This window comes from Pseudomonas sp. NPDC087690 (assembly GCF_044743175.1).
Lineage (GTDB): Bacteria > Pseudomonadota > Gammaproteobacteria > Pseudomonadales > Pseudomonadaceae > Aquipseudomonas.
The window spans coordinates 144,088-201,758 of sequence record NZ_JBIUVX010000003.1 but is presented as its reverse complement, the minus strand read 5'-3'; the positions used below and the strand labels follow the sequence as shown (position 1 = coordinate 201,758).

Sequence of the window (57,671 nt, the reverse complement as noted above, 5' to 3'; positions counted from 1 at the left end):
GGTGCCACCTTCAGCCGCAGATTCGGTGGCGGTCAGTTTGACCGTCGAGGTATCGATGGTATCGGTGACGTCGGTTACGGCCGGCACGGTGCTCGGCACCAGATTTTCGAAGTTGCCGCCCGTAGCGTCCTTGATGGTTACTTCGACTTTACCGGCGTCTTTGTAGACGTCATCGGCAGGCGCCGCGACGGTCACGGTGCCGGTGGTTTTGCCGGCCTCGATGGTGATTACCGAGCCGTTGCTCAGGGTCACGGTCACCGGCGTACCGGCCGGGTTGGTCAGGGTCGCCGTGTAGATGATCGAACCGCCCTCGGCGACCGAATTGGTGGCGCTGAGCGACAGGTCAGTGGTGTCGACGGTGTCGGTGACGGTGGTGGAAACCGGAGTTTTGTCGGCCACCAGGTTTTCGTAGTTGCCGCCGCTGACACCAGTGATCGAATTACCCAGCGAAGCCTGACCGGTCAGCGCATCGTTCGGCGCAGTGAATGTCACGGTGCCAGTGGTTTTGCCGACTTCGATGGTGATGCTCTGGCCGTTGGCCAAGGTCACGACGACTGGCGAACCGGTGACCGGCGCGCCAACCGTGGCGGTGTAAGTGACGGTGCCGCCTTCAGCCACAGTGGTGTCGGCCGTCAGTTTGACGGTCGAGGTGTCGATGGTGTCAGTGACGTCGGTCACAGCTGGCGTGGTGCTCGGAACGAGGTTCTCGAAGTTGCCGCCAGTGGCATCCTTGATGGTCACTTCGACTTTGCCGGCGTCCTTGTAGACGTCATCGGCAGGCGCTGCGACGGTCACGGTACCGGTAGTTTTACCAGCGTCGATGGTGATCACCGAGCCGTTGCTCAACGTCACGGTGACTGGCGTGCCAGCCGGATTGGTCAGCGTTGCGGTGTAAACAATCGAACCACCTTCCGCCACGGTGCCAGTCGCACTCAGCGACAGGTTGGTGGTGTCGACGGTGTCGGTCACCGAGGTCACGGCCGGGGTTTTATCGGCCACGAGATTTTCGTAGTTGCCGCCGCTGGTGCCGTCGATTTTCACGCTCAGCGTGTTGCCGCCGGCCAGTGCATCGTTCGGTGCGGTGAAGTTGACGCTGCCGCTGCTGGCGCCGACCGGGATGGTGATGGTCTGGCCGTTGGACAGGGTCACCACAACTGGCGCGCCGGTGACTGGAGCGGTCACGGCGGCGGTGTAAACCACCACGCCGCCTTCAGTGGTGCTGGCGGTGGCAGTAAGCGACACGGTGCTGTTGTCGATGGTATCGGTCACGTCGGTGACGGCCGGGGTCTTGTCGACCACCAGGTTCTCGAAGTTGCCGCCAGTGGTCTTGGTGATGCTCGCGTCGACCTTGCCGGCGTCCTTGTAGACGTCATCGGCAGGCGCTGCGACAGTCGCGGTGCCAGTGGTCGCGCCTTTGGCGATGTTGATCACCGCGCCGTTGCTCAGGGTCACGGTCATCGCCGTGCCTGCCGGGTTGGTCAGGCTCGCGGTGTAAATGATCGAGCCGCCCTCGGCAACCGAAGCGGTGGCGCTCAGGCTGATATTGGTGGTGTCGACCGTATCGGTGACGGTGGTAACCACTGCCGAACGGTTGGCATCGACCTGCTCGAAGTTGCCGCCGCTATGGCTGGCAATCGCGGTTTGTACTTTGCCGCCATCGACGTACGGGGTATTGGCAGGTGCGGCGAAGTTCACCGAGCCGCTGGTGGCGCCGGCGGCGATGTTGATCACCGCGCCGTTGGCCAGGGTCACGGTCATGGCGGTGCCAGCCGGATTGCTCAGGGTCGCGGTGTAGGTGATCTGTCCACCTTCGCTGACGGTGTCGCTGGCGCTGAGGGTCAGCGTGGTTTTGTCGACGGTGTCGTTGACGGTGGTGCTCACCGGAGTTTTGCTGACGTCGAGTTTCTCGAAGTTGCCGCCAGTCGCACCGGTCATGGTCACGGTGAGCTTGCTGACATCTTTGTAGACGTCATCGCTCGGCGCGGCGATGGTCACCGAGCCGCTGGTTTTGCCAGCCTCGATGGTGATGGTCTGGCCGTTGCTCAGGTTGACGGTGACCGGCGTTTGCGCGGCGTTGGTCAGGGTCGCGGTGTACGTGATCGACGTGCCTTCGAGCACATAGCTTTCAGCGCTGAGAGTCAGGTGCGTAGTGTTGATGGTGTCGGCGACGTTGGTCACCGCTGGCGTCGGATTGGCCACCAGGTTTTCGAAATTGCCGCCGTCGGTGCCCTTGATGGTCACTTCGACTTTGCCGGCGTCTTTGTAGACGTCATCGGCAGGCGCCGGAACGGTCACGGTGCCGGTGGTCTTGCCGGCGTCGATGGTGATGGTCGAACCGTTGCTCAGGGTCACGGTCACTGGCGTGCCGGCCGGGTTGGTCAGCGTCGCGGTGTAGACGATCGAACCACCTTCGTTGACGTTGCCGGTGGCGGTCAGCGAAACGGTGGTGGTGTCGACGGTGTCGGTCACGGTGGTGCTGACCGGGGTTTTGTCGGCGACCAGATTTTCGTAGTTGCCACCGGAAACGTTAGTGATCGAGTTGGTCAGCGGTGCGTGACCGGCCAGCACATCGTTCGGTGCAGTGGTGGTCACGGTGCCGGTGGTTTTACCCACTTCGATGGTGATGTTCTGGCCGTTGGCCAACGTCACGACGACAGGCGAACCGGTGACTGGCGCGCCGACGGTGGCGGTGTAAGTGACGGTGCCACCCTCAGCGGCGGTTTCGGTCGCGGTCAGCTTCACCGTCGAGGTGTCGATGGTGTCAGTGACGTCGGTCACGGCTGGAATGGTGCTTGGCACCAGGTTCTCGAAGTCGCCGCCGGTGGCGTTTTTGATAGTGACTTCGACTTTGCCGGCGTCCTTGTAGACGTCATCGGCAGGGGCAGCGACGGTCACGGTGCCGGTGGTTTTACCGGCTTCAATGGTGATTACCGAACCGTTCGACAGGGTCACGGTTACCGGGGTGCCAGCCGGGTTGGTCAGGGTTGCGGTGTAAACGATCGAGCCGCCTTCAGCCACGGTGCCGGTGGCGCTGAGCGTCAGGTTGGTGGTGTCGGTAGTGTCAGTCACGGTGGTGCTGACCGGTGTTTTGTCGGCGACGAGATTCTCGTAATTGCCGCCGGTCACATTGGTGATCGAGTTGGTCAGCGGCGCGTGGCCGTTCAGCGCGTCGTTTGGTGCGTTAGTGGTCACGGTGCCGGTGGTTTTACCCACTTCGATGGTGATGTTCTGGCCGTTGGCCAAGGTCACGACCACTGGCGAACCGGTGACCGGCGCACCCACGGTAGCGGTGTAGGTGACGGTGCCACCTTCAGCGGCAGTCTCGGTGGCGGTCAATTTGACCGTCGAGGTGTCGAGGGTGTCAGTGACGTCGGTGACGGCTGGCACGGTGCTCGGCACCAGATTCTCGAAGTTGCCGCCAGTGGCGTCCTTGATGGTGACTTCAACTTTGCCGGCGTCTTTGTAGACGTCATCGGCAGGCGCCGCAACGGTCACGGTCCCCGTGGTTTTGCCGGCTTCGATGGTGATGACCGAACCGTTCGACAGGGTCACGGTGACTGGCGAGCCAGCGGCGTTGGTCAGGGTCGCGGTGTAAGTAATCTGGCCGCCTTCAGCCACTGTGCCGGTCGCACTCAGTGTCAGGTCGGTGGTGTCAGTGGTGTCAGTAACAGTGGTACTGACCGGGGTTTTGTCGGCGACGAGATCTTCGTAATTGCCGCCGCTCACGCCCGTGATCGCGTTGGTGATCGGCGCGTGGCCGGTCAACGCATCATTCGGTGCTGTGGTGGTCACAGTGCCGGTGGTTTTACCCACTTCGATGGTGATGTTCTGACCATTGGCCAGGGTCACGACCACAGGCGAACCGGTCACCGGAGCGCCAACGGTGGCGGTGTAGGTGACGGTGCCACCTTCAGCCGCACTTTCGGTAGCCGTCAGTTTGACGGTAGTGGTGTCGACGGTATCGGTTACATCGGTGACGGCTGGAACGGTGCTCGGAACGAGGTTCTCGAAGTTACCGCCAGTGGCGTCCTTGATGGTCACTTCGACTTTGCCAGCGTCTTTGTAGACGTCATCGGCGGGTGCTGCGACGGTCACGGTGCCAGTGGTTTTGCCGGCTTCGATAGTGATCACCGAACCGTTCGACAGGGTTACGGTGACAGGCGAACCTGCGGCGTTGGTCAAGGTCGCGGTGTAAGTGATCTGGCCGCCTTCAGCCACAGAGCCGGTCGCGCTCAGCGACAGGTTGGTGGTGTCGGCGACATCGGTAACGCTGGTCGAAACCGGGGTCTTGTCGGCCACCAGATCTTCGTAATTGCCACCCGAAACGCCAGTGATCGAATTGGTCAGCGGCGCATTGCCGGTCAACGCATCGTTAGGGGCGGTAGTGGTCACGGTGCCGGTGGTTTTACCGACTTCGATGGTGATGCTCTGGCCGTTGGCCAGGGTTACCACGACAGGCGAGCCGGTGACCGGCGCACCGACGGTGGCGGTGTAAGTGACGGTGCCACCTTCAGCGACCGAGGTGTCGGCTGTCAGTTTCACGGTCGATGTGTCGAGGGTGTCAGTCACTTCGGTCACGGCTGGCACGGTGCTCGGCACCAGGTTCTCGAAGTTGCCGCCGCTGGCGTCCTTGATCGTCACTTCAACTTTGCCGGCGTCTTTATAGACGTCATCGGCTGGCGCCGGAACGGTCACAGTGCCAGTGGTCTTGCCCGCCTCGATGGTGATCACCGAGCCATTGCTCAGGGTCACGGTCACCGGTGTACCGGCAGGATTGGTCAGGGTCGCGGTGTAAACAATCGAACCACCTTCAGCCACGGTGCCGGTTGCCGTCAGCGACAGGTTGGTATCGTCGATCGAATCGGTAATGGTGGTGGTCGCTGGCGTGGTGTTCGGCACCAGGTTTTCGAAGTTGCCGCCGGTAGCGCCGGTAATCGTGGTGCTGACCGTGCTGCCATTGTTGTAAACGTCGTTGGCCGCGGTCGGCACGTTGACGGAGCCAGTGGTTTTGCCGGCTTCAATGGTGATGGTCGAGCCGTTCGACAGGGTGATCGTCACCGGGGTCTGCGCGGCGTTGGTCAGCGTTGCGGTGTAAGTGATCTGGCCGCCTTCGACGACCGTACCGGTGGCGGTGAGGCTCACGTTGGTGGTGTCGATCGAATCGGTAACCGTGGTGGTCGCCGGCGTAGTGTTCGGCACCAGGCTTTCGAAGTTGCCGCCGGTAGCGCCGGTAATGGTGGTGCTGACGGTGCCGCCATTGTTGTAGACGTCATTGGCCGCGGTCGGCACGTTGACGGTGCCGGTAGTCTGGCCGGCTTCGATGGTGATAGTCGAGCCGTTCGACAGGGTGACGGTCACCGGGGTTTGCGCCGGGTTGGTCAGGGTCGCGGTGTAAGTGATCTGGCCACCTTCGACCACTGTGCCCGTGGCAGTCAGGGTCAGGTTGGTGGTGTCGATCGAATCGGTGATGGTGGTCACCGCTGGCGTCGGGTTCGGCACCAGGTTTTCGAAGTTGCCGCCAGTCGCACCGGTAATCGTCGTGGTGACGGTGCTGCCATTGTTATAGACGTCGTTGGCCGGGGTCGGCACGTTGACGGTGCCGGTGGTTTGGCCCGCGCCGATGGTGATGGTCGAGCCGTTCGACAGGGTGACGGTGACCGGGGTTTGCGCCGGGTTGGTCAGCGTTGCGGTGTAAGTGATCTGGCCGCCTTCGGTGACACTCGGCCCCGCCGTCAGGGTGACGGTGGTGGTGTCGATGGTGTCAGTGACCTGGGTCGTGGCCGGGGTGGTCGGCGGCGTCACGGTGATGCCGTTGCCGCCGGTGGTGCCGGTGACGGTCACGTCGATCTGGCTCGGGTCGTTATAAACCGTGTCGTTCGGTGCCAGCGGCACGTTGACGGTGCCGGTGGTGGAACCGGCAGGAATCACGATCACCGCGCCGTTGGACAGAGTGATGGTCAGGTCGGTCAGCGGCGCCTGGGTCAGGGTCGCGGTGTAGACCAGCACGCCACCGGCTTCAGTGATGCTCGGCGTAGCGCTAAGGCTCAGGGTCGAATCACGCAGCGCGTTGGTGGTGGTGTCGGTGGTCTGGCCGCCGGTGATGTTTTGCGCGGCTTGACCGGCAGCATTGATGCCTGCAGTCGGGAAGCCAATGGTCGGGTCAACGCGGCCAGCGGTGGCGTCGAGCATCACGAAACTGTGACCGCCACCAGCGGCCCCGCCAGTGCCTGCGGCGCTCGGGCCGGCAGCGGTGGACTCAAGCGCGGTAGTCGGGTCGACACCGGCAGCGATGGCTTGCTGCAGTTCTGCTACAGAAGGGGCGGCCTGCGCGGTGGCCTCAGCCAGGTCAGTGCTGGAGTCGGGGGCGTTGGCGCTCCACTGAGTTTCACGGCCCAGATCGAGGGTGCGGCCATCTGCCAATTCAAGCGACACGGCGCCGGAGAGGCCGGTGTCGATCTGGTCGCCGACAAACAGGCGATCGCCTTCAACGAGTACGCGGCGCACGCCCTCTGGGGACACCACGAATACCTGACCGACAATGCTTTTGACGATGGCAACAACACTGCTCATTGAAGACTCTCCGGGGTGTCACGTTCAGTTGACTTCCATGGACCTGAGGGCATGGGCGCCGATTCAGTCTGGACGTACTTTAAAAATTTGCGAAACAAGTTTGACGCATGTTTTCGTCAATATTTTGGCTAGATTCTTTCGCTATTAACTTTATGCCAAACTATTGACCTTCTGGGTGCCATCCTAAACAATCGTCCCACTAATGTCACATTGATATTTCCGCGGCGACCTGTCCTTCAGCGTGTGATCCAGTTCTTGTTTTGAACTTTCCGACATACGGTCAATCTGGTTGCCATCATCCGACGCAGCGCCACGTTTTGCTGTGATTCAAGACAAGAAGTTCTGGGAAATTCCTACCATGCGTTCGCCCCTGTTTCTGGCTGTACCCTTCGCTCTCGCCGCCTCTTTTGTACAAGCACAATCCTTACCAGAAGCCATGCAGCAGGCATTGGATGTCCATCCGGAAATCCAGGCAGGGGTAAATAGTCGTTTGGCCGCGGATTATCAATTAAGAGCGGCGAAAGGTGGATACCTGCCCAAGGTCGATCTGCTCGGCGGTTATGGCCGTGAAGGCACCGACAGCGTCACCACCCGCGCCAATTCCGGTAACCACTACGAAACCCTCAACCGCAGCGAGTCAAGTTTACGTCTCTCGCAAATGGTCTTTGACGGTTTTGCGACGTCCAGCGAAGTCGGGCGTCAACAAGCCACCGTCAACTCCCGCGCTTACTCGCTGCTCGGTACTTCCGAGCGCACCGCGCTGACCGTCGCCCAGGTTTACCTGGACGTGCTGACACGTCGCGAATTCGTGCGTCTGGCCGAAGAAAACCTCAAGAGCCACCAGCGCATCTACGACCAGATCCAGCTGCGCACCCAGCGTGGCGTCGGCAGCGGTGCCGACCTCGATCAGGCCGAAGCGCGTTTGTCCCAGTGCCGCAACAACCTGATCACCGAGCAGACCAATCTGGCCGACTCGGAAACCAACTTCCTCAGCGCCGTCGGCCAGATGCCCGATCAACTCGAGCGTCCGGCGCCGTTCATGGCGATGATGCCGGCCAACCTCAATGAAGCGCGCCAGCAGATGCTGGAAAACAGCCCGATCCTGCGTTCGGCCGAATCCGACATCGCCGCTGCCGAGAAGCAGTACGAAACCGCCAAGTCGACCTTCTACCCACGTTTCGACGCCGAACTGGGCCGCACTGCCGACAACGATCTCGACGGCCAGAACGGTCACAACAACGAGTGGCAGGCGATGCTGCGCATGCGCTTCAACCTCTATTCCGGTGGCAGCAACAAGGCCGATCTGGAATCCAAGTCGTACCTGTCGAACCAGGCGCTGGACATCCGCAACAACGCTTTGCGTCAGTTGAACGAAGAACTCGGTCTGGCCTGGAACGCCTTGAACAACGCCAACGCGCAGGTGCCGATCGCGCAGCAATACGTCGACCACAGCACCTCGGTGCGCACCGCTTACCAACGTCAGTTCAGCCTTGGCGAACGTACCTTGCTGGATTTGCTCGACAGCGAAAACGAGTTGTTCACCGCTTCGCGGCGTCTGGCTGAAATCAAAAACATTCAGTTATTTACTCAGTACCGAATCAAGGCGACCATGGGCGAGTTGCTCAGAAGCCAGGGAGTGGTCGCACCGTTGGCATCCGTTGTGCAAAACGACGTGAAGCCCAAGGTCCAGCTGCCTGGGATGAATTGAGTTATCCCTTTTCAACTGTCAAAGAGTGTCGAGCGTGGAATCAGAAGTCAGTCGAGTTCAACTCAGTCATGATCCACGCGCGTTGCACGACGATCCTTTACTGGACGGACTGCTCGCCCTTTGCATGCTTCATCAGAAACCCGCCAGCGCGGCGATGCTGACCACCGGCCTGCCGCTGCCCAAACAACGCCTGAGTGTCGAGTTGCTGCCCCGTGCGGCGGCTCGCGCCGGCCTGCAAGGGCGCGTGCTGCAACGCAAACTGGAAGAAATTCCGGCGATTGCCATGCCGGCGTTGCTGCTGCTCAAGGATGGCCGCAGCGCCGTCCTGCTCGGCTGGCAGGGCGACAACGAAGCACGGGTGCTGCTCAGCGAAACCGACGGCGGCGAGTCCATCGTCAGTCGCGAACTGCTCGCCGACGATTACACCGGCAAAGTCTTCTTCGCTCAGCCGCAACACAAATTCGACGTCAATCACGGCACGCTGATTCCGCGTGCACGCTCGTGGTTCCGCGACACCCTCAAGCGTTCGCGCTGGCTGTATGCCGATGCGATCGCCGCGAGTTTCCTGATCAACATCATTGCCATGGCTGCGCCGCTGTTCGTGATGAACGTCTACGACCGCGTGGTGCCGAACCAGGCCGAAGCGACCCTGTGGGTGTTGGCGCTGGGCATCACCGGCGCCTACCTCTTTGACCTGATCCTCAAGAGCCTGCGCAGTCTGTGCCTGGATCTGGCCGGGAAGAAAACCGACCTGATCATCTCGGCGACGCTGTTCGAACGCATCGTCGGCATGTCGATGAAATACCGCCCGGCGCGGGTCGGCAGCTTTGCGCAGAACATCCACGAGTTTCAGAGCCTGCGCGACTTCCTTGCCTCGCTGACCCTGACCAGCCTGATCGACCTGCCGTTCACCATCCTCATCTTCATCGTCATCGCCATTCTCGGCGGGCATCTGGTGTGGATTCCGGTGCTGGCGTTCCCGATTGCGTTGCTGATCGGCTACGCCTTGCAGAAGCCGCTGGTGGCCACCATGGAACGCACCATGGCCCTCGGTGCCGAGCGCCAGTCGAGCCTGATCGAAACCCTCGCCGGCCTCGACGCGGTTAAGGTCAACAATGCCGAAAGCGAACGTCAGTACCAGTGGGAGCAGACCATCGGCACCCTCAGTCGCCTCGAACTGCGGGTGAAAATGCTCTCCGGCCTGGCGATGAACATCACCCTGCTGATCCAGCAACTGGCCGGGGTGATCATGATCGTCTTCGGCGTCTACCAGATCATTGCCGGCAACCTGAGCATGGGTGGTCTGATTGCCTGCTACATGCTTAGCGGCCGCGCCCTCAGTCCGCTGGCCTCGCTGTCCGGTCTGTTGACCCGTTATCAGCAGGCACGGGTAACCATGACTTCGGTCGACCAGATGATGGAGCTGCCGCAAGAGCGCAACTTCGAAGAGCGCCCGTTGAGCCGCAAGGTTTTGCAGGGCGCGATCGAGTGCCGCCAGCTCAATTTCACCTACCCGGAACAACAGAACCCGGCGCTGAAGAACATCAACCTGGTGATCCGCCCCGGCGAGAAAATCGGCATCATCGGTCGCAGCGGCTCGGGCAAAAGCTCCCTCGCCAAATTGCTGGTCGGCCTGTATCAGCCGGACGACGGTGCGTTGCTGGTCGACGGTGTGGATATTCGTCAGATTGATGTCAGCGAACTGCGTTACAACATCGGCTACGTGCCGCAGGACATTCAGCTGCTGGCCGGCACCCTGCGTGACAACCTCGTCTCTGGCGCACGCTATGTAGAAGACGAGCTTGTTCTGCAGGCGGCCGAACTGGCCGGCGTCCACGAATTCGCCCGTCTGCACCCGCAAGGCTACGAGCTGCAAGTCGGCGAACGCGGGCAGAACCTCTCCGGTGGCCAACGGCAGAACGTCGCGCTGGCCCGGGCGCTGTTGCTCAATCCACCGATCCTGCTGATGGACGAGCCGACCAGTGCGATGGACAACACCGGTGAAGAACGCCTCAAGCAACGCCTCGCCGCCGTGATTGAAAACAAGACCGTGGTGCTGGTCACGCACCGGGCTTCACTCTTGTCGCTGGTCGATCGTCTGCTGGTGATCGATCGTGGACAAATTCTCGCCGATGGCCCGAAAGCCGCCGTGATGGAAGCGTTGAAGAAGGGGCAGATCAGTGTTGCTTAAGTCGGGTTTCAAGGATTCGATCCGTCGCTACTTCAAGGGCTCGGCATCACTGCAGGGCCAACCGCTGCCGGAGGTCAACAAAGCGCTGATCGAAGACGCCCCGCGCGTCGTGCGCCTGACCATCTGGGCGATCATCGGCTTCTTTATCTTCCTGCTGCTGTGGGCCAACTTCGCCGTGATCGACGAAGTGACCAAGGGCGACGGCAAGGCGATTCCGTCGTCGAAGATCCAGAAAATCCAGAACCTTGAGGGCGGGATCATCTCCGAACTGTTCGTCAAGGAAGGCCAGATCGTCGAAGCCGGCGCACCGTTGATTCGTCTCGACGACACGCGATTCGCCTCCAACGTCGGCGAAACCGAGGCCGATCGTCTGTCGATGCTGCTGCGCGTTGAGCGTCTCAGCGCAGAGGTCGACGACCGTCCGCTGAATTTCCCCGAGGACGTGCTCAAGGCTGTTCCGGGTCAGGCAAAAAGCGAAGAGTCGCTGTACATCAGCCGCCGCCAGCAACTGCATGACGAGATCGGTGGTTTGCAGGAGCAGTTGATTCAGCGTCAGCAAGAGCTGCGCGAATTCGCCTCCAAGCAAGCGCAGTATCGTCAGCAGCTCGGCTTGCAGCGTCAGGAAATCAACATGTCCGAGCCGCTGGTGGCCCAGGGCGCGGTGTCCCCGGTGGAAGTCTTGCGTCTGAAGCGTGCCGAGGTGGAAACCCGTGGTCAGCTGGATGCGACGACGCTGGCCATTCCGCGTGCCGAATCGGCGATCAAGGAAGTGCAGCGCAAAATTGATGAAACCCGTGGCAAATTCCGCAGCGAAGCGCTGACCCAACTCAACGAGGCGCGCACCGACCTGAACAAGGCCAGCGCGACCGGCAAGGCGCTGGAAGACCGCGTCAGCCGCACGCTGGTGACATCGCCGGTGCGCGGCATCGTCAACAAGTTGCTGGTCAACACCATCGGTGGCGTGATCCAGCCGGGCAGCGACATGGTCGAAATCGTACCGCTGGATGACACCTTGCTGGTCGAAGCGAAGATCCGCCCGCAAGACATCGCCTTTCTGCATCCGGGCCAGGAAGCGATCGTCAAATTCACTGCGTACGACTACACCATCTACGGCGGGCTCAAAGCCAAGCTTGAGCAGATCGGTGCCGACACCATCACCGACGAAGACAAGAAAACCACGTACTACATCATCAAGGTGCGCACTGAGCGTAGCCACTTGGGTACCGATGAAAAGCCGTTGCTGATCATCCCGGGGATGGTTGCGTCGGTGGATATCATTACCGGCAAGAAGTCGGTGTTGAGTTATTTGCTCAAGCCGATCATCCGCGCGCGGGCTGAGGCGTTGCACGAGCGTTGATTTTTTAGTGACCTCACTGGCCTCATCGCGAGCAGGCTCACTCCTACAGTAACCGCATTTCTCCAGATGGAATGCGATCCCTGTAGGAGTGAGCCTGCTCGCGATAGCGGCAGCCCAAACACCACATCTCTGTCAGGAAGTGACAAAAACCGTCACTCACCACTCAGTCCATTCCTCACCAATCGCCATATCGTTATTCAATAACGGTATTTAATCTCCAGTTCTTATAGCTATAAAGTCATCCCCCTGCGTACCTGCCGACCAATCGGCGCGCCGCACGACCTGAACCAACACGCAATCCAGCGTGAGTGTCTGATCGACGAGCGCGCCCGTGAGCGTGCCGTGCGTGGGAGATGGAAAGATGTCCGCAGCTACTGCTTCCCCAAGCGCCGCGACCGCCGCGCCGCAATCCTTTGAAATCCGCCCGTTCAGCGGTGCCGTCGGCGCCGAAATCATCGGCCTCGACCTCACCCGGCCGATCAATGATCAGGACTTCGCGCGCATTCACCGCGCGCACCTGGATCACCACGTCGTGGTGTTCCGCGACCAGCAAATCACCCCGCAGCAACAGATCGACTTCAGCCGCCGCTTCGGCGTGTTGCAGATCCATGTGCTCAAGCAATTCCTGTTGGCCAACCACCCGGAAATCCTCATCGTTTCCAACATCGTTGAAAACGGCCAGAACATCGGCCTCGGCGATGCCGGCAAGTTCTGGCACTCCGACCTCTCCTATAAAGAGCTGCCAAGCCTTGGCTCGATGCTTCACGCGCAAGAACTGCCGTCCGAGGGCGGCGACACGCTGTTCGCCGACATGCACAAAGCCTGGGACAACTTACCCGAAGCGTTGCGCAAAGCGGTCGAAGGCCGCAGTGCTGCGCACTCCTACACGGCGCGTTACAGCGAAACCAAATTCGAAGGCAACTGGCGCCCGACCCTGACCCCGGAGCAACTGGCTCAAGTCGCCGAAGTGGTGCATCCGGTGGTGCGTACGCACCCGGAGAACGGACGCAAGGCGCTGTTCGTCAGCGAAGGTTTCACCACGCGCATCGTCGGCCTGCCGGAAGACGAGAGCCAGCAACTGCTGAGCGAGCTCTATGCCCACAGCGTGCTGCCGCAAAACATCTACCGCCATCAGTGGCAGCCCCACGATCTGGTGTTCTGGGACAACCGCTCGCTGATCCATCTCGCCGCCGGCTGCCCCGCACACCTGCGCCGCAAGCTGTATCGCACGACCATTCAGGGCGACGCGCCTTTCTGATTCGCCGGAGATTGATCAAAAAATGAACGCTCCCTTGCCAGGTCACGCGGCCAGCAACCCGATCGCCCGCAGCGACGCGTTGCTGGCGGTCGATCATGTCAGCCTCGAATACCGCACGCCGCAACGCGTGGTGCGTGCCACCCACCAAGTCAGTTTTGAAATTGATCCGGCCGATCGCTACGTGCTGCTCGGCCCGTCCGGTTGCGGCAAATCCACCTTGCTCAAAGCGGTCGCCGGGTTCATTCAGCCGTGCGAAGGTGAAATCCGCCTGCAAGGCCAGCGCGTCGACGCACCGGGGCCAGACCGGATTGTGGTGTTTCAGGAATTCGACCAACTGCCACCGTGGAAAACCGTCAAACAGAACGTGATGTTTCCGCTGCTCGCTTCGCGAACGCTGAAGAAAAAAGCAGCTGAAGAGCGCGCGCTGCACTATCTGGAAAAGGTTGGGCTGGCGGCGTTTGCCGATGCCTACCCGCATACCTTGTCCGGCGGCATGAAGGCGCGCGTGGCGATTGCCCGGGCGTTGGCGATGCAGCCGAAAATCCTCTTGATGGACGAACCGTTCGCCGCGCTCGATGCGCTGACCCGGCGCAAGATGCAGGAAGAGTTGCTGCTGCTTTGGGAAGAGGTGCGCTTCACCCTGTTGTTCGTTACCCACTCGATTGAAGAGGCGTTGGTGGTCGGTAATCGCATCCTGCTGCTGTCGCCGCATCCCGGCCGAGTGCGCGCCGAAGTGCACAGCCATCAATACGACTTGCACAGCTTGGGTGGCGTGGCGTTTCAGGAGTCGGCGCGGCGCATTCATCGTCTGCTGTTCGACGAAGGCCAGTCGCCGGAAACCGAGCGTGACCACGACTTCAACGACATTCGCATCGCCTATTGAGCGGCCAGGAGGATTACCCGATGAGCCATTCATCATCTGTGCGTGAAGAATTCGAAGTTGTGCTGGAGCCGTTGACCGAAGTGCCGGTCGAGCGTGAACTGTCGCTCGGCACGCGGCTGTGGCAACAGGGCTGGCTGCGTAAAGGCCTGATCCTGATTGTGCTTGCGGTCGTTTGGGAGGTGGTCGCGCGGATTCAGAACAACGACCTGATGCTGCCGAGTTTTCTGCAGACCAGCCATGCGCTGTTCGATGGCTTGCTCAGCGGTGAACTGCTGGCCAAGGTGTGGATATCGCTGGTGGTGCTGATCAAGGGTTACCTGATCGGTATCGTGTTGGCGTTTGCACTGACCACGCTCGCGGTGTCGACGCAGTTGGGCCGCGATCTGCTGAGCACGATGACTTCGATGTTCAATCCGTTGCCGGCGATTGCCCTGCTGCCCTTGGCGCTGCTGTGGTTTGGCCTGGGGCAGAACAGCCTGATTTTTGTGCTGGTGCATTCGGTGTTGTGGGCCTTGGCACTGAACACTTACGCGGGGTTTCTCGGGGTCTCGGAAACCTTGCGCATGGCCGGGCGCAATTACGGTTTGAAGGGTTTGCGGCTGGTGCTGTTCATCCTGATCCCGGCGGCGCTGCCGTCGATTCTCGCTGGATTGAAGATTGGCTGGGCGTTTGCCTGGCGCACGTTGATCGCGGCGGAACTGGTGTTTGGCGCGACCAGCGGCAAGGGTGGGCTGGGTTGGTACATCTTTCAGAATCGCAATGAGCTGTACACCGACAAGGTGTTTGCCGGGTTGGCGGTGGTGATTCTGATTGGCTTGCTGGTGGAGAATCTGGTGTTCGATACGCTGGAGCGGGTGACCGTGAAGCGGTGGGGGATGCAGCGGTAATTCTGTGGCGTTGCGACTGGCCTCATCGCGAGCAGGCTCACTCCTACACGGGATCTGTGTAGGACACAAAATCTGTAGGCACTGAAGATCTAATGTAGGAGTGAGCCTGCTCGCGATAGCGTCAGTCATGCCACCGCAATACTTGAAGGATGTTTGCTAGCATTGCGCCCAGATCAATCCTGATCAGCCATGAGTGCTCAGCATGCAACTCCCGGACATGAACCTTCTGGTCGCCCTCGACGCTTTGCTCGACGAGGGCAGTGTGGTCGGCGCTGCGCGGCGGATGAACCTCAGTCCGGCAGCCATGAGCCGCACCCTGACGCGAATCCGCGAAGCCATCGGCGACCCGATCCTCGTGCGTGCCGGCCGAGGTCTGGTGCCAACGCCCAAAGCGCTGGAACTGCGCGAACAGGTGCGCGATGTGGTCGAGCAGGCCGCGCTGTTGTTCCGCTCCGCCGACACCGTGGAGCTGGGCACGCTGCGTCGGCGCTTCAGCATCCGCGCCAACGACTTTTTCATCGGGGTGTACGGCGGTAAGCTGTTCGACACCCTCGATCAACTCGCGCCGCACTGCGAATTGCGCTTTGTCCCGGAAGGCGATGGCGATGATGAAGCCCTGCGAGAAGGGCGCATCGATCTGAGCGTCAGCAACACCCGGCCCGTCACCCCGGAAGTCAAAGTGCAGAACCTGTTTTCTACACACTTCGTTGGCTTGGTGCGTGAAGACCATCCCTTGCTTGACGGCGAAATCACTGCCGAGCGCTACGCCGGGTTTTCCCATATCAGCATGTCGCGTCGTGGCATCGCCCGTGGCCCGATTGATACGGCGCTGAATGCCTTGGGGCTGGAGCGCCGCGTCGCGGTGATTGCGCCGAGTTTTCATGCGGCGATGTTTGCGCTGCCGGATTCCGACCTGATCCTGCCAGTGCCCAAGGAAGCGCTGCTGAGTGTGCGCCGGCTGGGTTTGAAACTGCGTTCGTTCGACCTGCCAATCCCTTTGCCGACGTTGATGCTGACCCAGGCCTGGCACCCGCGCTTCGACAAGGATCCGGCACACCGCTGGCTGCGCGAAACGCTTAAGGCCTGTTGCGACGAAACGTGGCTGGCGGCCCAGCCTTAATCCCCGAGAAAACACAAAACCCTGTGGGAGCGAGCCTGCTCGCGAAAGCGCTGGATCAGTCACCCATGATATTGACTGACCCGACGCCTTCGCGAGCAGGCTCGCTCCCACAAGGGATGTTCATTGTTGTGTCTGGCGCACTTATAACCTGCCAATAAGTCAATTTTCGTCATTGCCAAGCCCGACTAAGATGCTCCGGTATTTTTCCCTCCGGAGTGAGTATTCATGACATCCCTGACGGCGGCAGCGCCCATCGCTGCGGCCAGCCCGGCGAAGGCGATCACGCCACCGGTGTTCGGGGCGCGGATCATCATCGGTCTGGTCGGCGTGTTGCTGGCAGTGCTGGTGTCGGGCCTCAACGAGATGGTCACCAAGGTGGCCCTGGCCGACATCCGTGGCGCGCTGAGCATCGGTTACGACGAAGGCACCTGGCTGGTCGCCAGTTACACCGCCACCTCGGTCGCGGCCATGGCCTTCGCGCCGTGGTGTTCGGTGACCTTCTCGCTGCGCCGCTTCACCCTCTGCGCGATCGGTCTGTTCACTCTGCTCGGCGTGCTGTGCCCGTTCGCCCCCAATTACGAAAGCCTGCTGCTGATGCGCATCCTGCAAGGCCTCGCCGGCGGTGCGTTACCGCCGATGCTGATGACCGTCGCCCTGCGCTTTTTGCCGGCCAACATCAAGCTTTATGGTCTGGCCGGTTATGCGCTAACGGCGACATTCGGCCCCGGTCTCGGCACGCCGCTGGCCGGTTTATGGACCGAATACGTCGGCTGGCAATGGACGTTCTGGCAGATCATCGTGCCGTGCCTGATCGCCATGGCGATGGTCGCGTGGGGCATTCCGCAGGACCCGCTGCGTTTGGAACGCCTCAAATCGTTCAACTGGAAAGGTCTGCTGCTGGGCTTTCCGGCGATCTGCATGTTGGTGATCGGTTTGCTGCAAGGCAATCGGCTGGACTGGTTCGAATCGAGCCTGATCTGTGGATTGCTCGGCGCCGGCTCGCTGCTGCTGGTGGCGTTTCTGATCAACGAATGGTCGCAGCCGATTCCGTTTTTCAAATTGCAGATGCTCGGTATCCGCAACCTTTCGTTCGCACTGATGACCCTGGCTGGCGTTTTGGTGGTGTTGTTGGCGGTGGTGCTGATTCCGTCGAGCTATCTGGCCCAGGTGCAAGGTTATCGCCCGGTGCAGACCGCGCCGATCATGCTCATCGCCGCATTGCCGCAACTGATTGCGCTGCCGTTGGTGGCCGCGCTGTGCAACCTGCGCTGGGTGGATTGTCGCTGGGTGCTCGGCATCGGTTTGAGCATGTTGGCGCTGTCCTGCCTGGGCGGATCGCAGCTGACCTCGCAGTGGATTCGCGACGACTTCTATGTTCTGCAATGGCTGCAGATTTTTGGTCAGCCGATGGCGGTGCTGCCGCTGTTGATGCTCTCGACCGGCAGCATCACACCGCTGGACGGTCCCTTCGCATCGGCATGGTTCAACACCGTGAAAGGCCTGTCGGCCGTGGTCGCCACCGGGGTGATCGAGGCGCTTACCACGTCGCGCCTGCATTTCCACTCAAGCATGTTGGTCGACAGCCTCGGCAATTCGCCGCTGGCCGATCGTAGCGATCCGGGCCTCGCCCATCGCCTGCACGAACAGGCCGTGGTGCTGACTTCTTCCGATCTCTACGTGTGCATGGCTGGCGTCGCAGTGGCGTTGATCCTGCTGATTTTCTGGCTGCCGACGCGGATCTATCCGCCGCGCGCACCGACATGATGGCTGTATTGAAACAGAAGGTTTTTATGACGACTCAAGCAAAGCAAAAACTCGCGGTTGCTGTAGCGGCCGCGCTGGCTGTCGGCGTGCTGGTGTACCTGGCGCTGCCCGGTATGTTTGGCAAACGCACCCAGCAAAATACCAACGACGCATTCGTCTCCGCCGACTACACCCTGGTGGTGCCGCGTGTGGCCGGTTTCATCAAGGAAGTGCTGGTGGAAGACAACCAGCAGGTCAAAGCCGGGCAGTTGCTGGCGTTGATCGATGATCGTGATTTGCGTGCGTCGGCTGAAGCGGCGGACGCGCAAACCCTGGTGGCGCGGGCACAGCTGCAGAACGCCAAGGCAACGCTGGAGCGGCAGACCTCGGTGATCGCTCAGGCGCAAGCCTCGGTGGTGTCGGCCAAGGCGGAAATGGCCTTCGCCCAGCAAGAACTGAATCGCTACAACCATTTGGCCGGCGTCGGTGCCGGGACTGTGCAGAACGCGCAACAGGCACGCACCCGCATCGATCAGGCCACGGCGCATCTCGACACGGCCACGGCGAAACTGGCGGCGGAGCGCAAGCAAGTCGATATCCTCAGCGCCCAGCGTGACGCTGCCGAAGGCAGTTTGAAGCACGCACAAGCGGCGCTGGAAATCGCCAGTTTCGAACTCTCCTACACCCGCATCACCGCGCCGCAGGACGGCATGATCGGTGAGCGGGCCGTGCGCGTCGGCGCCTATGTGACGCCGGGCAGCAAACTGCTGGCGGTGGTGCCATTGAAGCAGGCATATGTCGTGGCGAATTTCCAGGAGACACAACTGACCGACGTGCAGCCAGGGCAAGAGGTGCAAGTACGCGTCGACAGCCTGGGTGGTGAAGCGCTGACCGGTCGTGTCGAGAGCATTGCGCCGGCCACGGGAGTGACCTTCGCAGCAGTCAAACCGGATAACGCCACCGGCAACTTCACCAAGGTGGTGCAGCGGATTCCGGTGAAGATCATGCTCGAACCGGGTCAGCCGTTGGCCGAGCGCTTGCGCGTGGGCATGTCGGTGGAGGCGAGTATTGATACCGCCAGTTCGGCGACGTCGGTGCGTGAGGTGACTCAGCGATGAGCCGTGTTGATCGAACCGACGCCTTCGCGAGCAGGCTCGCTCCCACAGGGAGAATGCATTCCAACAGGTGGGAGCGAGCCTGCTCGCGAAGAGGCCAGTGGCAGCAAATCACTCTGAGTGCCTTGCTCACAATGAGTCTCGCCGCCTGCACCGTCGGCCCAGACTTCCAGAAACCCGAAGCCACACAAATCACCGACTGGGCCAAACCCGCCAAGTCCGCCCCCAGCCAAGCGGTCAGCGAACCCCTCAACGAACGCTGGTGGGAGGTCTTCCACGACGCGCAACTCTCCGCGCTGACTCAGCGTGCGGTGCAGAGCAACCTCGACTTGCAACTGGCCAGCAGCCGTCTGCAACAAAGCCGCGCCGCCCGCCAGGTCATCACTGCTGAGCGCTATCCAAACACCGCGGCCACCGGCAGTTACTCGCGCGAACGCAACAGTGGCAAAGGCCTGAACGACCCATCCGGCCACAACGGTGATTCCGCCTTCAACCTGTGGGACGCCGGTTTCTCCGCCTCATGGGAACTGGATTTCTGGGGTCGCGTGCGCCGCGAAACCGAAGCTGCCGACGCCAACCTCGAAGTCGCTGAAAACGACCGTCGCGGTGTGTTGCTGGCGGTATTGGCAGACACCGCGCAGAACTACATCCAGTTGCGCGGCGTACAGAACACTCGCGCGGTCACCGAAGAAAACCTCGACGTCGCCCGGCACAGCCTGAAACTCTCGCAACTGCGCCTGGCCGATGGCGTTGCCACTGACCTGGACGTCGCCGAAGCCGCCGCGCAAGTCGCCGCGATCGAGTCGCGTCTGCCGGCGCTGGAACAACGCCAGTCGCAACTGATCAACGCGATCAGCCTGCTGATGGGCGAACCGCCACAGGCCCTCGCCAAAGAGTTATCCACAGACGCCGCAGTGCCGCAGTCGCCGCTGCAAGTCGCCATCGGCCTGCCGTCGCAACTGGCCGAACGCCGCCCGGACATCCGCCAGGCCGAAGCGCGCCTGCACGCCGCTACTGCCAATATCGGCGTGGCCAAAGGCGATTTCTATCCGCGCATTACCCTGTCCGGCAACCTCGGTTCGCAAGCCATGCAACTCAGCGATTTCGGTTCGTGGGGGTCGCGTGCCTTCGGCATCGGCCCGCAGTTCAGTTTGCCGCTGTTCGACGGTGGACGCCTGCGCGGGGTGCTGCAACTGCGCGAAGCCCAGCAGCAGGAAGCGGCCATCGCCTACCAGCAGACCGTGTTGCGCGCCTGGCATGAAATCGACGATCAGTTGACCGCTTACAACGCCAGCCAGCGCCGCCGCGACAGCCTCGCCGAAGCCGTCCGCCAGAACCAGATCGCCCTGCGCACCGCGCAACAGCAATACGTCGAAGGCGTGGTCGACTTCGTCAACGTTCTTACTGTGCAAGGCGCGTTGCTGGCGACGCAGGAACAGTGGGTCGAGAGTTCGACCGGGGTTTCGCTGGCGATGGTCGGTTTGTACAAGGCATTGGGCGGGGGGTGGGAGTCGGTGTATCCGCAAGAGAAAATCGTCGCCGGGTTGCCGGGTGTCGTGAAAGCGCCTGCCGACATCGACGGTTCTGCTGTGGCTGACCTAAAGTGATTGGCAGGTTGGCGCGTCATACTCTCGTGGCGCTGCGGTGCGGCAAGAGGAAGCGATGGCGGTCAATCGAGTCACGCCGATGGGCGACACGCAAGACCCGTTTGCCGCGCCCGGCTCCTGGTTCGGTAGTCTGCGCTGGGTGCGCTGGGTAAAAAATCACTGGCTGTGGCCGATTCTCGCGCTGGCCGCGTTCGTGCGTTTTTATGACCTGACGGCGGCGGCGATCTGGGGCGATGAAGGCTCCAGCCTGCTGCTGGCGCGCTACTCGCTGAGTGAAATCTGGCAACACGCTGCGTTCGATGTGCATCCGCCGCTGTACTTCATGCTGCTGCATGGCTGGGTCGAACTGTTCGGGGACGGCATTCTTGCGGTGCGCACACTCAGTGCGCTGGCCGGCATTGCGGCGGTCGGGCTGGGTGTGTGGCTGGTGGATCGCCTAGCCACTCGACGCGCCGCGTTTATCGCCGGATTGTTGCTCGCACTGCTACCGACGGCGGTGCGCTACAGCCAGGAAGTGCGCATGTACGCGCTGCTCGGAGCGCTGCTGATTGCCGCAAGCCTGGCGCTGGTCTACTGGATCCGGCGCCCGCAACGCCATCGCTATCTGTTGTACTACGCGCTGTTGATGAGCGCGGCGTTCTACACCCACTACTTCGCCGTGCTCGCGGCGCTTTGTCACTGGCTCTATCTGATTGCCATCCGCCTCCAGCGCGGTTACCGCTTTCGGCATATCCAGCGCTGGAACTGGTGGCTGGCGAACGTGGCCATCGTCGTACTGTACCTGCCTTGGCTGCCCAATCTGCTCGACTTGATGCAGCACATGGAACAGCTCAAGGCCGGCGGCGATGTCGGTTGGGAACCTGCTGTTACATTGAGTTCGCTGCCGTCGATGATCTGGTCGTGGCTGATTCAGGACGATGGCGAGACGCTGCCGCTGCTGATTTTCGCCGCGTTGCCCTTGGCATTGCTGGCGCTGACGGTTGTCGCGGTGATGCGTGATCGCAGTGTGTCGCGCGGCAGTATTCTGTTGGCGTTGTACACCGGACTGCCGCTATTGCTGGTGTATCTGGTGTCTTTCATCACCCCGGTCTTCATCGAGCGCTACCTGACGGCGTACGCCCTCGGTTTGCCGATGCTGGCGGCGCTGGCCATTGATCGTTTGTACAGCCGCGCCCGACTGGTTGCACTGGCGCTGCTGGTCGCGCTGATCGGTGTGGAACTGGTGGGTGTGAACAACAATGCAACGGTCGACAGCAACGACCAACTCGACCGAGTGGTGAGTTACGTCAACCGGCATTTTCTGCCGGGTGATCGCATCGTCACCAGCGACATGCTCTGGTACTTGAGCTACGTCTACTACGACCGCAGCGGCGCGCAGGTGCGCCTTTACACGCCACCGACGGCGGATGGCCAACCGACGCAGCCGAATGAGTACGGCTTCGGCACACTGGTAACGCGCGATGTCTATCTGGACAGCCTCGCTGAGTTGCCGGGAACTGGCCGGGTGTGGCTGGTCGGCAGCTTCGACGGCCCGGAAGAATTCTCACCCTTGCCCGCGACCTGGCAGGTCAGCGCCGAAGTCCATGCGGGCGGACTCAAGGCGCGCTTGTTCACCCCAACCCCTCCCGCAGGCTAACGCCAACCCCTGTAGGAGTTGCCGCAGGCTGCGATCTTTTGACCTTCAGGATTTCCCCGACAAATCCGCCATGCCCTTGAGCAATTCAATCGGCAACGGAAAGACGATCGTCGAACTCTTGTCGCCGGCGATCGAACTCAAGGTCTGCATATAGCGCAACTGCATCGCCCCGGGCTGACGTCCGAGCATTTCCGCGGCTTGCATGAGTTTTTCCGACGCCTGCAACTCGCCCTCGGCGTGGATCACCTTGGCCCGCCGCTCGCGCTCGGCTTCAGCCTGTTTGGCGATGGCTCGCACCATCGACTCGTTGAGGTCGACATGCTTGATCTCGACGTTGGCGACCTTGATGCCCCAGGCATCGGTCTGCGCGTCGAGCACTTGCTGAATGTCGATGTTCAACTGCTCGCGTTCGGCCAGCAGTTCATCCAGTTCATGCTTGCCGAGCACCGCACGCAGGGTGGTCTGGGCTAACTGGCTGGTAGCGGAAAGATAGTCCTCGACCTGAATAATCGCCTTTTGCGGGTCGAGTACGCGGAAATACAGCACGGCATTGACCTTGACCGACACGTTGTCGCGGGTGATCACGTCCTGCGGCGGCACATCGAGCACCACGGTGCGCAGGTCGACCCGAACCATTTGCTGCACCACCGGAATCAGCAGGATCAGCCCGGGGCCTTTGACCTGCCAAAAGCGGCCGAGCTGGAACACCACGCCGCGTTCGTACTCGCGCAGGATGCGAAACGTCGAGCCGGCCAAGGCAATGACCAGTAACAGCAGCGCAACAAAACCGATTTGCAGACCCATGATCACTCTCCGAGCGGTGCCGCGTCAGTCGCGGCCACTTGCAGCAACAATCCCTTGCGCGCCACCACGCGTACCGGTTGCCCGGTGCGCAGCGGCGTGGCACTGAGCACTTGCCAGCGTTCACCTTGCAGTTGCACCCAGCCGTTACGCGCATCGCCCGGTTGCACTGTGGTGATCGCGGTCACGCTGCCGAGCAGGCCGGCGTCGCCACTGACGGCGTGGCGCGGCCGGGTTTTCAGGGCGCGAATTACCAGCGCGAGCAACAGCAGGGCGCTGATCAGACCGAGACCGATCATCATTGGCGCCGGCAACTCGGCGTTACTCAGAATCAGCGCGCCGATCACGAACATGATGATCCCGCCCAGACCGATAACGCCGTAGTTGGGCAGCGCCGCTTCGGCGATCAGAAAGACGATGCCCAAGGTAATCAGCCACAAACCGGCCGGACTCATCGGCGGCAACGGGGTGTCGGCGGCGAGGGCTGAGCCGCTGATCAGCAGGAGTAAGACAAACGCACAACATCGGCTGTTCACGTGACCCTCCGCGAGCGTCATGGGCTGGTTCTTTCAGTCTAGTTGAGGGTTGTCCTGTATGAATTTTGATCAATGTGCAGATATGTCCGGTGAGCGGATTTCCCTGCGCCAAACACCCGCCGAACTAGACTCAAAGACACGGCAATCACCGTTCAGCGCAACACCGAGGTGCATCATGCGTATGGCAAGAAAGGTGCAGAGCAGCCTGAACCGGGCGCACTGCGAATACGACATCGTCGCCCACCGACACTCGTCCAGCAGCCTGGAAACCGCACGGGTCGCCGGGGTGCCCGCCGAGCGCGTGGCCAAATCGATCATCCTCGACGACCACCACGGGCACTACCTGATGGCCGTGCTGCCGGCCAGCCGTCACCTTGACCTGAGCAAGGTGCGCCTCAGTGGCGAATGGCAACTGACCCGCGAAAGCAATCTGGCGCACATCTTCGACGACTGCGAGCGCGGCGCGGTGCCGCCGCTGGGCGATTCCTACGGGCTCGACATGGTCATCGACCCGCTGCTGACGCGGCAGAAGGATATTTACCTGGAGGCGGGCAACCACAATTATCTGCTGCACATGAGCATGCCCGAGTTTCTGAAGATGGTGCCGCATGCCGAGGTGCGGGAGTTGAGTGATTAGGTTTTGTGGCGCAGGCACTGACGCCTTCGCGAGCAGGCTCGCTCCCACAGGTTGATCGCATTCCCCTGTGGGAGCGAGCCTGCTCGCGAATAATCTTCCAAACACCCCATTCATCAAGGAATTGCTCAATGGAAAGCCCAACGCACAGCTTGCCATCCCTGTTCAAACAACTCGGCCTTCCGGATGATCCGGTCAACATCGACAAATTCCTCACCACCCATTCCCCGCTCAAACCAGAGCTGCACCTGGCTGATGCGTTTTTCTGGACGAAGAGCCAGTCGCAGTTCTTGCGTGACGAGATTCTGGATGACGCCGATTGGGCGGAGGTGGTGGACCAGTTGAATGTGTTGTTGCGCAAGGGGCGTGAGAGCTGACTGAAAGCCAACCTCTTGTCATTCAATTGAGTGGAACGGTTGTTGAGGATCAAAAAATAGACCAAAATCACGACCTCAATTGAGGTCTTTTATTATGCAAAACGTTCTGGCCGATATGGCTGTCAGTGTCTCAGAATTAAAGAAAAACCCTTCCGCTGTGCTGAGCGGTGCGCATGGCGGTGCCGTGGCTGTTCTTAACCACAATCGCGTTATGGGCTATATGGTGCCAGCGGATGTGTACGAAGCAATGATGGAGCGACTTGATGATTTGGAGCTTGCTGAAATCGTTCGCGCCCGCAGCCATGAGACGCCAATTTCGGTGAGCCTGGATGACCTATAAGCTCGAATTTTTGCCATCCGCTCACAAAGAGTGGAACAAGTTGGGTCATACACTACGAGAACAATTAAAAAAGAAGCTGGGTGAGAGATTGAAGCTGCCCAGAGTCTCCGCTGACGCACTTCATGGAATGCCTGATTGCTACAAAATCAAATTGAAGGCTTCAGGCTATCGTCTGGTTTATCAGGTCATTGACGAGAGGGTCGTCGTTTCAGTCGTAGCGGTCGGTAAACGTGAGCGCAGTAGCGTTTATGAGAATGCAAAAAAGCGCTGATTTATCTCTCAGCGGCGGCTCTCTTCGCCCCAGTAGGCAATTTGTTTCAAAACTTGACTGAAATTCCCCTCCAATGCGATATTGATAGTTAGCAAACTAACAGTGTGCATTTCCTCGTGCCGAACGATCTCGACGCTCTCCAGATGAACATCAGCAGTGCCATGGTGGTGGCCGCCAGGCATTGGCGGAAGATCTGCCAGACCACGCTGGTCAACTATGGAATCTCCGAAGCCTGCGCCGTGCCGTTGTTGATGATCGGCCGCTTGGGCGAGGGCGTGCGCCAGGTGCAGGTGGCGCAGGCGGCCGGGATGGAGAGTCCGTCGCTGGTGCGTCTGCTCGATCAGTTGTGTCATTCCGGCTACGTCTGCCGCACCGAAGATGTCCAGGATCGCCGCGCCAAGTGCCTGAGCCTGACTGACACCGGTCGTGAACTGGTGCAAGCGGTGGAGATCGAACTAGTGCGTCTGCGTCATGAAGTGCTTGAGGGCATCGACCAGAGCGATCTGGAGGCTACGCTTCGGGTACTCAGAGCTTTTGAGGCGGCCCATCCGCCTGTGGTGATCAATTCTTGAACGGTTTTTTCTCCGGCATTCCGCCGGCCCGCGACTGGTTCTACGGGGTCCGTACGTTTGCAGCGTCGATGATCGCGCTGTACATCGCTTTGCTTATGCAAATGCCGCGTCCGTATTGGGCGATGGCCACGGTGTATATCGTCTCCAGCCCGTTTCTCGGGCCGACCAGTTCCAAGGCCCTATACCGCGCCATCGGGACTTTTCTCGGTGCCGCGGCGGCGGTTTTTTTCGTGCCGATGTTCGTGCAGAGCCCGTATGTGCTGGTGGTAGTCATCGCGCTGTGGACGGGGATTTTACTGTTCCTGTCCCTGCAACTGCGCACGGCCAACAACTACGCATTGATGCTCGCCGGTTACACCTTGCCGCTGATTGCCTTGCCGGTGGTGGATAACCCGCTGGCGGTGTGGGACGTGGCCGAAGCGCGGACCGAAGAGATTTTCCTCGGCATCGCCGTCGCTGCGGTGGTCGGTGCGATGTTCTGGCCACGGCGTCTGGCGCCGGTGTTCAACGATGCCGTGAGCAAGTGGTTCGCCGACGCAACGACCTACAGCCTGAAATTCCTCAGCCGCGACGTGCAGCCCGAAGAGGTCACCGCGCTGCGCATGGCCATGGTCGCCAACTTTAACAGCCTTGAATTGATGATCGGTCAGTTGCCCCACGAAGGCGCGCGACCGCAAACCGTGCGCAACACCAAAGAATTGCGCGGGCGGATGATTCATCTGTTACCGGTGATCGATGCGCTGGAAGACTCGCTCTACGCCCTCGAACGGCGCACGCCGGAACTGGTGGAAAAATTCGCACCGCTGCTTGCCGCGACCCGTGAATGGCTCGGTCACCCGGACGCCGACCTCGACCGCTGGCAAGCGCTGAAAGATCAGCTCGAAGCCCTGCAACCGAGCGTCGAGGCGCTTGAGGATCGCAGGCAATTGCTGTTCTCCAACTCGATTTATCGCCTCGGCGAATTCATCGATCTGTGGCAAGACTGCCGCAGTCTGCAGGACGCGATTCTTTGCGAACGCCAGGACAGCTGGCGCGCGGTGTACCGCCACTGGCGCCTGGGCCGGCTGACACCGTTTATCGATCGTGGTCTGATGCTCTACTCGGTGGCCTCGACCGTTCTGGCGATCATCACCGCCTCGGTGCTGTGGATTCTGCTCGGCTGGCCGGACGGCGGCAGCGCGGTGATTCTCGCCGCGGTGGCGTGCAGTTTCTTCGCCTCGATGGACGACCCGGCACCGCAGATTTACCGGTTCTTTTTCTGGACCGGCATGTCGGTGCTGTTCGCCAGCCTTTATCTGTTTTTGATTCTGCCCAACCTGCATGACTTCCCGATGCTGGTGCTGGCGTTTTCCATCCCGTTCATCTGCGTCGGCACGCTGACGGTGCAGCCGCGTTTTTTCCTCGGCATGCTGCTGACGCTGGTCAACACCTCGTCGTTCATCAGCATTCAGGGCGCTTACGATGCGGATTTTTTCGCCTTCGTGAACTCCAACCTCGCTGGACCGATCGGCCTGCTGTTCGCTTTCATCTGGACGCTGGTGGCGCGTCCGTTCGGCGCCGAGCTGGCGGCCAAGCGCCTGACCCGTTTCAGCTGGAAAGACATCGTCCATATGACCGAACCGGCCAACCTTGCCGAACACCGCAAATTGGGCGTGCAGTTGCTCGATCGACTGATGCAGCACCTGCCGCGTCTGGCCCTCACCGGCCAGGACACCGGCATCGCCATGCGCGAAGTGCGCGTCGGCCTGAACCTGCTCGATTTGCTCGCCTACACCCCACGGGTGACCGGCGCGCCGAACGCGCTGTTGCAGCAAGTGGTCAGTGAAGTCGGCGAGTATTTCCGCGCCTGCCTCAAGGCCGGCGAACGCTTGCCGGCGCCAGCGCCGTTGTTGATGACCCTCGATCGCACTCGTCGCGCACTCAATGGCCACGGCGACGATGAAACCCGTCTGAACCTGTTGCACGCCTTGAGCGGTTTGCGTCTGGCGTTGTTGCCCGGCGTCGAATTCGTCTCCAGTGCCGACGCCGAAGAACCGCTGCCCGATGGAGCGCCCCTATGATCGGTGATCTGGACATCAGCGGCATTTTCCTGCCGACCCTGCTGGTGTTGATGGGCATCACTTATGTGCTGTTTTTGTTGGTGCATGCCGTGCTTACGCGCCTGCACTTTTACCGTCTGGTCTGGCACCGGGCATTGTTCAACGTGGCCCTCTATGCCGTGCTCCTGTACGGCGTGGACTCACTCAGTCGATACCTGATGACATGAAAAAACCGTTTTTGACCATCGGTCGCGTGGTACTGACCCTGCTGATCGTGACTTTTGCCGTTGTCCTCGTCTGGCGCATGGTGATGTATTACATGTTTGCGCCGTGGACCCGTGACGGCCACATTCGCGCCGACATCATCCAGATCGCCCCGGACGTCTCCGGGCTGATCCAGCAGGTTGAAGTGAAAGACAACCAGTTGATCAAGCGCGGCCAGGTGCTGTTCAGCATCGACCAGGATCGCTTCAAACTGGCCCTGCGTCAGGCCAAAGCGGCTGTTGCCGACCGCGAAGAAACCCTCGCCCAGGCCCAGCGCGAAGCCAAGCGTAACCGGGGCCTCGGCAACCTGGTGCCGGCCGAACAGCTGGAAGAAAGCCAATCCAAGGTCGCGCGTGCGCAATCGGCACTGGCCGAAGCCATGGTCACCGTGGACAGCGCCCAGCTCAACCTCGACCGCTCGGTGATCCGTAGCCCGGTGGACGGTTACGTCAACGACCGTGCGCCGCGTCCGCAGGAGTTCGTCACCGCCGGGCGTCCGGTGTTGTCGGTGGTCGACAGCAATTCCTTCCACATCGACGGCTATTTCGAAGAGACCAAACTCGACGGCATTCATGTCGGTCAGTCGGTGGATATCCGTGTGATCGGCGACCGTGCGAAATTGCGCGGGCATGTCGAAAGCATCGTCGCCGGCATCGAAGACCGCGACCGCACCAGCGGCAGCAACCTGCTGCCGAACGTCAACCCGGCGTTCAGCTGGGTGCGGCTGGCGCAGCGGATCCCGGTGCGGATTGCCTTTGATGATGTGCCGGAAGATTTCCGCATGATCGCCGGGCGTACCGCTACGGTGTCGATCATTGAAGACTCAAAAGTCGACGATAAAAAGCAGGAGCCCGCGCAATGAGCAGGGCCCTGATGATCGCCGGGTTGGGCGTGATGTTGTCGGCGTGTCAGATGGTTGGCCCGGACTATTACGTGCCGGAAGACGCGGCAGTGCAACGCAAGGATTTTCAGGGCGAACTGGCCGTTGCCGGCAAACCTGTGGTGTCGGCGCCAGTACCGGCGGATTGGTGGCGGCTATATAAAGACCCGCGTCTGGATCAACTGGTGCAGCAGGCCATGGCTTCCAACACCGATCTGCGCGTCGCCGCTGCCAATTTGCAGCGCGCCCGTGCGCAGGTCGATGAGGCCGAAGCAGCCGGTGGCTGGAGCGGCGGGGTGAAAATGGGTGCCCAGCGTTTGCAGGAATCCGGTCAGGCATTCTTGCTGCCGGAAAAAGTCCCGGTGGCCAACATCGGTGACATCGGCATCAGCGCCTCGTATCAGTTCGACCTGTGGGGCACGTTGCAGCGAGGCATCGAAGGCGCGAAGGCCAACGCCGACGCGACCCAAGCCGCCGCCGATACCGCGCGCATCACCTTGGTCGCGGACGTGGTTCGCGCCTACACCCAAGTCTGCGCGGCCAACGAAGAACGCGAAATCGCCCAGCATTCCCTCGACCTGCAGTCCCAAGGCACTACGCTGATCCAGCGTTTGCGCGACGCCGGGCGTGGCGATGAAACCCAGGTCACCCGTTCGCAAACCCAATTCAAATCCCTGCGCGCCGAGATGCCGCGTTATGAAGCGGCGCGTCAGGCCGGGTTGTTCCGTCTGTCGATGTTGCTGGCGAAACCGGTCGACCAATTGCCGGCCGGCACCGCGACTTGCGCTGAACTGCCGAAAATCGCTCAATTGGTGCCGGTCGGTGATGGCGCCGCTTTGCTCAAACGTCGCCCGGACATTCGTCAGGCGGAACGACGTCTGGCCGCCGCGACCGCCGGCATCGGCGTGGCCACCGGCGAGTTGTACCCGGACATCAGCATCGGCGCGACCATCGGCACTGTCGGCATTCTCGATGACCTCGGTGATCCGTCGACCAACCGCTGGGGCTTTGGCCCGTCGCTGAGCTGGAAGGTGCCGACCAACGGCGCCCGCGCGCGAATCCGCGAGGCAGAAGCGGCGACCCAAGGCGCCTTGGCGCACTTCGACGGCGTGGTGCTCAACGCCATTCGCGAAACCCAGACCGGCCTCGCTCAGTACACCGCACTACTTCAGCGGCGCGACGCACTGGCCGATGCCGAGCAATCGGCGAAACTGGCCGCAGACCAGACCCACCGCTTCTTCCAGGCCGGCCGCGAGTCGTTCCTGGCTGACCTGCAAGCAACCCGCACCTACACCGATGTGACCGCGCAACTGGCCGCCGCCAACACCCAGGTTGCGATGAGCCAGATCGATTTGTTCCTCGCCTTGGGCGGCGGTTGGGAAAGCGGACGAACGAACGCTCCAAGCCCCGGCAAACCCTGAGGCCGTTGCTATGCTTTGAAGTGTTGAAGGGGCGCCCCGTGCAAAGCGCCCCTTCAGCGCACATTGCTAGCGCTGGTCTAGGGGAAACCAATAATGAAAAACCCTTACGCTCTCGGCTTCTGGTGCGCCCTGGTAGCACTGATGCTGCTCTCGGCCACCTATTTCTACGGCATCATGCTGGCCCATCAGATCGACAAGGCCATGGTCTTTCTCGACAGCGCTGTCGCGCTGATCGCGGTCATGGCCATCGTCGTCGTGGCGTGGGCATCGGTTCAGGTGCAGCGGGTCAAGAAACGCCAGCTTGAACAGGGCAAGACCCTGGTGTTGATCTGGGACACCAAAGTCGCCCTGCGCCGGGTCGAAACGGTCTTCGACCGGTATTTCTGGGGCAGTTACTGGCAACCGGGGCGCACCTTCGCCGAAGTCATGGGCGAACTCACCGGCACGCCGCTGGAAAAAAGCCTCGAAGCGCTGAAAAAACAGTGCCTGGAACTCGACAAGCAGATCGATAACGAGGGCTGGCATTGGTTGAACAACGCCCGCGAATTATCCGATGTCGCCACGGCCATGGCTCGTGAGCGTTATCAACTGGATTTCTGCGATCCGCGCGCTGACGGGCCGGGCGGGGCGGTGATCGATCGGGATTTTGAAGTGCTGGTCTACACCTGGACCGCGCGACTCAAAAGCTTTGATCATCAGCTGGATGAAATCGAGGTTCAGTATTCCTGATTCTCGGCTGAATCGACCGGCCTCATCGCGAGCAGGCTCACTCCTACATTTGGAATGCGTTCCCCTGTAGGAGTGAGCCTGCTCGCGATAGCGCCCTAAAAAACACCGAAACTCTTCCCGCCTGTCGACTGTCCACAATTCCCATAGACACTCTTTAACCTTTAAACATTGGGCCACCTTGCGCGCCCGGTGCTAATCTCCATCGCTAATTTCAGCGCAGTCGAGCCGCGACCCGGTCACGGGTTCAGGGAAGACGACCACACTCACAGCCACGGAAATCGATCAGGTCATTCATGAATAAATCAGCAGGCGTGCTCCTCGGAATTGTTGTTGCCATTGGCGCGATCAGCGCAGGCGGGGCCTGGTACACCGGGACCAAGATCGAAGGCGTGTTGAACAACGCCGTCAGCAATGCCAACAAAGAGCTGCAAACCGCGATGGCCGGTTCCAACGGCAGCGCGTCGCTGGAACTGGTGTCGCTCGACCGCCATACCTTCACCAGCACAGCGCACTACCGCCTCAAGGGTGAAGGCGAGATGTTTGGCGACAAGCCGGTCGAATTGCTGTTCGTCGACCACATCGAGCACGGCCCGCTACCGTTCTCGCGCCTGGTTTCGCTGAAATGGCTGCCGGTCATGGCCACCAGCAACTACGAGCTGGAAAAGAACCCGGCCACCGAGAAGTGGTTCGCCGCCACCAAGGGCGCCGCTCCGCTTAAAGGCGTGACCAGCATCGGCTACGACGAATCCACCACCAGCACCCTCGACCTGCTGCCTTTCGAAACCGCACTGGATGAGCAGTCGAGCCTGAAATTCTCCGGCCTGACCATGAATATCTCGGCCAACGCGCAGGCGCAGAAGGTCAAGGCTGACGGCTACATGGACAACCTGAAACTGGTCACGGTGGCTGAAGATCAGGCGCCGGTGCAGGTCGAACTCAACGGTCTGACCCTGGCCAGCAACCTCGCCAAAAGCAGCTACGGCTACTACACCGGCGAGAACACTCTGGAGCTGACCGACAGCAAAACCACCTTCGGGCCCAAGCAGTCGGTGCTGGGTGTGAAGAAGTTTGAAATGAAGAACCTCACCGAAGAAAACGGCAGCAATGCCTCCGGTCGCGCCGATTACAAGATTGGCGAAGTCAGCCTCAACGACAAGAAAATCGGTTCGGCCAACATGGCCATGAGCCTGAAAAACCTCGACATCCCGTCGACGATGTCGCTGATGCAGATTTACCAGACCAAACTGCAGCCTTACGAAAAAGCCGCCGCCGAGGCAGCAGCCCAAGGCCTGCCAGCGCCGGAGCTGAACCTGACCGAGGCTGAAAACGCCCAGGTCAAAGCTGACCTGCAGAAACTGCTGGCTGCCGGCCCACAGTTTGCGCTGGAAAACCTCTCGTTCAACACCGCCAACGGCGAGAGCAAGGCCAATCTGGTGATTGACCTGACCAAACCGCAATCAATGGATCTGCCGCCGGATCAACTGGGTAAACAACTGATTGCGCTGCTTGACCTGAATATCCAGGTGTCCAAGCCGATGCTGGTCGATCTGCTCAGCGTGCAGGCGCAACTGGATGGTCAGACTGACGCCAAAGCCATCGTCGACCAATCCAAGGAAGCGGCCGACATGTTCGCCGGCATGGCGGTCGGTTCGCAGTTGGCCGTCGTCGACGGCACAAACGTCGTGACCAAGCTGCATTACGCCGCCAATCAGGTCGAATTCAACGGCCAGAAGATGACCGTCGAGCAGTTCGTCGGCTTCCTGATGAGCAAGTTCGCAGGCGTCACGCAAGTGCAGTAATTCTGCGTTCTTAATAGCAACGCCCGGCCTCTGGATGCTACAGACGCCGGGCGTTTTGCTGTCTGGCGTTCGGGTTTTGGCTGTCCCGGCGTAACCGTCGGGACGATTCTGAACAATTATTGTGTTCTGGATTCTGGTCTACGCTTGCGTGCAAGACTGCCTGACTAAGCTTGGCCGTTGCATGTGCATGGGCGGCCACCGTTACGAAAGGGCAAGGAGGGCATTGCGACCCGGCTGGCCATGTAAGGATGCTGACGAATGCCGCGTATTGATGTTCCTGTATTGCATCGTGGTTTACGCCCTTTGTTTCGAGTCGCGCTGTGCAGCCAATTGCTCTGGCCGGCGCTGGCGTTTGCCGACACACCCTACGATCAGATGGTCCGTGATGCCCGTGCCGGGCAAACCACGCCGGCGCTGACGGTGTTGCGTCAGGTACCACCCGGCCAATCGACCACCGGGCAGATCAGCGATCACCTGCAAATCGCCAGTTGGGCGGGACTAGATGGCGAAGTGGTGCAGGTCTATGAAACCCAGGGCCGTGACCGTGTCCTGCCGGTGCAGGCACTGACCGCCACCGCCCGCGCGTATCGCAACCTCAAGCGTTGGGATCAAGCCACGCAGGTCTACAACAAGGCTTTGGCGCTGGAGCCGGATAACGCCGACCTGCAACTCGGGCTAGCCCTGACCCAGGCTGATGCCGGTAAACCCGATGAAGCGGTGACCCGCGCCAAAGCGCTGGTCGCAGCCAAACCTGATGATCCTTCCCGCCGTCTGGCGCTGGGTTATGCGCTGTCCCGCGCGGGCAAGCAATACGACGCGCTGTTCGAATACGATCAAGCCTTCAAGCGCGCCGGCAGCAAGCCGGAAGTCGCCCGTGAATACGTGGTCGCGTTGCAAAAGGCGCGTCTGCCAGAGCCGGCGCTGCGTCTGGCCAATCAACGTCCGGGTCTGATCGATCCAGTGACCCTGCGCCGCCTCGAAGGCGATCTTGCTGCCGAGCGCGTACGCCTTGCCGAACTCGCCACTCGCAGTGAGAAAGAGCGCTACGTGATCGCCGACCGCGCGTTGGCCGACTACGACAAACTGCTCGCCACCTGGACGCCGGACACCAGCGCCAAGGACGACGTGACCCGTTGGCGTATCGACCGCATGGGCGCGCTCAAGGCACGGGCGCGCACCGCCGACGTCATCACTGAGTACCAGAAGTTGCAAGCCGAAGGCGTGAAGATTCCGACCTACGCCCAGCGTTGGGTGGCAGCGTCTTATCTGGATCAGCGCGAACCGGAAATCGCCACCGACCTCTATCGCCAGGTGCTGGCTGCACCGGACGCCGATGTCGGTGACCGCCTCGAAGACACCACCGCGCTGTATTACGCGTTGCTGGAAAGTGACCGCGCCGATGAGGCACGTAAAGTCGCTGAGGACGCCGCCAGGTCGCAGCGCCCGCGCATCGAACTCAAGGGCTTGCCGATCGGCAACCCCAACGATGAATGGATGGACGCCCAGCAACTGGCGGCGCAGGCCGGCACCTATGGTTCTGATCTGCCCCATGGCGAAGAACGTTTGCAGACACTGGTCGATCAGGCACCGGGCAACACCGGTCTGCGTATGGCTCAGGCCGATTTGTACCTGGCCCGCAACTGGCCGCGCCGCGCAGAAATGCAGCTCAAGGAAACCGAGAGCATGGTGCCGCGCGACATGGGCCTGGAAATTGGCCAGGCGCACACTGCGATGGAATTGCAGGAATGGCGGCAAATGGATGCGCTGACCGACGACGTCGTCGCGCGTTATCCGGATAACCGCCAAGTGCAGCGTCTGGCGCGCGAGCGTGAAGTCCACGACATGTCCGAACTGCGCGTCGAAGCCTATGGCGGCAAAGCCAACGGTGGCGGCGACAGCGATGCAGGCGCCGTCAGCGGCAGCCGCGATTTCGGCATTCAGACCACGCTGTACAGCCCGCCGATCGCTGAAGACTGGCGGGTGTTTGCCGGGGCCGGTTATGCCACCGGCGACTTCACCGAAGGCACCGGTCACCACCGCTTCCAGCGCGTTGGCCTGGAACGCCGCACTCGTGACATGACCCTCGAAGCAGAAGTGTCCAATCACGATTACGGTTTTGGCGACAAGCAGGGCGCGCGTCTGGCAATCGCCCGCGACATCAACGACCACTGGCAGTACGGCGGCAGCCTCGAATATCTGTCGGCCGAGACGCCGCTGCGCGCGCTCAACAGCGATATCAAGGCCAATGGCGGCAGCGGGTTCATCCGCTGGCGCGCCAACGAAAGCCGCGAGTGGCGTCTGTCGGTCAGCCCGTCGCATTTCAGCGACGGCAACAATCGCGTCGAAGCCTTGCTCACCGGTCGCGAGGGCGTCTACAGCGCGCCGAACGTGCAGGTCGACGCCGGTCTGGAGGTCGGCACCAGCCACAACTCCAAGTCCGATGACGTGCCGTACTTCAACCCCAAATCCGACCTCAGCGTGATGCCGCTGGTCAACGTCAATCACGTGCTCTACCACCGCTACGAAACTTCCTGGAGTCAGCAATTCCAGGCCGGCGCGGGGACGTACAGCCAGCGTGATCACGGCACCGGCGGCATGGCCCTGCTCGGTTATGGGCAACGCTATGCCTGGAACGATGTGTTCGAGGTGGGCGGCTTGTTCAGTGTGATCAACCGGCCCTACGACGGTGATCGGGAGACCGATCTGCGTCTGCTCGTCGACCTCACTTTCCGCTTCTAGAAGAGTTTGAAGATGCCTTTGATTTCGCGTTTCATCCTTCTGCTGGGAGTGCTGCTGATCAGCGCCTGCGCCCAGCAAGCCCCGGCCTTTGCGCCGCCGTCCGAACGCCCGCTGGCGGCCAGTGAAAAACCCTGGCCGAAAAACCACGTGCTCGGTATTGCCTATCACGACGTTGAAGACCGCGATCCCGATCAGGCGGTGGTGGCGGTACGCACCGAGCGCATGATCGAACAGCTCGCGTGGCTGCGTGAAAATGGCTACAAACCGGTGACGGTTGACCAGATCATGGCCGCGCGCAAGGGTGGTCCGGAGTTACCGGCGAAAGCGATTCTGCTCAGCTTCGACGACGGTTATTCGAGCTTCTACACCCGCGTACTGCCGGTGCTGCGCGCCTATAACTGGCACGCGCTATTGGCGCCGGTCGGCAGCTGGATCGATACGCCGCTCAATCAGCCAGTGGATTTCGCCGGTGCCCCGCGCGCACGTTCAGACTTCCTGACCTGGGATCAGGTGCGCGAGATCTCGCAATCCGGTCTGGTGGAAATCGCTGCCCACACCGACGCCAACCACAAAGGTATTCTGGCCAACCCGCAAGGCAACCTGCAGCCTGCTGCCGCAACCCGGCGCTACGATCCGCTGACCAAGCGCTATGAATCCGAGGCCGAATTCCAGGCGCGGATCCGCACCGACGTGAACAACATCTCGGAAAAAATCCGTAAGGTTACCGGCAAGAAGCCGCGAGTCTGGGTCTGGCCGTACGGCACCGCCGACGGTACTTCGCTGACTGTGGTGGGCGAGCAGGGCTATGAAATGGCCCTGACCCTGGACGACGGTCTCGATGCCCTCGATAACCTGATGAGCAGCCCGCGCTTCCTTGTCGCCTCCGATCCTGACGGCGAGCATTTCGCCAACAGCGTCGTCGGCGTGCAGTCGGATTTTGCCATGCGCGTGGTGCATGTCGATCTGGACAACGTCTACGACCCGGATCCGGCGCAACAGGACATCAATCTCGGCAAACTGGTGCAGCGCATGGCTGACATGGGCGCCAACACGGTGTTCCTGCAAGCTTTCGCCGATCCGAAAGGCGACGGTCTGGTGCACTCGCTGTACTTTCCCAACCGCCATTTGCCGGTACGTGCCGACCTCTTCGACCGTGTCGCCTGGCAGCTGCGCACTCGTGCCCACGTGAAAGTTTTTGCCTGGATGCCTGTACTGAGTTTCGGCCTTGATTCGAAACTGCCACGCGTCACTCGCTGGGACCCGAAAACCGGCACCACTTCTGTCGATCCTGACCAGTACAAGCGCCTGTCGCCGTTTGATCCGGAAGTACGGCGGATCATCGGCGAAATCTACGAAGACGTCGCGCGACTGACCTCGGTCGACGGCATTCTTTACCACGACGACGCGGTGCTGTCGGATTTCGAAGATGCTGGTCCTGAGGCCTTGAAAGCCTACGCTGCCCACGGTTTGCCGGCTTCGATTGCCGCCCTGCGCGACGATCCTGCCGCGATGCAACGCTGGACGCGCTTCAAGAGCAAATACCTCATCGATTTCACTAACGAGCTGACTGCCAAAGTCCGCGCCATTCGTGGCCCGCAGGTGCAGACCGCGCGCAATATTTTCGCCGAGCCGATGATCAACCCGCAGAGCGAAGCGTGGTTCGCGCAGAACCTCGACGACTTCCTTGCGACCTACGACTGGACGGCGCCAATGGCCATGCCATTGATGGAAAAACAGACGCAGGCGCAGTCCGGCCCGTGGCTGGAAGCACTCGTCGAAATCGTCAAACAACGTCCCGGGGCACTGGATCGCACGGTGTTCGAATTGCAGGCGCGGGACTGGACCAAAAAGGATCAGGCCGACATTGACGCGGCAGTGATGGCGGACTGGATGGGTCGCCTCAAACGTCAGGGCGCGACCAGTTTCGGTTACTACCCGGACAACTTCCTCGACAACCTGCCGGACCTGAAAACCGTAAGGCCTGCGCTCTCCAACAAATGGAATCCATAACATGCTGGATAGACTGTTAGCCCTGCTTGTTCTGGCGCTCGTCCTCGGCGTGCCGCTGGGCCTGATCTTCCTGGTCACCGGGCAGTTCCTGATGGACTTCGTGTTCTTCTACCCGTTGTTCATGTCTGGCTTGTGGATCGCCGGTGGCCTGTATTTCTGGCTGCACTGGGAGCGCCATTGGCCATGGAAAGACGACACGCTGCCGCCACCGCTGGAAGGTGAGCCGCTGATCTCGATCCTGATCCCTTGCTACAACGAAGGTGACAACGCCGCCGACACCATCCACGCGGCGCTGGCCCAGCATTACCCGAACATCGAAGTCATCGCGATCAACGACGGCTCCAAGGACAACACCGCGCAAGTGCTCGATGCGCTGGCCAAGGAAGATCCGCGCCTGCGCGTGCTGCACCTGGCGGAAAACCAGGGCAAGGCTGTTGCTCTGCGCATGGGCGCCATCGCGGCGCGCAGTGAGTATCTGGTGTGCATCGACGGTGACGCACTGCTGGCGCCGAACACAGCCGCCTATCTGGTCGCACCGATGCTGGATAACGCACGGCTTGGCGCCGTGACCGGCAACCCACGGATTCGTACGCGTTCAACGCTGGTCGGGCGGGTGCAGGTCGGTGAGTTCTCGTCGATCATCGGTTTGATCAAGCGCACGCAACGGGTGTTCGGACGGATCTTTACCGTGTCCGGAGTGATCGTCGCGTTCCGCCGTACTGCGCTGAACCGGGTCGGTTACTGGAGCCCGGACATGATCACCGAAGACATCGACATCAGCTGGAAGCTGCAACTCGATCACTGGAGCATCTTCTACGAGCCGCGCGCGCTGTGCTGGATTCTGATGCCGGAAACCCTCGGCGGCCTGTGGAAGCAGCGTTTGCGCTGGGCTCAGGGTGGCGCCGAAGTGCTGTTCAAGAACATTCGTGGCATCTGGCAGTACCGCCATCGTTACCTGTGGCCGTTGCTGTTCGAATACTGCCTGTCGACCGGTTGGGCGTTTACCTTCCTGTTGTCGGTGATTTTCTGGGGCGTGGGCAAATTTGTGGTCATGCCGGAGGCCATCGCGGTGGATCACCTGATGCCGCCGGCATTTACCGGGTTGCTGCTGGCGTTTGTCTGTCTGGTGCAGTTCGCCGTCAGCATCATCATCGACCGGCGCTATGAGCCGGGATTGGGTCGCACGATGTTCTGGGTGGTCTGGTATCCGTTGGTGTTCTGGCTTATCAGCCTGCTGACCACGTTGGTCAGCTTCCCCAAAGTGCTGTTCGGCCAACATCAGAAACGTGCGCGTTGGGTCAGTCCTGATCGGGGCATCAAACCGATCGGCGACGACGAAGAGGAGGTCATCAAATGAAAATCATCCGGACTCGCCAGCGGCCCTTTCTGGTAGTGATCGATGTGATCCTCACCGTGGTGGCCTGGGTTGGCCTGCTGTTTCTGCTGATCCGTGGCTTATGGCCGCTGATCGAAACTCACGCGGGCGGGCCGCTGATCGATAAATCGGCGTTCGACGCACTGGGTACCCTGCAGATTTATCTGTGGATTGCCTTGGTCAACGCGGTGATTCTGATTTCCTGGGCGCGTTATCAGCAGCGCAAGAGTCGCAGTTTCGCCCAACGCCGGCTGCCGTCGCCGGTGATCGACGATGAAGGGCTGAGCAGGAGTTTCAAACTCTGCGATGACCGCTTTCAAAAGCTGCGCACGCCCGGGGTGATGACCATTCACAACGATCAGGAAGGCGATATCAGCCATGTGGTGACGCATTTCTGGCCGGTACAGCAGGAGGAATTGCCGCCGCCACTGGCACCGTTGGAGCATCCGCGAGTGATCTTTCTGCATGCCGAGGATGACGATAATCGCGAGCCCCTGACCCGGCTTTGATCGTTCCCACGCTCTGCGTGGGAATGCCTCTTGGGACGCTCCGCGTCCAGTGACGCGGAGCGTCACGGGCTGCATTCCCACGCAGAGCGTGGGAACGATCAATCGCAGCCTTCGGCAGCTCCTGCACGGGTTTGTTTCAATCGCGGACCAGTGCCCAAGCCTCTTCCATTGCCAGCGGTTGCTTCATGCGCTCGGCCAGCAGCGCCATCGCCCGTTCCTTCTCGCAAGCTACCGCAGCGACCAACACACCCTTTCTACCAAACAGGCCAATGAACGGCGGTTGTTCAGGTTCGCCAAGAAACTCCACTTCATCCCAATGTTCGGCATGCCCGAGGTAGTCGTAGTTCTTGCCAAAATGCCAGGTCCAGAAGAACGGCACATCGAGGTAATGCTCGTCGCCACCGAGCATGTTGGCGGCAGCGATTCGCGCGTGTTGCTGAGCCAGGCGCCAGTGTTCGATGCGTTGCGGCTGGCCGTTCAGCGGGAACGTGGCGATGTCGCCGATCGCCCACAGCCCTTCGATGACACGCATGCCGCCATCGACGCGCAACGATTGATCCTTTTCCTTGGGCAGTGACGCGAACGCTTCTGTCGCTGGATGAACGCCGATCCCTGCCAGCACCAGATCCGCAGAAAGCCGCAGGCCGTTGTCCAGCAGTACCGCCTCAACCTTGCCGTCGCCGATGATCTCTGTCGCCTCGTGCTCGGTGATGAACTTCACTCCGTTTTCCTCGTGCAGCGCACGGATCGCTTTACCCACCGCTTCGCCGAATTGCGCGGCGAAGGGAATGGCGTGGCGCGCGAGTACCGTGACGTCGAGACCATGCTGGCGCAGCGCGGAGGCGCATTCGAGGGCGATAAAGCTGTCGCCGATGATGACCGCGCGCTGATCGGGGCTGGCTGTTTTCATGATCTGCTCGGCCTGGGCTTTTGAGCGCAGTAAAAACACCTGCGGCAGTTCGGCACCGGGTAATTCCAAGGGATTGGGTTCGCCACCAGTGGCGAGTACTGCAGCGTGGTAACTCAACGTTTGGCCGTCGCTGAGATGGAGGGCTTTGGTCTGGGCATCGATGGACGTGACTTGGTTTTGCAGACGTTCGATGCGCTGTTCTTTATAGAAACTTTCATCACGCAGCGGCGGTGTATCTTCCGGTGGCATTTCCCCGGCGAGGACAAATTTGCTCAGCACCGTGCGGTCGTAACCGGCATCGGCCTCGCGGTCGATCATCACGATGCGGCCACCAAAACCCTTTTCCCGCAACGCAGCGGCACACGCGGTGCCTGCTGCGCCCGCGCCGACAATCACGAACGTGCGCGCATCGTCTGCCGGCGGCGTATGCGGATCTTCCAGCGGCAGGTCATCGACCCAGACTTCCTCGCCACGCAGTTCCAGCGGATAACGCTTGAGGCTGTCGAGCGCGGGCGGCTCGCACAACGCGCCATCCTCCGCGCGAAATTCAGCCTTATGCCACGGGCAGATCAAGCGTCCGTGACACAACGCACCGTCAGCCAAAGGCGCACCGGCATGCGGGCATTCGCCCTGAAAGGCCCGCAACTGCTCGCCTGCGCGCAGCAGCACAATCTTGCAGTCGCCGATTTCAACGGCCAGGCCACGGTCGTGGGGGACATCGGCGCAACGGGCGACGCGGTGCAGGGACATGTGCGGCTTCCTCGCGGGCATTTCTCTTGTGAGTTTGTGCATCGCTGCGAGGTTCAGCCATTTGCCACTGCCATGGCACGAACGGTACAGCTATAGTTTGCAGGCCTACGACGGCCCCACTGCACAAGGTGCTCCCGGAATGACCCGATTGACCTCTCTCAACCCCTGGCTGGCAGCACTCGCTGTCACCCTTTGCGTGCAGTTTCCGGCGCAGGCCCAGGAGCGTTTCACCCTGAGCATCCCGGGTGTTTCCGATAACCGCCTGTTCACTTCGGCAGCGGCCAGCGACGCGGCCGGTTGTGGCGGCAAGAACCAGTCGCCAGCACTGAGCTGGAACGCAGGTCCCGCCGGGACCCAGAGTTACGCAATCGTCATGCATGACCCGGACGGCCAGAAAGGTTTGGGCGTCGATCACTGGATTCACTACGGCATCAAATCCACCACGCACCAGATTGCGGCAGGCGTCGGCGCCAAATCCGCGTTCGAAGGTGTCGGCGGCACCAACAGCAAGGGCAACACCCATTACATGGGGCCGTGTCCGCCAGTGGGCGACAGTGCGCACCACTACATCATCCAGATCTACGCACTGGATCTGGCGCCGGATGCCTTGCCGGCCGGTCTGACTCGCGCCGAGCTGATGGAAAAAATCAAAGGTCATGTGCTGCGTAACAGCAGTGCGGTGCGGCGTTATCACCGCTGAAAAAATTTTTAGCGGCGTTTAACCCGAACTGAAAGGGCTGCCCGTCTCAGTGGATGAATGATCAATTTCATCCCGAGGTCAGCCCCCATGTCTCTTCCTCTCTTACGCCCTGCTGCGGTTGCTGTGCTGCTGGCGCTCGCCGGTTGCGGTGTGTCTTCCAAACCCGAGTCCGCTGCTGTGCCAGCGCCGGCGCAGCCCGAAGTGCTGGTTCAACAGGAAGCGATGCCGGTCGCTGGCGCGATGGCCAAGCGCATGGCACCCCCCGCCCCGCTTGCCAGTTTCACAGTGATGCCGTCTGCGGACAGTTATCCACAGGGCTATCGTGATGAGCAGCGCGAGCAATATCAGGCGCTGGCCGACAACCCGATCCACAGCGTCGCCGAAACCCCGGTTTCAACTTTCAGCGCTGACGTCGATACCGGCGCCTACGCCAATGTGCGCCGCTTGCTCAATCAGGGACGACTGCCGCCGGAAGGCGCGGTGCGGCTGGAGGAATTGGTCAATTATTTCCCCTACGACTACGCGTTACCCAGCGATGGCTCGCCCTTCGGTGTGACCACCGAACTGGCCGCCTCACCGTGGAATCCGTACACCCGCTTGCTGCGCATCGGCCTCAAGGCTTCCGACCGCACGGTAGCGGAACTGGCCCCGGCCAATCTGGTGTTTCTGGTCGATGTGTCCGGCTCGATGGATCGCCGCGAAGGCCTGCCGATGGTCAAAAGCACGCTGAAATTGTTGGTCGATCAATTGCGCGATCAGGATCGTGTGTCGCTGGTCGTGTATGCCGGCGAATCGAGAGTGGTGCTGGAGCCGACTTCCGGACGTGAGAAGGCGAAAATTCGTACAGCCATCGAGCAATTGACTGCGGGTGGTTCGACCGCTGGCGCTTCAGGTATCGAACTGGCCTACCAAATGGCGCAGCAGGCCTTTATCCCCAAAGGCATCAACCGCATCCTCTTGGCCACCGATGGCGATTTCAATGTCGGCATCAGCGACTTCGACAGCCTCAAGCAAATGGCTGTGGATAAACGCAAAAGTGGCATCTCGCTGACCACATTGGGATTTGGTGTGGATAACTACAATGAACACTTGATGGAGCAACTGGCCGATGCGGGCGACGGCAACTATGCCTATATCGATAACCTGCGCGAGGCGCGCAAAGTACTGGTCGATCAACTGGGTTCGACCCTCGCTGTGGTGGCGAAAAACGTCAAACTACAGGTGGAATTCAACCCGGCGCAGGTCAGCGAATATCGCCTGCTCGGCTACGAGAATCGTGCTTTGAAGCGTGAGGATTTCAGCAATGACAAAATCGATGCCGGCGAAATCGGCGCAGGACACACGGTGACCGCGCTGTACGAAATTGTTCCGGCGGGCGAGAGGGGCTGGCTGGAGCCGCTGCGTTACGGCAAGTCGGAGCCGGTTGTTTCCGGGAAAAGCGGGGAATTGGCGATGCTGCGTGTGCGTTATCAACGTCCTGACGGTGGGAAAAGTCTGCTGATCGAGCGGCCGATAACCAATCAGGTCGCATCTGCCAGCGAAGACCTGCGTTTTGCTGCTGCGGTCGCCGCATTTTCCCAGCAACTCAAGGACGGCCGCTACACCGGCGATTTCAGTCTGAAAGATACGGAAACACTGGCCCGTGGCGCGCGCGGCGATGACCGCTTTGGCCTGCGCAACGAGTTCGTGCAACTGGTGCAACTGGCGCAGAGTCTGCGCACTTCTACCGCATCGAATGCGCAGGCCACTGAACGACGGATTGAATAAGTGAGTCGTTTGAAAGGCTTCATCAGTCAGCTGTTTGCCTCGGCAGACAGCTCAACCGCCAGCAGCGATGAGTCGCTGCTGGCGCGTTATCGCGAGGGCGACGGCGCCGCGTTCGAGATCTTGTACGCGCGCCATCGCCAAGGCTTGTACCGGTTTCTACTCGGATTGAGCGGCAAACCGGAACTGGCCGACGAAGTATTTCAGGAGACTTGGCTGAGCCTGATCCGCAGCGTCAGTCAGCCACAAGGCCGGGCGACTTTTCGTACATGGCTATTCCAGATCGCCCGCAATCGTCTGATCGATCACTGGCGCAAACACGGGGTTCACCAACCGTTGCACGACAGCTATGACGAACAAAGCCACGCCGTCAGCGATGAGACGAATGATCCCGAACAACTGCTGAGCCTCAGCCGTGACAGCCAGCGCCTGGAAAGCGCCCTGCAAACCCTGCCCGCCGACCAGCGCGAAGTGTTCCTGCTGCGAGCCCACGGCGATCTCGATCTGGCGCAAATCGCCAGCCTCACCGAAGCACCGCTGGAAACCGTCAAGAGCCGCTTGCGCTACGCCCAGCAAAAACTGCGTCGGCTGCTGGCCGAGGAGGTACTGATATGACTGACGCCCGCCAGACACCCGAAGATCTGCTGATCAAACATGTGCGTGAACAACACAACGCTGAACCACCGGCGCACCTCGATGCATTTATCCTCAACGCTGCCCGCCGCGAGGTCCCGGCGCCCAAGCCAAGCCTGTTGCAACGCTGGCTCGATGCGTGCCGAAAACCACGCTGGCAAGTCGCATTCGCCAGTCTCATTGGCGTCGCCCTGATGTTGTCACTGGTGCAGCGTGCTCCCGAACCGCAAGGGCAATTCGACTTCGCCCCGGCAGCGAAACCCGCCGCACCGCTGGCGCGCAAGCAGGCGCCGCAAGCATTGTCGGCGCCCGCAGGTGCCATGCCCGCGCCGGCACCGATGGCAGAAATGGCCGCACCGATGCAAAGCGAAGCCATCAGCGCTGACCAAGCCAAACTCAGCAAACGCACCGCCACCCCGGTCAATGGCCTCGACGCGCAACTGCGCGAAGTCCTGCGCCTGCGCGAATCCGGCCAACCGCAGGCCGCCGACAGCCTGTTCAACAACCTGCACAAACGCTACCCGAACGCCGATCTCGACGCCCGACTCGAACAGTTGCAGAAAAAATGACCGCCTGATCCTCCAGCCATTTGGCATTACCCCGCAAAAACGCGCACTATCGGGGCATTGCCAATACGCTGGAGGACAACGTGGCATCGAAAATTGACCGCATTGCCCAACTGCTCAACTGCCCGGAAAAGGGCGAAGAGATGCGGCGAGCGATTACTGAAGCGCGTAAAGAGTTTCTGCTGAACCAGCCGGAAGAAGATGTCGTTGATGAAGACGAGGTTTTTGAGGAGGAGGTTGGGGAGGAAGAGGACGACGATGATTACGATGAGTTTGACTGGACGACGGAGTGACGTCGCTCCAGTCCTTTTGCACCGCCCACAAAAAAGCCCCGGACCATCACAGTCCGGGGCTTTCTCGTTTAAATCAATGGCGCACCAGGCGGGATTCGAACCCACGACCCCTGCCTTCGGAGGGCAGTACTCTATCCAGCTGAGCTACTGGTGCAGCGGGCGACATCATACCTAGGTCGGCTCGGGGCGTCCATGCTGGGTTTTGGCGCGGATTGTCAGTGCGCGTGTCGGCGCAAATCACTGCATTCCATAAAGCTGTAACGTCCTGCAAAACCCTCGCTTGGCGCTTTCTCGGGACTGTTCTATGGTTTTGTTGCGGCTGAGGCTTTTGGCTCGTTGATCTGAAAAATCCAGCAAAAGCAGGGTTTTTGTTCTTTTTTTCGAACGACCTATTGTCCTTTAACCCCTTTGATCCTACGATCCGTTTGAGATTTCAAACGCTCGTTGACGGGGTGTTGAAGCGCCGGTGGTTCGAATCGTCCACGGTTGATGCGCCACACCCGGTCACTGATTTCCCTGACGGCAGCCTTGCGAGGCGCCTTTCTACAATCATAATTTGCTCCGCGCAGGCCGCGGTGCTGTTAAGGAAAGCCGACATGCAGCTTAAAGACACCCTGTTGTTCCGCCAGCAAGCCTTCATTGATGGCGCTTGGGTCGATGCGGACAGCGGTCAGACGATCAAGGTCAACAACCCGGCCACCGGCGAAATTCTCGGTACCGTGCCGAAGATGGGCGCTGCCGAAACCCGTCGTGCCATCGAAGCCGCTGACAAAGCGCTGCCGGCCTGGCGTGCCCTGACCGCCAAAGAGCGTGCCGGCAAGCTGCGTCGCTGGTTCGAACTGATGATCGAGAACCAGGACGACCTCGCGCGCCTGATGACCCTCGAGCAGGGCAAGCCGCTGGCCGAAGCCAAGGGCGAAATCGTTTACGCCGCTTCGTTCATCGAGTGGTTCGCCGAAGAAGCCAAGCGCATCTACGGTGACGTGATTCCGGGTCACCAGCCAGACAAGCGTCTGATCGTGATCAAGCAGCCAATCGGCGTGACCGCTGCGATCACTCCATGGAACTTCCCGGCGGCGATGATCACCCGCAAGGCCGGCCCGGCCCTGGCCGCCGGTTGCACCATGGTGCTCAAGCCTGCTTCGCAAACTCCATTCTCCGCTTTCGCCCTGGCCGAACTGGCTCAGCGCGCGGGCATTCCTGCGGGCGTGTTCAGCGTCGTGTCCGGCAGCGCCGGCGACATTGGCAGCGAGCTGACCAGCAACCCGATCGTGCGCAAACTGTCGTTCACCGGTTCGACCGAAATCGGTCGTCAACTGATGTCGGAATGCGCCAAGGACATCAAGAAAGTCTCGCTGGAACTGGGCGGCAACGCACCGTTCATCGTGTTCGACGACGCGGACCTGGATAAGGCCGTCGAGGGCGCGATCATTTCCAAGTATCGCAACAACGGCCAGACCTGTGTCTGCGCCAACCGTCTGTACATTCAGGATTCGGTCTACGACGCGTTTGCCGAGAAGCTCAAAGTGGCTGTGGCCAAACTGAAGATCGGCAACGGTCTGGAAGACGGCACCACCACTGGCCCGCTGATTGACGAAAAAGCCGTGGCCAAGGTGCAAGAGCACATTGCTGACGCCGTATCCAAAGGCGCCACCGTGCTGGCCGGTGGCAAGGCGATGGAAGGCAACTTCTTCGAGCCGACCATCCTGACCAACGTGCCGAAGAACGCCGCTGTGGCCAAGGAAGAAACCTTCGGTCCACTGGCGCCGCTGTTCCGTTTCAAAGACGAAGCCGAAGTGATCGCGATGTCCAACGACACCGAGTTCGGTCTGGCTTCGTACTTCTATGCTCGCGACCTGGGTCGTGTGTTCCGTGTCGCGGAAGCGCTGGAATACGGCATGGTCGGCGTCAACACCGGGCTGATCTCCAACGAAGTCGCGCCGTTCGGTGGCATCAAGGCCTCGGGCCTGGGCCGTGAAGGCTCCAAGTACGGCATCGAAGATTACCTGGAAATCAAATACCTCTGCCTGGGCATCTAAGCCCGGACAAGGATTGCTGCAAACGCAAAGGGCACGAGAGCGCTGTCCCTTTGCGTCGTTTCAAACCGGAATTTTCTCTGCGGCCAGGAACGCCGTGGCAGTCGATCATCGCATGCTGCCACCGTCGATTTCTCCCGCTTAATCCTTGAACCACGCCGCCCGATGAGCGGCGAATGAGGACTGTAATGAGCAAGACTAACGCTGAACTGATGGCCCGTCGTACCGCAGCTGTTCCACGTGGTGTTGGCCAGATTCACCCGATCTTCGCTGAGTCGGCAAAGAACGCTACCGTGACTGACGTTGAAGGTCGTGAGTTCATCGACTTCGCCGGCGGTATCGCTGTACTGAACACCGGCCACGTGCACCCGAAAATCATCGCTGCCGTGACCGAACAGCTGAACAAGCTGACCCACACTTGCTTCCAGGTTCTGGCTTACGAGCCGTACGTAGAAGTGTGCGAGAAAATCAACGCCAAGATCCCGGGTGATTTCGCCAAGAAAACCCTGCTGGTCACCACCGGTTCCGAAGCCGTCGAAAACGCCGTGAAAATCGCCCGTGCCGCCACTGGCCGTGCCGGCGTGATCGCGTTCACCGGCGCCTACCACGGTCGCACCATGATGACTTTGGGTCTGACCGGTAAAGTCGTGCCGTACTCGGCCGGCATGGGCCTGATGCCAGGCGGCATCTTCCGCGCGCTGTATCCGAACGAACTGCACGGCGTGAGCATCGACGATTCGATCGCTTCCATCGAACGCATCTTCAAGAACGACGCCGAGCCGAAAGACATCGCCGCGATCATCATCGAACCTGTTCAGGGTGAAGGTGGTTTCTACGTTGCGCCGAAGGAATTCATGAAGCGTCTGCGCGCGCTGTGCGACCAGCACGGCATCCTGCTGATCGCTGACGAAGTACAGACCGGTGCTGGCCGTACCGGCACGTTCTTCGCCATGGAACAGATGGGCGTTGCTGCCGACCTGACCACCTTCGCCAAATCCATCGCTGGCGGCTTCCCGCTGGCTGGCGTGTGCGGCAAGGCTGAATACATGGACGCCATCGCTCCAGGCGGCCTGGGCGGTACTTACGCCGGTAGCCCGATCGCTTGCGCCGCTGCCCTGGCGGTGATGGAAGTGTTCGAAGAAGAAAACCTGCTGGATCGCTGCAAGGCAGTCGGCGAGCGTCTGGTCACTGGCCTCAAGGCTATCCAGGCCAAGTACCCGGTGATCGGCGAAGTCCGTGCCCTGGGCGCAATGATCGCGGTCGAACTGTTCGAAAACGGCGACAGCCACAAGCCAAACGCTGCGGCAGTAGCGTCCGTTGTGGCCAAGGCGCGCGACAAGGGTCTGATCCTGCTGTCCTGCGGCACTTACGGCAACGTTCTGCGCGTTCTTGTACCGCTGACTTCGCCGGACGAGCAACTGGACAAAGGTCTGGCGATCATCGAAGAGTGCTTCTCCGAGCTCTGATCTGCCTGTGATCTGATCGACAAAAAACCCGCTTCGGCGGGTTTTTTTACGCCCTTTGAAACACATCGAGCGCTTTAGCGCTGTATCGAATGGCCAGCATTGGCTAAGGTTCAGGCATTGCAAGGGAGAGCGCGCATGACTGCCGTTGATTTACCTGCCGTACCGCGAGTACTGATTGCTGAGGCCGATCCGTGGTCTCGCGATCTGCTCAAACAAGTGCTGCTGAACGTGCGTTGCGATGCGCGGCTGGACCTGTGTGCCGATGGCCAGCAAGCCATGTCGATGCTCAGCGAAATTCCTTATGACCTGGCCATCGTCGATTGGGAGCTACCCGGCGTCGATGGCTTGAGCGTGTTGCGCAGCGTGCGGCAGCGCAAACGCAATCCGTTGCTGCCGTTTATTCTGATGAGCAGCCGCAATGACAGTGCCAGCGTGCGCGAAGCGATTCCGTTGGCGCCGACGGCGTATCTGACCAAGCCGCTGAACATGGAAAACCTGACCGAGCGTTTGCAGGGTTTGCTGCTCAATGCCGGGGAAGAAGTGTTCTGTGAAGTGCCGGCGCTGGCGCCGGGCATGACCTTGGCGGTGTTTCTTGAGCGTCGCCGCGAACAGGCTGACGGCGCGCCGTTGATGACCGATGTGCAGGTAGCCGTCAAACGCAGCCTCAATCCCGGTGGCCTCGATCTGAAGCTGCTGGAAGATGAGATCAAAACCGATCCGCAGATCACTGCCGTGTTGATCGCTGCGGCCAACAGCGCGGCGCAGCACCATGGCGCGCCGGTGCAGACACTGGCTCAAGCCCTGCAGCGTCTGGGCACCGGGCAGAGCATGAATCTGATCCTGGGGTTGGCGCTCAAACGCAGTGCCAGGCTCAGTGATCCGTGTCTGGCCGACTATGCCGAGCGCTATTGGGGGCTGTCGCTGCACACTGCTGAATACGCGCGCACGTTGGCGCGCTTGCTCGATCTGGATCAGGAGCGCTGCTACTGCGCGGGCATGCTCCATCGGTTGGGTGATCTGGCGTTGCTGCGGTGTTTACAGGAGTGGCAGCAGGCCGGCGGTGAGCTGGATGAGCTGGAGGAAGTCGGCGAGGCGCTGGCGGAATTCGGCGCGGCTTACGGCTCGGCGCTACGCACCCGCTGGCGATTGCCATTGGAGCTGCGTGAGTTGATTGCCTCGGTCTACCAGCTCGGTGGCGGGGTCTATTCCCGTGAGGCGCTGGTGATGAACATGGCGGCGCAAATGGCGCGCCTGACCGAGCATCAAGGCATTGAAGAACTGGCGAAGAGCCGTACGGCGCGGTTGCTCAAGATCGGCTTGCCGGAGTTGATGCGGATGCGTAAATGACCCGGATTCACTCACATTCCAAATGTGGGAGCGAGCCTGCTCGCGAAGACGGGGTGTCATTCAGCACATCATTGTCTGATACGACGCTTTCGCGAGCAGGCTCGCTCCCACAGTGGGTCTGTGTTGAGGCGGGAGGGCGGTTTCAGGCAGAGATAATGCGATTCTTGCCCTGCCGTTTGGCCTCATACATCGCCGCATCCGCACGGGCGAACAGGCTGTCGAGGTTCTCGTCATCTTCGGTGAGGCTGGTCAGGCCTTGGCTCACGGTGATAGCGAAGCTCTGGCCGTCGTGGTTGAAACTCAACCGCTGAATCTCCTGCCGCAACCGTTCAGCCACCTGCATGGCCATGTCCGGCGCACAACCTGGAAACACCGCGGCAAATTCTTCCCCGCCAATGCGTCCGAACAGGTCGCCGCGGCGCAACGATCCACGACCGCACTCGGCAATCCGTTGCAGCACGTTGTCGCCTTCAGGGTGGCCGTAGGTGTCGTTGATCACTTTGAAATCATCGATATCCAGCAGCAGAAATGCCAAGGGCGAGCCTTGCAGGCGGGCCTCGTCGAACTCGCGGTGGGCACACTCGAAGAAGTGCCGGCGATTGCTGCTTTGGGTCAGCACGTCGGTGGTCGCCAAACGATGCAGCTCGGTTTCCATCTGCTTCTTGTCGGTGATGTCCTCGGCGATGCCGACGATGATCACCGGTTGTCCGGGTTCGTCCTGACGATTGATGAAGCACTTGTCGCTGAGCCAGCGCACCTGACCATCGGCGGCGATGATCCGGTACTCGCGATCTTCTACCGCGCCCTTGTGCAGCACTTCGGCGAGGCTGCGTTCGGCGTACTCAAGGTCGTCGGGATAGATGCTATCGCGCCACTGGTTGTAGTCGGCCAGCAGCAGCGCTGCGGAGTGACCGAAAATCCGTTCATAGGCGGGGCTGACGTACAGCACCTGCCGGGTTTCCCAGTTGAAGGCCCAGAGCACGGCGTTGACGCTGACCAGCAGCGAGCTGAACAGCTGCTCGCGCTCGCTCAGGCGGGCGACTTCGCCTTGAGCGTGCATCAAGGCCATAAGGGTTTGCGCGGCTTCTGGCCACTGCGGCAAGGATGAGTCTTTTTGGTTGTTATTGACCATCGGCACCAATCTCATAAGGCGTGCCGGAAGTCGACAACGGCCACGGTACAACCCGCCGGAGGTGGCGAAGTGTCATTGAGATAGGGGATTGGAAGGGAAGTTCCAAAGGGTGCGCCCGGGTTGCGGGCGCACCGATCAATGGCTTCAGACCGCTGCTGGACGCAGCGAGTAGGTTTTCAACTGGTCGGCGAATTCACGCAGGGACTGGATGCCGCTGGCTTCCGCTTCGTGAATCCATTCCTTGATGGCGGCAAGCATGTCGTGGCCATTCGAGCTGGTCTTGACCCAGATCTGCTGCAGGGCCAGGCGTTTTTCGTAAATTACCTTCAGGGCCTGGCTGTGCTCGAGCATGTTCTGGATCCGCAAGTGGTGACGGTCTTCCAGCAGGCTGGTTTCCCGCGACAGCAGACGTTTGGCGCGGTGAAACTGGTGGCGCACCGAATGATCGACCTTGGCCAGTTCTTGCTTGACCAGTGGACCGATCACCAACTTGCGGTACTGGGCCATGATCTGAAAGCGGTTGTTGAGGATCGCCATGGCGGTGTCCATGTCCAGACTGCCCTTGCCTTCGACACAGTGGGCGATCGGCGCGACACGCTGAACCTTGGCCAGGCGCAGGAAACTGAAGACTTTGATCCACGCCCAACCGAGGTCGAACTCCCACTTCTTCACCGACAGCTTGGCCGAGTTAGGGTAGGTGTGATGGTTGTTGTGCAGTTCTTCGCCGCCGATCAGGATGCCCCACGGCACCAGATTGGTTGCCGCATCGCGGCATTCGAAGTTGCGGTAGCCGACAGCATGACCGAGACCGTTGATGACGCCGGCGGCCCACACCGGGATCCACATCATCTGGATCGCCCAGATGGTGATGCCGATGGTGCCGAACAGCAGCAGGTCGATGACGCCCATGATCGCTACACCCAGCAGCGGGTAGCGGCTGTAGACGTTGCGTTCGATCCAGTCTTCGGGGCAGTTCTTGCCGTAGATGCGCAGGGTTTCCGGGTTCTGCGCTTCGGCGCGGTAGAGTTCGGCGCCGGTACGCAGCACCGTCGACAAACCCTTGATGACCGGGCTGTGCGGGTCATCTTCGGTTTCGCATTTGGCGTGGTGTTTACGGTGGATGGCGGTCCACTCGCGGGTGTTCTGCGCCGTGGTCAGCCACAGCCAGAAACGGAAAAAGTGCTTCAGGCCGGCATTCAGCTCAAGCGAGCGATGGGCTGAGTAGCGGTGCAGATAGACCGTGACGGCGACAATCGTCACGTGGGTCATCAGCAGGGTGACTGCGACCAGAGACCAGGCCGACAAGCCAAGAAAACCTTCGTACCACATAGGCTATAGGGCCCTCGATAAAGATAAAAACAGCCGTTGCATTATCACTAAGCACACAGATAAAACCAGTCGCCCTTTCAGATAAGAGTCGCTGGATGTTTCTTGACCTATAATTCCAACCTTTTTGTAGGGACATGGACAGCCGAATGTCTGCCACATATCGCGATGCCTTGCGTGCAGCGCTGCTCTATCTCGTGCTTGCCGTCGTCTGGCTGCAAGGTGCTGATCATTTATTAAACAATTTCTTCGATAGCTCCGTCGATCTGGCGCGATGGCAACTGATCAACGGTTACCTGTTTGCGGCGGTCAGCGCCGGTCTGATCTTTCTCGCTCGGGCACGCCTCTGCGAATTTCTCGGAATCGGAGCGCACCTGCGTGAACGGCATGCCGATCGCGAGCGCCTGCGCCAGGCTGCTGCGGTGTTCGATTGCACTCGCGAGGGGGTATTGGTCACCAACCATCAGGGGCTGATCGTCCACGTCAATCGCGCCTTTATGGAGATCACCGGTTATCAACGCGAAGAAGTGCTCGGGCAGCAGCCGAGCCTGTTCAAGTCGGGTCATCATCCGCCGGGGTTCTATCAGGCGATGTTTGCCACTCTGGAGGCGCAGGGCGAGTGGAGCGGGGAAATCTGGAACCGGCGCAAAAGCGGTGAAATTTATCCACAATGGCAAACCATCCGCATCATTCACGATGATCAAGGCCGACTCAGTCATTACGTCGCAGTGTTCTCCGACATCAGCGCGATCAAGGACTCCGAGCACGAGCTCAAGCATCTCGCCCATCACGATCCGCTGACCGACCTGCCCAATCGCCTGTTGTTCAGCGACCGCGCCGAGCAGGCGCTGGCGTCTGCGCAGATCCACAAGCGTGGCTGTGCCTTGCTGATGCTCGATCTCGATCACTTCAAAATGATCAATGACAGTCTCGGCCATAACGTCGGTGATCGCTTGCTCAAGGCTGTGGCGATTCGTTTGCAGGCGTTGTTCGGCCCCGGCATTACCCTGGCGCGCCTCGGTGGCGACGAGTTCGCGGTGCTGGCGGAAAGTTGTCCACAACCGGGCCAGGCAGCGGCGCTGGCGCAACGCATTCTCGATGCGCTCAAGGAACCGTTCTGCTTCGATGCTCACCCATTATTCATTAACGCCAGCATCGGCATCAGCCTGTTTCCCAGCGACGCACTGAGCGCCGAGCAATTGTTGCGCAATGCCGATGCGGCGCTGTTCAAGGCCAAGAGCAGCGGTCGTAACGGTTACGCCTTGTACACCGAAGAACTCACCGTCCACGCCCAGCAACGGGTTGAAACAGCTTTTGAACTGCGCCGCGCGCTGGAGCAGCAGGAACTGCGGGTCTATTACCAACCGGTGCATGACTTGAAAAGCAGTCGCCTGATCGGGGTGGAGGCACTGGTGCGCTGGCAGCATCCGCAGCGCGGCCTGGTGTCGCCGGCGGAATTCATCCCGATTGCCGAGCGCACCGGGCTGATCGCCGAGATCGATGCCTGGGTGATGCAGCAGGCGTGTCGGCAGATGTGTCAGTGGCAACAGGCCGGGATCGTGTTGTCGTTTGTTGCGGTGAATGTGTCGTCGCGCTTGTTCGCCCGACGTGAGCTGTATCAGCAGGTCGCTCAAGTACTGCATGAAACCGGGCTGAACCCGGCTTGTCTGGAGCTGGAAGTCACCGAAAGTGCGGTGATGGATGACCCGGAAGTGGCGCTGGAACAGATGCATCGTCTACGCGAGCTGGGCATTCGTCTGGCCATCGATGATTTTGGCACCGGCTATTCGTCGCTGCTGCGGCTCAAGCGCTTGCCGGTGCAGAAGCTGAAGATCGATCAGGGTTTCGTCGCCGGGCTGCCGTGGGACGAGGATGACGCAGCGATTGTCCGGGTGATCATCGCGCTGGCGCGGAGCATGGGCATGCAGGTGCATGCGGAAGGGATCGAGCAGGCGGAACAGGCGGTGTTTTTGCTGGAGCAGGCATGTGAGTTGGGGCAGGGGTATTGGTTTGGGCGGCCGGTTCCGGCGTTGGAGATTGATTGGGATCGCGCGCCATTGATTGGTTAAAAATCAAAAGATCGCAGCCTTCGGCAGCTCCTACGGTAATTGTGTAGGAGCTGCCGAAGGCTGCGATCTTTTGCTTCAACAGGCTGCAAACCCTTGCCCCGCCACATAATGTTTTCTAGTTATATAAACATTCTTAAATAGTCTTTTTAAGAATATCCGCGCCTCTCTTATATTGCTCCCACGCCGAACGCAGTGCCGCCCACTGCCAGGCAAATCCCATTCAAAGGAGCAGCACCATGAGCGCATCCCTTCGCAGCGTTGACGGTCAGGACGAAAGCACCATCTTGCGTGAAATCCAGAGCGCCCTGCGCGATCTGCGTTTCGGCGCGGTGGAGATCACTGTGCACAACGCGCAAGTCGTGCAGATCGAACGCAAAGAGAAATTCCGTTTGCAGCAACCCGGTAAACAACCGGGCTGAGTTGAAGATCAAAAGATCGCCGCCTGCGGCAGCCCCTACAGGGGGCTGTGTGTAGGAGCTGCCGCAGGCGGCGATCTTTGAACCGGCAACACGATTTCCGAAATACATAAGAAAAAGCCACCACCAAGAATTCCAGGAGCTTTCACCATGTCGTCGATTCGCCGTTACGCTTTGGCCGCCCTGGCCAGCGCTGTGTTTGCCGGTTCCGCGGTTGCCAAGGATTACGAACTGCTCAACGTGTCGTATGACCCGACGCGCGAGCTGTATCAGGACTACAACGCTGAATTCATCAAGTTCTGGCAGAAAGACCACGCCGGCGACACCGTGAAAATCCAGCAATCCCACGGCGGTTCGGGCAAGCAGGGCCGTGCGGTGATCGACGGTCTGCGCGCTGACGTGGTGACTCTGGCCCTGGCCGGTGACATCGACGAAATCGCCAAACTCGGCAAGACCCTGCCCGCCGATTGGCAGAAGCGTCTGCCGGAAGCGAGCACGCCGTACACCTCGACCATCGTCTTCCTGGTGCGCAAGGGCAACCCGAAAGGCATCAAGGACTGGGGCGATCTGGTCAAGAACGACGTCTCGGTGATCACCCCGAACCCGAAAACCTCCGGCGGTGCGCGCTGGAACTTCCTCGCCGCGTGGGCCTACGGCCTGAAAGCCAACGGCGGTGACGAAGCCAAAGCCAAAGAATACGTACAGACCCTGTTCAAGCACGTGCCGATTCTTGACACCGGTGCTCGCGGTTCGACCATCACCTTCGTCAACAACGGTCAGGGTGACGTGTTGCTGGCCTGGGAAAACGAAGCGTTCCTGGCGCTGAAAGAAGATGGCGGCGCCGACAAGTTCGACATCGTCGTGCCTTCGCTGTCGATCCTCGCCGAACCGCCAGTGGCCGTGGTCGACAAGAACGCCGAGAAGAAGGGCAACGAGCAAATTGCCGAAGCCTATCTGAAACACCTGTACAGCCCGGCCGGTCAGGAAATCGCCGCGAAAAACTTCTATCGTCCGCGTGACAAGGACGTGGCGGCCAAGTACGCCCAGCAGTTCCCGAAACTGGACCTGGTGACCATCGACAAGGACTTCGGCGGCTGGAAAACCGCGCAGCCGAAATTCTTCAACGACGGTGGCGTGTTCGACCAGATTTATCAGGCGCAGTAATCTGACCCACAACGAGCCTACTGTTTAGGCACACCACATGTGGGAGCGAGCCTGCTCGCGAAGGCGGTATTTCAGGCGACAGGGATGTTGACTGATACTCCCTCTTCGCGAGCAGGCTCGCTCCCACATTGATGCGTTTTTAACCAAGGACTTTTATGTCGCGTCGTATCTCCCCCGTCATACCCGGCTTCGGGCTGACGCTGGGCTACACCTTGGTGTACCTCAGCCTGATTGTGCTTATCCCGCTGGCGGCGATGTTCGTCCACGCCGCGCAACTCACCTGGGATCAGTTCTGGACGATCATTTCCGCGCCGCGGGTGCTGGCTGCGTTGAAGCTGAGCTTCGGCACCGCGCTGTGTGCCGCGATCATCAACGGCATCATCGGCACGCTGCTGGCATGGGTGCTGGTGCGCTACACCTTCCCGGGGCGCAAGGTGATCGACGCGATGATCGATCTGCCATTCGCCCTGCCGACAGCTGTCGCCGGTATCGCGCTGACCGCGCTGTACGCGCCGGCCGGTCTGGTCGGGCAATTCGCTGCTGACCTCGGTTTCAAAATCGCCTACACCCCACTCGGTATCACCTTGGCGCTGACTTTTGTCACACTGCCGTTCGTGGTGCGCACGGTGCAGCCGGTGCTGGCCGACATTCCCCGCGAAGTCGAAGAAGCTGCCGCGTGCCTCGGCGCGAAACCGTTGCAGGTGTTCCGCCACATCCTCGTCCCCGCACTGCTGCCCGCCTGGCTCACCGGTTTTGCCCTGGCGTTCGCGCGTGGCGTCGGCGAGTACGGTTCGGTGATTTTCATTGCCGGCAACATGCCGATGAAAACCGAGATCCTGCCGCTGCTGATCATGGTCAAACTCGATCAATACGATTACACCGGCGCTACCGCCATCGGCGTGCTGATGCTGGTGGTTTCCTTCGTCCTGTTGCTGCTGATCAACTTGCTGCAGCGGCGCATCGAAACCCCATAAGGAGGCGCGAACAATGTCCCAATCGTCTATTGCGGCCGCCTCTTCGGCCAACGCTGCACGCCGTGGCAGTGCCACTTCGCGCAGAATCCTGATCGGCCTTGGCTGGCTGGTTTTTTTCCTGTTTCTGCTGCTGCCGTTGTTCATCGTCGTATCGCAGGGTTTGAAGAATGGCCTCGGTGCATTCTTCACCGCGATCTTTGAGCCGGATGCGCTGTCGGCGCTGAAGCTCACCGTGTTCGCCGTGCTGATTTCGGTGCCGTTGAACCTGGTGTTCGGCGTCAGTGCCGCGTGGTGCGTAAGCAAATACTCGTTCCGTGGCAAGAGCATGCTGGTAACGCTGATTGACCTGCCGTTCTCGGTGTCGCCGGTGATTGCCGGTCTGGTCTACGTGCTGATGTTTGGTGCGCAGGGCCTGTTCGGACCGTGGCTGCAGGATCACGACATCCAGATCGTCTTCGCTCTGCCGGGCATCGTGCTGGCGACGATTTTCGTTACCGTGCCGTTCGTGGCCCGTGAGCTGATCCCGCTGATGCAGGAACAAGGCACGCAGGAAGAAGAAGCCGCGCGCCTGCTCGGTGCCAACGGCTGGCAAATGTTCTGGCATGTCACCGTGCCGAACATCAAGTGGGGCCTGATCTATGGCGTGGTGCTGTGTACCGCGCGGGCCATGGGTGAATTCGGTGCGGTGTCGGTGGTCTCCGGGCACATTCGCGGGGTGACCAACACCTTGCCGCTGCACGTCGAGATCCTCTAC

45 protein-coding genes and 1 tRNA gene (1 of these 46 running past the window's edge) are annotated in these 57,671 nt (G+C 60.6%); 39 read left to right on the top strand and 7 right to left on the bottom strand.

The features are described 5' to 3' along the window. Positions 1 to 6,570: the 5' end (the start) of a LapA family giant adhesin gene (locus ACIPIZ_RS08335; RefSeq protein ID WP_401164918.1), read on the bottom strand. Its footprint begins 11,469 nt before the window's first position; only the first 6,570 of its 18,039 coding nucleotides appear in the window; it begins with the start codon at positions 6,568 to 6,570; its stop codon lies beyond the left edge, outside the window. A 358-nt stretch (positions 6,571 to 6,928) separates the two neighbouring features. Here ACIPIZ_RS08335 and ACIPIZ_RS08330 point away from each other — a divergent pair, with 358 nt between their 5' ends. From ACIPIZ_RS08330 to ACIPIZ_RS08280, 11 genes are all read left to right on the top strand, one after another. Beyond that, complete coding sequence (locus tag ACIPIZ_RS08330; protein WP_401164915.1) at positions 6,929 to 8,278, top strand: TolC family outer membrane protein; 1,350 nt, start codon at positions 6,929 to 6,931, stop codon at positions 8,276 to 8,278. 34 nt (positions 8,279 to 8,312) lie between these two features. Beyond that, complete coding sequence (locus ACIPIZ_RS08325) at positions 8,313 to 10,469, top strand: type I secretion system permease/ATPase (RefSeq protein WP_127925365.1); 2,157 nt, start codon at positions 8,313 to 8,315, stop codon at positions 10,467 to 10,469. Further along, positions 10,459 to 11,826, top strand: coding sequence for an HlyD family type I secretion periplasmic adaptor subunit (locus ACIPIZ_RS08320; RefSeq protein WP_007918311.1), 1,368 nt, complete (start codon positions 10,459 to 10,461; stop codon positions 11,824 to 11,826). The genes ACIPIZ_RS08325 and ACIPIZ_RS08320 overlap by 11 nt, the downstream gene beginning before the upstream one ends. A gap of 361 nt (positions 11,827 to 12,187) precedes the next feature. Further along, positions 12,188 to 13,084 carry a TauD/TfdA family dioxygenase gene (locus ACIPIZ_RS08315; RefSeq protein WP_127925366.1) on the top strand — a complete coding sequence of 299 codons (897 nt, stop codon included), beginning with the start codon at positions 12,188 to 12,190 and terminating at the stop codon, positions 13,082 to 13,084. A gap of 22 nt (positions 13,085 to 13,106) precedes the next feature. Then, a complete protein-coding gene (locus ACIPIZ_RS08310; RefSeq protein ID WP_127925367.1) occupies positions 13,107 to 13,967 on the top strand; it encodes an ABC transporter ATP-binding protein in 861 nt (286 codons plus the stop codon). A gap of 20 nt (positions 13,968 to 13,987) precedes the next feature. After that, entirely contained in the window at positions 13,988 to 14,854 is an 867-nt protein-coding gene (locus ACIPIZ_RS08305; RefSeq protein WP_401164913.1) for an ABC transporter permease, read from the top strand. A gap of 202 nt (positions 14,855 to 15,056) precedes the next feature. Continuing rightward, positions 15,057 to 15,974: a LysR family transcriptional regulator gene (locus ACIPIZ_RS08300; protein WP_025113444.1), complete on the top strand. Its 918-nt coding sequence runs from the start codon at positions 15,057 to 15,059 to the stop codon at positions 15,972 to 15,974. 225 nt (positions 15,975 to 16,199) lie between these two features. Further along, entirely contained in the window at positions 16,200 to 17,738 is a 1,539-nt protein-coding gene (locus tag ACIPIZ_RS08295) for an MFS transporter (protein ID WP_401164912.1), read from the top strand. A 26-nt stretch (positions 17,739 to 17,764) separates the two neighbouring features. Next, positions 17,765 to 18,835 (top strand): HlyD family secretion protein, encoded by a 1,071-nt coding sequence (locus ACIPIZ_RS08290; protein WP_122855634.1) that lies wholly within the window; start codon positions 17,765 to 17,767, stop codon positions 18,833 to 18,835. Beyond that, a complete protein-coding gene (locus ACIPIZ_RS08285; protein WP_401164910.1) occupies positions 18,832 to 20,439 on the top strand; it encodes an efflux transporter outer membrane subunit in 1,608 nt (535 codons plus the stop codon). The genes ACIPIZ_RS08290 and ACIPIZ_RS08285 overlap by 4 nt, the downstream gene beginning before the upstream one ends. A gap of 55 nt (positions 20,440 to 20,494) precedes the next feature. Further along, positions 20,495 to 22,075 (top strand): glycosyltransferase family 39 protein, encoded by a 1,581-nt coding sequence (locus tag ACIPIZ_RS08280; protein WP_401164908.1) that lies wholly within the window; start codon positions 20,495 to 20,497, stop codon positions 22,073 to 22,075. A gap of 45 nt (positions 22,076 to 22,120) precedes the next feature. Here the strand turns inward: ACIPIZ_RS08280 and ACIPIZ_RS08275 are convergent, their stop codons facing one another. Together ACIPIZ_RS08275 and ACIPIZ_RS08270 are read right to left on the bottom strand one after the other, a co-directional pair. Beyond that, the gene (locus ACIPIZ_RS08275; RefSeq protein WP_007917711.1) at positions 22,121 to 22,879 is read right to left on the bottom strand and encodes a slipin family protein; all 759 of its coding nucleotides are present in this window, start codon (positions 22,877 to 22,879) and stop codon (positions 22,121 to 22,123) included. Between the two features lie 2 nt (positions 22,880 to 22,881). Next, entirely contained in the window at positions 22,882 to 23,433 is a 552-nt protein-coding gene (locus tag ACIPIZ_RS08270) for an NfeD family protein (RefSeq protein WP_064389063.1), read from the bottom strand. A gap of 154 nt (positions 23,434 to 23,587) precedes the next feature. On the opposite strand from ACIPIZ_RS08270, the gene ACIPIZ_RS08265 reads away from it, so the two are divergent. The 15 genes from ACIPIZ_RS08265 (at position 23,588) to pgaD (ending at position 39,371) form a co-directional block, all read left to right on the top strand. Then, a complete protein-coding gene (locus ACIPIZ_RS08265; RefSeq protein WP_064389062.1) occupies positions 23,588 to 24,049 on the top strand; it encodes an aminoacyl-tRNA deacylase in 462 nt (153 codons plus the stop codon). A 128-nt stretch (positions 24,050 to 24,177) separates the two neighbouring features. Next, on the top strand, positions 24,178 to 24,423 hold the full coding sequence (locus ACIPIZ_RS08260; RefSeq protein WP_105708622.1) for a DUF2789 domain-containing protein: 246 nt from the start codon (positions 24,178 to 24,180) through the stop codon (positions 24,421 to 24,423). A gap of 94 nt (positions 24,424 to 24,517) precedes the next feature. After that, positions 24,518 to 24,763, top strand: a complete 246-nt coding sequence (locus ACIPIZ_RS08255; RefSeq protein ID WP_064389060.1) for a type II toxin-antitoxin system Phd/YefM family antitoxin — start codon at positions 24,518 to 24,520, stop codon at positions 24,761 to 24,763. Then, positions 24,753 to 25,034, top strand: a complete 282-nt coding sequence (locus ACIPIZ_RS08250) for a type II toxin-antitoxin system RelE/ParE family toxin (protein ID WP_401164906.1) — start codon at positions 24,753 to 24,755, stop codon at positions 25,032 to 25,034. The genes ACIPIZ_RS08255 and ACIPIZ_RS08250 overlap by 11 nt, the downstream gene beginning before the upstream one ends. Positions 25,035 to 25,177: 143 nt before the next feature. Beyond that, positions 25,178 to 25,606 carry a MarR family winged helix-turn-helix transcriptional regulator gene (locus tag ACIPIZ_RS08245; protein WP_177330940.1) on the top strand — a complete coding sequence of 143 codons (429 nt, stop codon included), beginning with the start codon at positions 25,178 to 25,180 and terminating at the stop codon, positions 25,604 to 25,606. Continuing rightward, the gene (locus ACIPIZ_RS08240) at positions 25,603 to 27,666 is read left to right on the top strand and encodes an FUSC family protein (protein WP_401164904.1); all 2,064 of its coding nucleotides are present in this window, start codon (positions 25,603 to 25,605) and stop codon (positions 27,664 to 27,666) included. The genes ACIPIZ_RS08245 and ACIPIZ_RS08240 overlap by 4 nt, the downstream gene beginning before the upstream one ends. Then, positions 27,663 to 27,872, top strand: coding sequence for a DUF1656 domain-containing protein (locus ACIPIZ_RS08235; RefSeq protein ID WP_236430529.1), 210 nt, complete (start codon positions 27,663 to 27,665; stop codon positions 27,870 to 27,872). Before ACIPIZ_RS08240 ends, ACIPIZ_RS08235 begins: the two co-directional genes overlap by 4 nt. Next, positions 27,869 to 28,771, top strand: coding sequence for an HlyD family secretion protein (locus tag ACIPIZ_RS08230; RefSeq protein ID WP_064389057.1), 903 nt, complete (start codon positions 27,869 to 27,871; stop codon positions 28,769 to 28,771). The genes ACIPIZ_RS08235 and ACIPIZ_RS08230 overlap by 4 nt, the downstream gene beginning before the upstream one ends. Further along, positions 28,768 to 30,210: an efflux transporter outer membrane subunit gene (locus ACIPIZ_RS08225; protein ID WP_122661195.1), complete on the top strand. Its 1,443-nt coding sequence runs from the start codon at positions 28,768 to 28,770 to the stop codon at positions 30,208 to 30,210. Before ACIPIZ_RS08230 ends, ACIPIZ_RS08225 begins: the two co-directional genes overlap by 4 nt. Positions 30,211 to 30,303: 93 nt before the next feature. Next, on the top strand, positions 30,304 to 30,939 hold the full coding sequence (locus ACIPIZ_RS08220; protein WP_064389055.1) for a hypothetical protein: 636 nt from the start codon (positions 30,304 to 30,306) through the stop codon (positions 30,937 to 30,939). A 293-nt stretch (positions 30,940 to 31,232) separates the two neighbouring features. Next, positions 31,233 to 32,738, top strand: coding sequence for a YdgA family protein (locus ACIPIZ_RS08215; RefSeq protein WP_064389054.1), 1,506 nt, complete (start codon positions 31,233 to 31,235; stop codon positions 32,736 to 32,738). Positions 32,739 to 32,996: 258 nt separating this feature from the next. Beyond that, positions 32,997 to 35,477, top strand: coding sequence for a poly-beta-1,6 N-acetyl-D-glucosamine export porin PgaA (gene pgaA / locus ACIPIZ_RS08210; RefSeq protein ID WP_401164901.1), 2,481 nt, complete (start codon positions 32,997 to 32,999; stop codon positions 35,475 to 35,477). 12 nt (positions 35,478 to 35,489) lie between these two features. After that, positions 35,490 to 37,487, top strand: coding sequence for a poly-beta-1,6-N-acetyl-D-glucosamine N-deacetylase PgaB (gene pgaB / locus ACIPIZ_RS08205; RefSeq protein WP_401164899.1), 1,998 nt, complete (start codon positions 35,490 to 35,492; stop codon positions 37,485 to 37,487). Between the two features lies 1 nt (position 37,488). Further along, positions 37,489 to 38,844 (top strand): poly-beta-1,6-N-acetyl-D-glucosamine synthase, encoded by a 1,356-nt coding sequence (gene pgaC, locus ACIPIZ_RS08200; protein ID WP_105708614.1) that lies wholly within the window; start codon positions 37,489 to 37,491, stop codon positions 38,842 to 38,844. Then, on the top strand, positions 38,841 to 39,371 hold the full coding sequence (gene pgaD, locus ACIPIZ_RS08195; protein WP_122661191.1) for a poly-beta-1,6-N-acetyl-D-glucosamine biosynthesis protein PgaD: 531 nt from the start codon (positions 38,841 to 38,843) through the stop codon (positions 39,369 to 39,371). The genes pgaC and pgaD overlap by 4 nt, the downstream gene beginning before the upstream one ends. Positions 39,372 to 39,507: 136 nt before the next feature. Here pgaD and ACIPIZ_RS08190 read toward each other — a convergent pair whose 3' ends face one another. Beyond that, positions 39,508 to 41,031 (bottom strand): FAD-dependent oxidoreductase, encoded by a 1,524-nt coding sequence (locus tag ACIPIZ_RS08190; protein ID WP_401164897.1) that lies wholly within the window; start codon positions 41,029 to 41,031, stop codon positions 39,508 to 39,510. A 139-nt stretch (positions 41,032 to 41,170) separates the two neighbouring features. On the opposite strand from ACIPIZ_RS08190, the gene ACIPIZ_RS08185 reads away from it, so the two are divergent. From ACIPIZ_RS08185 to ACIPIZ_RS08165, 5 genes are all read left to right on the top strand, one after another. Next, a complete protein-coding gene (locus ACIPIZ_RS08185) occupies positions 41,171 to 41,731 on the top strand; it encodes a YbhB/YbcL family Raf kinase inhibitor-like protein (protein WP_064389048.1) in 561 nt (186 codons plus the stop codon). Positions 41,732 to 41,818: 87 nt separating this feature from the next. After that, positions 41,819 to 43,498, top strand: coding sequence for a von Willebrand factor type A domain-containing protein (locus tag ACIPIZ_RS08180; RefSeq protein WP_401164894.1), 1,680 nt, complete (start codon positions 41,819 to 41,821; stop codon positions 43,496 to 43,498). Between the two features lie 30 nt (positions 43,499 to 43,528). After that, positions 43,529 to 44,110: an RNA polymerase sigma factor gene (locus ACIPIZ_RS08175; protein WP_401164941.1), complete on the top strand. Its 582-nt coding sequence runs from the start codon at positions 43,529 to 43,531 to the stop codon at positions 44,108 to 44,110. Next, entirely contained in the window at positions 44,107 to 44,697 is a 591-nt protein-coding gene (locus ACIPIZ_RS08170; RefSeq protein ID WP_122661187.1) for a hypothetical protein, read from the top strand. Before ACIPIZ_RS08175 ends, ACIPIZ_RS08170 begins: the two co-directional genes overlap by 4 nt. Positions 44,698 to 44,717: 20 nt before the next feature. Then, positions 44,718 to 44,987 carry a hypothetical protein gene (locus tag ACIPIZ_RS08165; RefSeq protein WP_224790812.1) on the top strand — a complete coding sequence of 90 codons (270 nt, stop codon included), beginning with the start codon at positions 44,718 to 44,720 and terminating at the stop codon, positions 44,985 to 44,987. Positions 44,988 to 45,064: 77 nt separating this feature from the next. Here the strand turns inward: ACIPIZ_RS08165 and ACIPIZ_RS08160 are convergent. Beyond that, a tRNA-Arg gene (locus ACIPIZ_RS08160) sits at positions 45,065 to 45,141 on the bottom strand. Positions 45,142 to 45,583: 442 nt separating this feature from the next. Here ACIPIZ_RS08160 and gabD point away from each other — a divergent pair. The 3 genes from gabD to ACIPIZ_RS08145 all read left to right on the top strand — a co-directional run bounded on the left by gabD (position 45,584) and on the right by ACIPIZ_RS08145 (position 49,836). Further along, entirely contained in the window at positions 45,584 to 47,026 is a 1,443-nt protein-coding gene (gene gabD / locus ACIPIZ_RS08155; protein ID WP_064389043.1) for an NADP-dependent succinate-semialdehyde dehydrogenase, read from the top strand. A 185-nt stretch (positions 47,027 to 47,211) separates the two neighbouring features. Further along, positions 47,212 to 48,489: a 4-aminobutyrate--2-oxoglutarate transaminase gene (gene gabT, locus ACIPIZ_RS08150; RefSeq protein WP_008080000.1), complete on the top strand. Its 1,278-nt coding sequence runs from the start codon at positions 47,212 to 47,214 to the stop codon at positions 48,487 to 48,489. Between the two features lie 135 nt (positions 48,490 to 48,624). Continuing rightward, on the top strand, positions 48,625 to 49,836 hold the full coding sequence (locus tag ACIPIZ_RS08145) for an HDOD domain-containing protein (protein ID WP_401164891.1): 1,212 nt from the start codon (positions 48,625 to 48,627) through the stop codon (positions 49,834 to 49,836). A gap of 142 nt (positions 49,837 to 49,978) precedes the next feature. On the opposite strand, the gene ACIPIZ_RS08140 is transcribed toward ACIPIZ_RS08145, so the two are convergent. Together ACIPIZ_RS08140 and desA are read right to left on the bottom strand one after the other, a co-directional pair. Further along, positions 49,979 to 50,968: a sensor domain-containing diguanylate cyclase gene (locus tag ACIPIZ_RS08140; protein WP_064389041.1), complete on the bottom strand. Its 990-nt coding sequence runs from the start codon at positions 50,966 to 50,968 to the stop codon at positions 49,979 to 49,981. Between the two features lie 144 nt (positions 50,969 to 51,112). After that, positions 51,113 to 52,297: a delta-9 fatty acid desaturase DesA gene (gene desA, locus ACIPIZ_RS08135; protein WP_401164890.1), complete on the bottom strand. Its 1,185-nt coding sequence runs from the start codon at positions 52,295 to 52,297 to the stop codon at positions 51,113 to 51,115. 146 nt (positions 52,298 to 52,443) lie between these two features. Here desA and dibA point away from each other — a divergent pair, with 146 nt between their 5' ends. The 5 genes from dibA to cysW form a co-directional block, all read left to right on the top strand. Beyond that, positions 52,444 to 54,363: a phosphodiesterase DibA gene (gene dibA / locus ACIPIZ_RS08130; RefSeq protein ID WP_064389039.1), complete on the top strand. Its 1,920-nt coding sequence runs from the start codon at positions 52,444 to 52,446 to the stop codon at positions 54,361 to 54,363. Between the two features lie 236 nt (positions 54,364 to 54,599). Then, a complete protein-coding gene (gene oscA, locus ACIPIZ_RS08125) occupies positions 54,600 to 54,782 on the top strand; it encodes a sulfur starvation response protein OscA (RefSeq protein ID WP_007917682.1) in 183 nt (60 codons plus the stop codon). A 147-nt stretch (positions 54,783 to 54,929) separates the two neighbouring features. Then, a complete protein-coding gene (locus ACIPIZ_RS08120) occupies positions 54,930 to 55,943 on the top strand; it encodes a sulfate ABC transporter substrate-binding protein (RefSeq protein WP_038367242.1) in 1,014 nt (337 codons plus the stop codon). A gap of 155 nt (positions 55,944 to 56,098) precedes the next feature. Then, positions 56,099 to 56,917 (top strand): sulfate ABC transporter permease subunit CysT, encoded by an 819-nt coding sequence (gene cysT / locus ACIPIZ_RS08115; protein WP_038367238.1) that lies wholly within the window; start codon positions 56,099 to 56,101, stop codon positions 56,915 to 56,917. Positions 56,918 to 56,930: 13 nt separating this feature from the next. Then, positions 56,931 to 57,671: sulfate ABC transporter permease subunit CysW (cysW, locus tag ACIPIZ_RS08110; protein WP_401164888.1), on the top strand; the 741-nt coding region annotated here is incomplete at its 3' end.

Coding starts and splice junctions, on each gene's coding strand:
- ACIPIZ_RS08330 (WP_401164915.1), top strand. CDS start 6,929: ATGCGTTCGCCCCTGTTTCTGGCTGTACCCTTCGCTCTCGCCGCCTCT.
- ACIPIZ_RS08225 (WP_122661195.1), top strand. CDS start 28,768: ATGAGCAGGGCCCTGATGATCGCCGGGTTGGGCGTGATGTTGTCGGCG.
- pgaC (WP_105708614.1), top strand. CDS start 37,489: ATGCTGGATAGACTGTTAGCCCTGCTTGTTCTGGCGCTCGTCCTCGGC.
- ACIPIZ_RS08180 (WP_401164894.1), top strand. CDS start 41,819: ATGTCTCTTCCTCTCTTACGCCCTGCTGCGGTTGCTGTGCTGCTGGCG.
- ACIPIZ_RS08170 (WP_122661187.1), top strand. CDS start 44,107: ATGACTGACGCCCGCCAGACACCCGAAGATCTGCTGATCAAACATGTG.
- ACIPIZ_RS08290 (WP_122855634.1), top strand. CDS start 17,765: ATGACGACTCAAGCAAAGCAAAAACTCGCGGTTGCTGTAGCGGCCGCG.
- ACIPIZ_RS08300 (WP_025113444.1), top strand. CDS start 15,057: ATGCAACTCCCGGACATGAACCTTCTGGTCGCCCTCGACGCTTTGCTC.
- ACIPIZ_RS08145 (WP_401164891.1), top strand. CDS start 48,625: ATGACTGCCGTTGATTTACCTGCCGTACCGCGAGTACTGATTGCTGAG.
- ACIPIZ_RS08275 (WP_007917711.1), bottom strand. CDS start 22,879: ATGGGTCTGCAAATCGGTTTTGTTGCGCTGCTGTTACTGGTCATTGCC.
- ACIPIZ_RS08230 (WP_064389057.1), top strand. CDS start 27,869: ATGAAAAAACCGTTTTTGACCATCGGTCGCGTGGTACTGACCCTGCTG.
- ACIPIZ_RS08305 (WP_401164913.1), top strand. CDS start 13,988: ATGAGCCATTCATCATCTGTGCGTGAAGAATTCGAAGTTGTGCTGGAG.
- ACIPIZ_RS08315 (WP_127925366.1), top strand. CDS start 12,188: ATGTCCGCAGCTACTGCTTCCCCAAGCGCCGCGACCGCCGCGCCGCAA.
- ACIPIZ_RS08255 (WP_064389060.1), top strand. CDS start 24,518: ATGCAAAACGTTCTGGCCGATATGGCTGTCAGTGTCTCAGAATTAAAG.
- dibA (WP_064389039.1), top strand. CDS start 52,444: ATGTCTGCCACATATCGCGATGCCTTGCGTGCAGCGCTGCTCTATCTC.
- ACIPIZ_RS08245 (WP_177330940.1), top strand. CDS start 25,178: ATGAACATCAGCAGTGCCATGGTGGTGGCCGCCAGGCATTGGCGGAAG.
- pgaD (WP_122661191.1), top strand. CDS start 38,841: ATGAAAATCATCCGGACTCGCCAGCGGCCCTTTCTGGTAGTGATCGAT.
- gabT (WP_008080000.1), top strand. CDS start 47,212: ATGAGCAAGACTAACGCTGAACTGATGGCCCGTCGTACCGCAGCTGTT.
- ACIPIZ_RS08250 (WP_401164906.1), top strand. CDS start 24,753: ATGACCTATAAGCTCGAATTTTTGCCATCCGCTCACAAAGAGTGGAAC.
- ACIPIZ_RS08190 (WP_401164897.1), bottom strand. CDS start 41,031: ATGTCCCTGCACCGCGTCGCCCGTTGCGCCGATGTCCCCCACGACCGT.
- ACIPIZ_RS08140 (WP_064389041.1), bottom strand. CDS start 50,968: ATGGTCAATAACAACCAAAAAGACTCATCCTTGCCGCAGTGGCCAGAA.
- ACIPIZ_RS08270 (WP_064389063.1), bottom strand. CDS start 23,433: ATGACGCTCGCGGAGGGTCACGTGAACAGCCGATGTTGTGCGTTTGTC.
- ACIPIZ_RS08185 (WP_064389048.1), top strand. CDS start 41,171: ATGACCCGATTGACCTCTCTCAACCCCTGGCTGGCAGCACTCGCTGTC.
- ACIPIZ_RS08295 (WP_401164912.1), top strand. CDS start 16,200: ATGACATCCCTGACGGCGGCAGCGCCCATCGCTGCGGCCAGCCCGGCG.
- ACIPIZ_RS08310 (WP_127925367.1), top strand. CDS start 13,107: ATGAACGCTCCCTTGCCAGGTCACGCGGCCAGCAACCCGATCGCCCGC.
- pgaA (WP_401164901.1), top strand. CDS start 32,997: ATGCCGCGTATTGATGTTCCTGTATTGCATCGTGGTTTACGCCCTTTG.
- ACIPIZ_RS08220 (WP_064389055.1), top strand. CDS start 30,304: ATGAAAAACCCTTACGCTCTCGGCTTCTGGTGCGCCCTGGTAGCACTG.
- ACIPIZ_RS08285 (WP_401164910.1), top strand. CDS start 18,832: ATGAGCCGTGTTGATCGAACCGACGCCTTCGCGAGCAGGCTCGCTCCC.
- desA (WP_401164890.1), bottom strand. CDS start 52,297: ATGTGGTACGAAGGTTTTCTTGGCTTGTCGGCCTGGTCTCTGGTCGCA.
- gabD (WP_064389043.1), top strand. CDS start 45,584: ATGCAGCTTAAAGACACCCTGTTGTTCCGCCAGCAAGCCTTCATTGAT.
- pgaB (WP_401164899.1), top strand. CDS start 35,490: ATGCCTTTGATTTCGCGTTTCATCCTTCTGCTGGGAGTGCTGCTGATC.
- ACIPIZ_RS08215 (WP_064389054.1), top strand. CDS start 31,233: ATGAATAAATCAGCAGGCGTGCTCCTCGGAATTGTTGTTGCCATTGGC.
- ACIPIZ_RS08235 (WP_236430529.1), top strand. CDS start 27,663: ATGATCGGTGATCTGGACATCAGCGGCATTTTCCTGCCGACCCTGCTG.
- ACIPIZ_RS08120 (WP_038367242.1), top strand. CDS start 54,930: ATGTCGTCGATTCGCCGTTACGCTTTGGCCGCCCTGGCCAGCGCTGTG.
- cysT (WP_038367238.1), top strand. CDS start 56,099: ATGTCGCGTCGTATCTCCCCCGTCATACCCGGCTTCGGGCTGACGCTG.
- ACIPIZ_RS08280 (WP_401164908.1), top strand. CDS start 20,495: ATGGCGGTCAATCGAGTCACGCCGATGGGCGACACGCAAGACCCGTTT.
- ACIPIZ_RS08265 (WP_064389062.1), top strand. CDS start 23,588: ATGCGTATGGCAAGAAAGGTGCAGAGCAGCCTGAACCGGGCGCACTGC.
- oscA (WP_007917682.1), top strand. CDS start 54,600: ATGAGCGCATCCCTTCGCAGCGTTGACGGTCAGGACGAAAGCACCATC.
- ACIPIZ_RS08260 (WP_105708622.1), top strand. CDS start 24,178: ATGGAAAGCCCAACGCACAGCTTGCCATCCCTGTTCAAACAACTCGGC.